Source organism: Campylobacter concisus (assembly GCF_902460545.1).
Classification (GTDB): domain Bacteria; phylum Campylobacterota; class Campylobacteria; order Campylobacterales; family Campylobacteraceae; genus Campylobacter_A; species Campylobacter_A concisus_AE.
In genome coordinates, this window is the sequence record NZ_CABPUE010000001.1 from 50,472 (window position 1) to 107,391 (window position 56,920).

At 37.6% G+C, this 56,920-nt stretch carries 61 protein-coding genes and 1 other RNA gene (1 of these 62 running past the window's edge); 39 read left to right on the forward strand and 23 right to left on the reverse strand.

Annotated elements, in window-relative coordinates:
- The 3 genes from FZ949_RS00250 to FZ949_RS00260 all read right to left on the reverse strand — a co-directional run.
- Window positions 1–400, reverse strand: a 400-nt coding sequence (locus FZ949_RS00250) for an Rrf2 family transcriptional regulator (RefSeq protein WP_148790046.1), incomplete at its 3' end; no start/stop codon positions are given.
- Window positions 401–516: 116 nt separating this feature from the next.
- The gene (locus FZ949_RS00255; RefSeq protein WP_316246160.1) at window positions 517–1,023 is read right to left on the reverse strand and encodes an NAD(P)-dependent oxidoreductase; all 507 of its coding nucleotides are present in this window, start codon (window positions 1,021–1,023) and stop codon (window positions 517–519) included.
- A gap of 129 nt (window positions 1,024–1,152) precedes the next feature.
- Window positions 1,153–1,527 carry a cupin domain-containing protein gene (locus FZ949_RS00260; protein WP_107953439.1) on the reverse strand — a complete coding sequence of 125 codons (375 nt, stop codon included), beginning with the start codon at window positions 1,525–1,527 and terminating at the stop codon, window positions 1,153–1,155.
- A gap of 152 nt (window positions 1,528–1,679) precedes the next feature.
- Between FZ949_RS00260 and FZ949_RS00265 the strand changes: the two genes are divergently transcribed.
- The 7 genes from FZ949_RS00265 to FZ949_RS00295 all read left to right on the forward strand — a co-directional run bounded on the left by FZ949_RS00265 (window position 1,680) and on the right by FZ949_RS00295 (window position 7,608).
- The gene (locus FZ949_RS00265) at window positions 1,680–2,564 is read left to right on the forward strand and encodes an ABC transporter six-transmembrane domain-containing protein (protein ID WP_107953440.1); all 885 of its coding nucleotides are present in this window, start codon (window positions 1,680–1,682) and stop codon (window positions 2,562–2,564) included.
- Window positions 2,542–3,462, forward strand: a complete 921-nt coding sequence (locus FZ949_RS00270) for a cation diffusion facilitator family transporter (RefSeq protein ID WP_148789981.1) — start codon at window positions 2,542–2,544, stop codon at window positions 3,460–3,462. The genes FZ949_RS00265 and FZ949_RS00270 overlap by 23 nt, the downstream gene beginning before the upstream one ends.
- Window positions 3,463–3,543: 81 nt before the next feature.
- Entirely contained in the window at window positions 3,544–5,334 is a 1,791-nt protein-coding gene (gene lepA, locus FZ949_RS00275; RefSeq protein ID WP_103579399.1) for a translation elongation factor 4, read from the forward strand.
- Between the two features lie 189 nt (window positions 5,335–5,523).
- Entirely contained in the window at window positions 5,524–5,754 is a 231-nt protein-coding gene (locus tag FZ949_RS00280) for a 2-hydroxymuconate tautomerase family protein (RefSeq protein WP_103579398.1), read from the forward strand.
- The gene (locus tag FZ949_RS00285; protein WP_103579397.1) at window positions 5,748–6,470 is read left to right on the forward strand and encodes a hypothetical protein; all 723 of its coding nucleotides are present in this window, start codon (window positions 5,748–5,750) and stop codon (window positions 6,468–6,470) included. Before FZ949_RS00280 ends, FZ949_RS00285 begins: the two co-directional genes overlap by 7 nt.
- 11 nt (window positions 6,471–6,481) lie before the next feature.
- Entirely contained in the window at window positions 6,482–7,039 is a 558-nt protein-coding gene (locus FZ949_RS00290) for a YajG family lipoprotein (protein WP_103579396.1), read from the forward strand.
- On the forward strand, window positions 7,039–7,608 hold the full coding sequence (locus FZ949_RS00295) for a ComF family protein (RefSeq protein WP_103579395.1): 570 nt from the start codon (window positions 7,039–7,041) through the stop codon (window positions 7,606–7,608). Before FZ949_RS00290 ends, FZ949_RS00295 begins: the two co-directional genes overlap by 1 nt.
- A 95-nt stretch (window positions 7,609–7,703) precedes the next feature.
- On the opposite strand, the gene FZ949_RS00300 is transcribed toward FZ949_RS00295, so the two are convergent.
- The 10 genes from FZ949_RS00300 to murJ all read right to left on the reverse strand — a co-directional run bounded on the left by FZ949_RS00300 (window position 7,704) and on the right by murJ (window position 18,786).
- Complete coding sequence (locus tag FZ949_RS00300) at window positions 7,704–8,339, reverse strand: YggS family pyridoxal phosphate-dependent enzyme (protein ID WP_103579405.1); 636 nt, start codon at window positions 8,337–8,339, stop codon at window positions 7,704–7,706.
- Window positions 8,339–9,448 (reverse strand): RIP metalloprotease RseP, encoded by a 1,110-nt coding sequence (gene rseP / locus FZ949_RS00305; protein WP_103579394.1) that lies wholly within the window; start codon window positions 9,446–9,448, stop codon window positions 8,339–8,341. The genes FZ949_RS00300 and rseP overlap by 1 nt, the downstream gene beginning before the upstream one ends.
- Window positions 9,449–9,644: 196 nt before the next feature.
- Window positions 9,645–10,190 carry a CDP-diacylglycerol--glycerol-3-phosphate 3-phosphatidyltransferase gene (gene pgsA / locus FZ949_RS00310; protein WP_103580375.1) on the reverse strand — a complete coding sequence of 182 codons (546 nt, stop codon included), beginning with the start codon at window positions 10,188–10,190 and terminating at the stop codon, window positions 9,645–9,647.
- Window positions 10,191–10,223: 33 nt separating this feature from the next.
- Window positions 10,224–11,012 (reverse strand): enoyl-ACP reductase, encoded by a 789-nt coding sequence (locus FZ949_RS00315; RefSeq protein WP_103580376.1) that lies wholly within the window; start codon window positions 11,010–11,012, stop codon window positions 10,224–10,226.
- On the reverse strand, window positions 11,012–11,881 hold the full coding sequence (gene dapA / locus FZ949_RS00320; RefSeq protein WP_054197407.1) for a 4-hydroxy-tetrahydrodipicolinate synthase: 870 nt from the start codon (window positions 11,879–11,881) through the stop codon (window positions 11,012–11,014). The genes FZ949_RS00315 and dapA overlap by 1 nt, the downstream gene beginning before the upstream one ends.
- A gap of 26 nt (window positions 11,882–11,907) precedes the next feature.
- The gene (locus FZ949_RS00325; protein WP_103580377.1) at window positions 11,908–13,149 is read right to left on the reverse strand and encodes a M16 family metallopeptidase; all 1,242 of its coding nucleotides are present in this window, start codon (window positions 13,147–13,149) and stop codon (window positions 11,908–11,910) included.
- A gap of 11 nt (window positions 13,150–13,160) precedes the next feature.
- Entirely contained in the window at window positions 13,161–14,234 is a 1,074-nt protein-coding gene (locus FZ949_RS00330) for a quinone-dependent dihydroorotate dehydrogenase (RefSeq protein WP_103580386.1), read from the reverse strand.
- A 53-nt stretch (window positions 14,235–14,287) separates the two neighbouring features.
- Window positions 14,288–16,012: an ABC transporter ATP-binding protein gene (locus FZ949_RS00335; protein WP_103580378.1), complete on the reverse strand. Its 1,725-nt coding sequence runs from the start codon at window positions 16,010–16,012 to the stop codon at window positions 14,288–14,290.
- The gene (gene cysS / locus FZ949_RS00340; RefSeq protein ID WP_103580379.1) at window positions 16,005–17,399 is read right to left on the reverse strand and encodes a cysteine--tRNA ligase; all 1,395 of its coding nucleotides are present in this window, start codon (window positions 17,397–17,399) and stop codon (window positions 16,005–16,007) included. The genes FZ949_RS00335 and cysS overlap by 8 nt, the downstream gene beginning before the upstream one ends.
- Window positions 17,386–18,786 (reverse strand): murein biosynthesis integral membrane protein MurJ, encoded by a 1,401-nt coding sequence (gene murJ, locus FZ949_RS00345; RefSeq protein WP_103580380.1) that lies wholly within the window; start codon window positions 18,784–18,786, stop codon window positions 17,386–17,388. Before murJ ends, cysS begins: the two co-directional genes overlap by 14 nt.
- A 123-nt stretch (window positions 18,787–18,909) precedes the next feature.
- Here murJ and FZ949_RS00350 point away from each other — a divergent pair, with 123 nt between their 5' ends.
- The 7 genes from FZ949_RS00350 to FZ949_RS00380 all read left to right on the forward strand — a co-directional run bounded on the left by FZ949_RS00350 (window position 18,910) and on the right by FZ949_RS00380 (window position 25,375).
- Window positions 18,910–20,823 carry a flagellar assembly protein A gene (locus FZ949_RS00350; protein ID WP_103580381.1) on the forward strand — a complete coding sequence of 638 codons (1,914 nt, stop codon included), beginning with the start codon at window positions 18,910–18,912 and terminating at the stop codon, window positions 20,821–20,823.
- Between the two features lie 17 nt (window positions 20,824–20,840).
- Entirely contained in the window at window positions 20,841–21,395 is a 555-nt protein-coding gene (gene ruvA, locus FZ949_RS00355) for a Holliday junction branch migration protein RuvA (RefSeq protein WP_087577129.1), read from the forward strand.
- 11 nt (window positions 21,396–21,406) lie between these two features.
- Window positions 21,407–22,447, forward strand: a complete 1,041-nt coding sequence (locus tag FZ949_RS00360; RefSeq protein ID WP_103580382.1) for a D-alanine--D-alanine ligase — start codon at window positions 21,407–21,409, stop codon at window positions 22,445–22,447.
- Window positions 22,448–22,511: 64 nt separating this feature from the next.
- Window positions 22,512–22,742 (forward strand): type II toxin-antitoxin system Phd/YefM family antitoxin, encoded by a 231-nt coding sequence (locus FZ949_RS00365; protein ID WP_087584583.1) that lies wholly within the window; start codon window positions 22,512–22,514, stop codon window positions 22,740–22,742.
- Window positions 22,732–23,517 carry an EstV family lipase gene (gene estV, locus FZ949_RS00370; protein ID WP_103580383.1) on the forward strand — a complete coding sequence of 262 codons (786 nt, stop codon included), beginning with the start codon at window positions 22,732–22,734 and terminating at the stop codon, window positions 23,515–23,517. Before FZ949_RS00365 ends, estV begins: the two co-directional genes overlap by 11 nt.
- Window positions 23,514–24,938 (forward strand): Mur ligase family protein, encoded by a 1,425-nt coding sequence (locus FZ949_RS00375; RefSeq protein WP_148789982.1) that lies wholly within the window; start codon window positions 23,514–23,516, stop codon window positions 24,936–24,938. Before estV ends, FZ949_RS00375 begins: the two co-directional genes overlap by 4 nt.
- Complete coding sequence (locus FZ949_RS00380; protein WP_148789983.1) at window positions 24,935–25,375, forward strand: hypothetical protein; 441 nt, start codon at window positions 24,935–24,937, stop codon at window positions 25,373–25,375. Before FZ949_RS00375 ends, FZ949_RS00380 begins: the two co-directional genes overlap by 4 nt.
- A 10-nt stretch (window positions 25,376–25,385) precedes the next feature.
- Here FZ949_RS00380 and FZ949_RS00385 read toward each other — a convergent pair whose 3' ends face one another.
- Entirely contained in the window at window positions 25,386–26,399 is a 1,014-nt protein-coding gene (locus FZ949_RS00385; protein WP_148789984.1) for an HdrB C-terminal domain-containing protein, read from the reverse strand.
- 61 nt (window positions 26,400–26,460) lie between these two features.
- Here FZ949_RS00385 and FZ949_RS00390 point away from each other — a divergent pair, with 61 nt between their 5' ends.
- The 4 genes from FZ949_RS00390 to rnpB all read left to right on the forward strand — a co-directional run bounded on the left by FZ949_RS00390 (window position 26,461) and on the right by rnpB (window position 29,911).
- Window positions 26,461–27,282, forward strand: coding sequence for a thiamine-phosphate kinase (locus FZ949_RS00390; RefSeq protein ID WP_148789985.1), 822 nt, complete (start codon window positions 26,461–26,463; stop codon window positions 27,280–27,282).
- Window positions 27,260–28,384 carry a tRNA pseudouridine(13) synthase TruD gene (gene truD, locus FZ949_RS00395; protein ID WP_148789986.1) on the forward strand — a complete coding sequence of 375 codons (1,125 nt, stop codon included), beginning with the start codon at window positions 27,260–27,262 and terminating at the stop codon, window positions 28,382–28,384. The genes FZ949_RS00390 and truD overlap by 23 nt, the downstream gene beginning before the upstream one ends.
- 431 nt (window positions 28,385–28,815) lie before the next feature.
- Window positions 28,816–29,433 (forward strand): Type 1 glutamine amidotransferase-like domain-containing protein, encoded by a 618-nt coding sequence (locus FZ949_RS00400; protein ID WP_187424695.1) that lies wholly within the window; start codon window positions 28,816–28,818, stop codon window positions 29,431–29,433.
- Window positions 29,434–29,585: 152 nt separating this feature from the next.
- Window positions 29,586–29,911, forward strand: an RNA gene (gene rnpB, locus FZ949_RS00405) — RNase P RNA component class A.
- 14 nt (window positions 29,912–29,925) lie between these two features.
- On the opposite strand, the gene FZ949_RS00410 is transcribed toward rnpB, so the two are convergent.
- The 4 genes from FZ949_RS00410 to flaG are packed head-to-tail and all read right to left on the reverse strand — an operon-like array spanning window position 29,926 to window position 32,685.
- A complete protein-coding gene (locus FZ949_RS00410) occupies window positions 29,926–30,153 on the reverse strand; it encodes a hypothetical protein (protein ID WP_084041079.1) in 228 nt (75 codons plus the stop codon).
- A complete protein-coding gene (gene fliS / locus FZ949_RS00415) occupies window positions 30,146–30,517 on the reverse strand; it encodes a flagellar export chaperone FliS (protein ID WP_035167483.1) in 372 nt (123 codons plus the stop codon). The genes FZ949_RS00410 and fliS overlap by 8 nt, the downstream gene beginning before the upstream one ends.
- A 9-nt stretch (window positions 30,518–30,526) precedes the next feature.
- Window positions 30,527–32,287, reverse strand: a complete 1,761-nt coding sequence (gene fliD, locus FZ949_RS00420; protein WP_148789988.1) for a flagellar filament capping protein FliD — start codon at window positions 32,285–32,287, stop codon at window positions 30,527–30,529.
- A gap of 2 nt (window positions 32,288–32,289) precedes the next feature.
- Window positions 32,290–32,685 (reverse strand): flagella length regulator FlaG, encoded by a 396-nt coding sequence (flaG, locus tag FZ949_RS00425; protein WP_103579796.1) that lies wholly within the window; start codon window positions 32,683–32,685, stop codon window positions 32,290–32,292.
- 120 nt (window positions 32,686–32,805) lie between these two features.
- Here flaG and FZ949_RS00430 point away from each other — a divergent pair, with 120 nt between their 5' ends.
- The 14 genes from FZ949_RS00430 to FZ949_RS00495 all read left to right on the forward strand — a co-directional run bounded on the left by FZ949_RS00430 (window position 32,806) and on the right by FZ949_RS00495 (window position 44,282).
- Entirely contained in the window at window positions 32,806–33,150 is a 345-nt protein-coding gene (locus tag FZ949_RS00430) for an ornithine carbamoyltransferase (RefSeq protein WP_103579797.1), read from the forward strand.
- Window positions 33,147–33,713 carry a 16S rRNA (guanine(966)-N(2))-methyltransferase RsmD gene (gene rsmD, locus FZ949_RS00435; RefSeq protein ID WP_103579798.1) on the forward strand — a complete coding sequence of 189 codons (567 nt, stop codon included), beginning with the start codon at window positions 33,147–33,149 and terminating at the stop codon, window positions 33,711–33,713. The genes FZ949_RS00430 and rsmD overlap by 4 nt, the downstream gene beginning before the upstream one ends.
- Before the next feature lie 64 nt (window positions 33,714–33,777).
- Complete coding sequence (locus FZ949_RS00440) at window positions 33,778–34,830, forward strand: flagellar basal body P-ring protein FlgI (protein WP_021091361.1); 1,053 nt, start codon at window positions 33,778–33,780, stop codon at window positions 34,828–34,830.
- Window positions 34,830–35,129, forward strand: coding sequence for a rod-binding protein (locus FZ949_RS00445; RefSeq protein WP_103579799.1), 300 nt, complete (start codon window positions 34,830–34,832; stop codon window positions 35,127–35,129). Before FZ949_RS00440 ends, FZ949_RS00445 begins: the two co-directional genes overlap by 1 nt.
- Before the next feature lie 58 nt (window positions 35,130–35,187).
- Window positions 35,188–35,391: a flagellar biosynthesis anti-sigma factor FlgM gene (locus FZ949_RS00450; protein ID WP_072594307.1), complete on the forward strand. Its 204-nt coding sequence runs from the start codon at window positions 35,188–35,190 to the stop codon at window positions 35,389–35,391.
- Between the two features lie 13 nt (window positions 35,392–35,404).
- Window positions 35,405–35,836 carry a flagellar export chaperone FlgN gene (gene flgN / locus FZ949_RS00455; protein ID WP_021091397.1) on the forward strand — a complete coding sequence of 144 codons (432 nt, stop codon included), beginning with the start codon at window positions 35,405–35,407 and terminating at the stop codon, window positions 35,834–35,836.
- Window positions 35,837–35,839: 3 nt separating this feature from the next.
- Entirely contained in the window at window positions 35,840–37,711 is a 1,872-nt protein-coding gene (gene flgK / locus FZ949_RS00460) for a flagellar hook-associated protein FlgK (RefSeq protein ID WP_103579800.1), read from the forward strand.
- Window positions 37,708–38,475: a TIGR02757 family protein gene (locus tag FZ949_RS00465; RefSeq protein ID WP_103579801.1), complete on the forward strand. Its 768-nt coding sequence runs from the start codon at window positions 37,708–37,710 to the stop codon at window positions 38,473–38,475. The genes flgK and FZ949_RS00465 overlap by 4 nt, the downstream gene beginning before the upstream one ends.
- A gap of 66 nt (window positions 38,476–38,541) precedes the next feature.
- Window positions 38,542–39,078: a superoxide dismutase family protein gene (locus FZ949_RS00470; protein ID WP_103579802.1), complete on the forward strand. Its 537-nt coding sequence runs from the start codon at window positions 38,542–38,544 to the stop codon at window positions 39,076–39,078.
- A 153-nt stretch (window positions 39,079–39,231) separates the two neighbouring features.
- Window positions 39,232–39,993, forward strand: a complete 762-nt coding sequence (locus FZ949_RS00475) for a TSUP family transporter (RefSeq protein WP_103579803.1) — start codon at window positions 39,232–39,234, stop codon at window positions 39,991–39,993.
- A 65-nt stretch (window positions 39,994–40,058) separates the two neighbouring features.
- Window positions 40,059–40,742 (forward strand): F0F1 ATP synthase subunit A, encoded by a 684-nt coding sequence (locus tag FZ949_RS00480; protein WP_148789989.1) that lies wholly within the window; start codon window positions 40,059–40,061, stop codon window positions 40,740–40,742.
- A 163-nt stretch (window positions 40,743–40,905) separates the two neighbouring features.
- A complete protein-coding gene (gene gatB, locus FZ949_RS00485) occupies window positions 40,906–42,327 on the forward strand; it encodes an Asp-tRNA(Asn)/Glu-tRNA(Gln) amidotransferase subunit GatB (protein ID WP_103579508.1) in 1,422 nt (473 codons plus the stop codon).
- 12 nt (window positions 42,328–42,339) lie between these two features.
- A complete protein-coding gene (locus FZ949_RS00490; RefSeq protein WP_103579507.1) occupies window positions 42,340–43,230 on the forward strand; it encodes an NAD(P)H-dependent glycerol-3-phosphate dehydrogenase in 891 nt (296 codons plus the stop codon).
- Complete coding sequence (locus FZ949_RS00495; RefSeq protein ID WP_103579506.1) at window positions 43,227–44,282, forward strand: glycoside hydrolase family 3 N-terminal domain-containing protein; 1,056 nt, start codon at window positions 43,227–43,229, stop codon at window positions 44,280–44,282. The genes FZ949_RS00490 and FZ949_RS00495 overlap by 4 nt, the downstream gene beginning before the upstream one ends.
- Window positions 44,283–44,297: 15 nt before the next feature.
- Here the strand turns inward: FZ949_RS00495 and FZ949_RS00500 are convergent, their stop codons facing one another.
- The 5 genes from FZ949_RS00500 to rarD (FZ949_RS00520) are packed head-to-tail and all read right to left on the reverse strand — an operon-like array spanning window position 44,298 to window position 49,123.
- Window positions 44,298–45,494 (reverse strand): McrC family protein, encoded by a 1,197-nt coding sequence (locus FZ949_RS00500; protein ID WP_103579505.1) that lies wholly within the window; start codon window positions 45,492–45,494, stop codon window positions 44,298–44,300.
- 16 nt (window positions 45,495–45,510) lie between these two features.
- A complete protein-coding gene (locus FZ949_RS00505; protein WP_148789990.1) occupies window positions 45,511–46,881 on the reverse strand; it encodes an McrB family protein in 1,371 nt (456 codons plus the stop codon).
- 38 nt (window positions 46,882–46,919) lie between these two features.
- A complete protein-coding gene (locus tag FZ949_RS00510; protein ID WP_148789991.1) occupies window positions 46,920–47,372 on the reverse strand; it encodes an MmcQ/YjbR family DNA-binding protein in 453 nt (150 codons plus the stop codon).
- Entirely contained in the window at window positions 47,365–48,252 is an 888-nt protein-coding gene (rarD, locus tag FZ949_RS00515; protein ID WP_103579599.1) for an EamA family transporter RarD, read from the reverse strand. The genes FZ949_RS00510 and rarD (FZ949_RS00515) overlap by 8 nt, the downstream gene beginning before the upstream one ends.
- Window positions 48,236–49,123 (reverse strand): EamA family transporter RarD, encoded by an 888-nt coding sequence (gene rarD, locus FZ949_RS00520; RefSeq protein WP_103579598.1) that lies wholly within the window; start codon window positions 49,121–49,123, stop codon window positions 48,236–48,238. Before rarD (FZ949_RS00520) ends, rarD (FZ949_RS00515) begins: the two co-directional genes overlap by 17 nt.
- Window positions 49,124–49,267: 144 nt before the next feature.
- Between rarD (FZ949_RS00520) and FZ949_RS00525 the strand changes: the two genes are divergently transcribed.
- The 7 genes in view from FZ949_RS00525 to trpC are tightly spaced (at most 23 nt apart) and all read left to right on the forward strand, a layout consistent with a single transcriptional unit that may run on beyond the window.
- Window positions 49,268–50,608, forward strand: a complete 1,341-nt coding sequence (locus FZ949_RS00525) for a class II 3-deoxy-7-phosphoheptulonate synthase (RefSeq protein ID WP_148789992.1) — start codon at window positions 49,268–49,270, stop codon at window positions 50,606–50,608.
- 23 nt (window positions 50,609–50,631) lie between these two features.
- Window positions 50,632–51,588: an NAD(P)/FAD-dependent oxidoreductase gene (locus tag FZ949_RS00530; RefSeq protein WP_072594292.1), complete on the forward strand. Its 957-nt coding sequence runs from the start codon at window positions 50,632–50,634 to the stop codon at window positions 51,586–51,588.
- Between the two features lie 2 nt (window positions 51,589–51,590).
- Complete coding sequence (locus FZ949_RS00535) at window positions 51,591–53,843, forward strand: vesicular transport factor Uso1p (RefSeq protein WP_103579596.1); 2,253 nt, start codon at window positions 51,591–51,593, stop codon at window positions 53,841–53,843.
- Window positions 53,840–54,547 (forward strand): tRNA1(Val) (adenine(37)-N6)-methyltransferase, encoded by a 708-nt coding sequence (locus FZ949_RS00540; protein ID WP_103579595.1) that lies wholly within the window; start codon window positions 53,840–53,842, stop codon window positions 54,545–54,547. Before FZ949_RS00535 ends, FZ949_RS00540 begins: the two co-directional genes overlap by 4 nt.
- Window positions 54,544–54,909: a YkgJ family cysteine cluster protein gene (locus FZ949_RS00545; protein WP_103579594.1), complete on the forward strand. Its 366-nt coding sequence runs from the start codon at window positions 54,544–54,546 to the stop codon at window positions 54,907–54,909. Before FZ949_RS00540 ends, FZ949_RS00545 begins: the two co-directional genes overlap by 4 nt.
- Before the next feature lie 8 nt (window positions 54,910–54,917).
- The gene (locus FZ949_RS00550; protein WP_187424696.1) at window positions 54,918–56,153 is read left to right on the forward strand and encodes a tetratricopeptide repeat protein; all 1,236 of its coding nucleotides are present in this window, start codon (window positions 54,918–54,920) and stop codon (window positions 56,151–56,153) included.
- On the forward strand, window positions 56,150–56,920 hold the 5' portion of the coding sequence (gene trpC, locus FZ949_RS00555; RefSeq protein ID WP_103579592.1) for an indole-3-glycerol phosphate synthase TrpC. Its footprint extends 15 nt past the window's final position; only the first 771 of its 786 coding nucleotides appear in the window; the start codon lies at window positions 56,150–56,152; the stop codon falls past the right edge of the window. Before FZ949_RS00550 ends, trpC begins: the two co-directional genes overlap by 4 nt.

Below are 56,920 nucleotides of genomic sequence, written 5' to 3' on the forward strand. Positions count from 1 at the left end.
CATCTAATAGATCTTGTAAAGTAATACTCCTTAAACTATCCTCTAAAGCTTCTTGTGCTTTTAGGAGAGGGGTGGTTAAGAGGCCTTCAATCTTGCCACCAAGCGGGCAGGCTTTAGGTGAGTCAGAGTGGATCTTAAAAAGTTTTTCTTTATCATTTACTGCGTTAAAAATTTGAAGGAGGGTTATATCTTTTGGCTCTTTCGCAAGACTCACACCACCAACTCCAGCTACGACATTCACAAGTCCTGCAGCCTTTAGAGCACCAAGTAGACGCCTAACTATGACAGGATTTGTGTTTATACTACCTGCTATAAATTCGCTCGTGACTTTCTCGTCTTTGAAAAAACAAGCTGCTAAAACTACATGGATCGCGGTTGAAAACTTAATCCCTACTTGCACAATCGTCCTTGAAATTTTTTCTGATTATACTTTAAATTTTTACTAAAAGCAGTTTGTTTTTTTAGTTTAGATTTGACAAGCCAGCTTTTTGTGTCAGCTATGTCAAATCTATAATTTTATGCTCGCTCACTAACTGCTGTGAAGCGTTTTTGTATAAATTTTTTGTTTTTTAGCTCGTCTATGATTGCAAGCGCAAGGTCTGCATAGCTTATATAGCTCTCATTTTTTGAGTTTAAGATGAGATTATCTCCATCAAACACGTATTTGCCGGTTCGAGTACCATTTTCATCGTAGTCGCCTGCTGGGCTTACGTATGTCCAAAGCAAATCGCTCCTACCTTTTAGCTCAAAATAAGACTCCGCAGTCGCCTTTGCCACACCCATATATGCAGCTGGGAAGTCTGGCGTATCCATTAGCATAGTGTCTTTGCTATCAACAAATAACATGCCAGCGCCACCAACTACGATGAGCCTTGTGCTAGTACCTTCTAGTAAATTTACTAGGTGAGCAGCCACTTTTTTATGAAGTGGGAAGGTTTCTTCACTCCATGCTGCAAATACGCTGATAACCGCGTCGAAGCTAGCTAGATCATCCTTTGTAAGCTCAAAGATATCTTTATAAATAACCTTTACGCCCCCATTTTTTACTCATTGTTTCTAACGATCGCCGAGTTTTGAAGCCATTTTTAGATAAATTTACGCCGCTTTTGCCGTTTGTGCCTAAGATTGCTATTTAAATTTTGCTTTTTAAATTTACAGCCAGCTTGGCTTTACGTCATCAACTATCACGCCGTCAGTCATAGTGTATTGTTCTAGGCTACCGCGTTTTGTCTGGATGCAGATCATTTTGATACCGTTTTTGCCAGCTTTAAAGCACCTTTTGCCATCTGGATCTATGCGCACCGCGTCTCCTTTGCCAACTGCTATCACTTCGCCATCAATAAAAAGCTCGCCATCACCATCAGTGATGATGTAAAGCTCCTCGTTTTGCTTGTGCGCATGGACAAATGGCACGCTAACATTTGCTGGAAGTACATTTATAGAAACTTCACAGCCACTTAAATCTAAAGCCTCTTTTAGCTCGACTCTTGGCTCGTTTGCGATCTTTGCAACCTGATAATTTTTCATTTTGTTCTCCTTGTTTTTTTGTTGTAATCTTTTTTCTTACAACTGATGAGCGAAGTATAATTATTTTTTGTTGTAATGTCAAGAGTTACAACTAAAAATTTCAAATTTTTATAAATTTGGGCTAGAATTCGCAAAAAATTTTAGGATTAAATTTGCAAAATAACGCCTTTAAAACGCTAAAGAGCATAGCGACCGAGCACAATAAAAAGCTCATTTTGACCTTTGCTTTGGTGCTAGCAGAGAACGGACTTTTTCTAGCTTATCCGATATTTGCGGGCTTTGCGATCAACGCAATCATGCAAGGAAATACGTTAAATGCCCTCATTTACGTACTTTTTGTGCTCATAGCGTGGCTTGTAGGAGCCATTAGGCGCCGCGTGGATACGCAAGTTTTTGCAAATATCTACGCAAAGCTTGCTGTAAATGTCATCATGAATGAAAAACAAAATGCCAAAGACGACTCCGCCATCATCGCTAGAGTAGCGCTCTCGCGAGAGTTTGTAAATTTCTTTGAGACGCATTTTCCTATGTTTTTTACATCGGTTATTTCGATCATCGGCTCAGCGTTTATGCTCATTTTTGTCGAGTCAAAGGTCGCTGTGGCGTGCTTTGTCGTGATGATCGTTTTTCTTATATTTTTACCAAGATATATCAAGAAAAATGACGACCTTTATCTTCGCTTAAATGACCGCCTAGAAAAAGAGGCAAAGGTGATAGGTGTTTTTAACAAAAGCACGCTAAATAGGCACTATGACGTCGTTTCTAAATTTCGTATAGCGATCTCAAACAGGGAGGCGATGAGCTATTTTATCATCGGCATTAGCGCTTCGCTGCTCTTTTTGGTGGCGATAATAGTGCTAAGCTCGCAGCAGACAAATGCCGGCCACATCTACTCTGTGATGACCTATATATGGAATTTCGTCATCAGCCTTGACGACTCGCCAAAGCTCATCGAGGAATTTTCAAATTTAAAAGATATCGGTAAGAGGATCGACGCCCAAAAGAAGGACAATGATGCACAACAAGAGCGTTCTTAGAAATTCGTTTTTTCTAATTTTCACGTTTATGATAGTTGAGGCCGTTTTTGGCTTCGTTTCAAACTCGCTTGCGCTTATTAGCGACGCATTTCACATGCTCTCAGACGCTGCGGCTCTCTTTTTGTCGCTAGTTGCTTTTAAGATCGCAGAAAAAAGGGCAAATTTACAAAAGACCTTTGGCTACAAAAGGGTCGAGATCATCGCTGCTTTCATAAATGCCATCGCTCTTATCGCACTTGCTGTTTTTGTCGTAGTTGAAGCTATCATCAGGCTTTTTAACGAGCCAGAGATAGAGGCTAAAACGATGCTTCTTGTTAGCATTTTGGGGCTTGTGGTAAATTTAGTCGTGGCTATTTATATGCATAAAAGCGCTGATACAAAAGAAAATTTAAACATGAAAGGTGCTTATTTGCACGTGCTTGGCGACACGCTTGGCTCGGTTGGTGCCATCGTTGCAGCGCTTCTTGTGATGAAATTTAACTTCACGCAGGCCGATAGCATCGCAAGTATCTTTGTCTCGCTACTCATCATAAAAAGTGGCTTTGGCTTGCTAAAGGATAGCTTTAATATCCTTATCGAAGCCGTGCCAGTCGAGCTTAATGCGGATGAAATTTTAGCTATTATAAAGGTCGTAGATGGCGTTAGAGAGGTGCATGATCTACATATTTGGGCGATAAGTGCCGGTTCAAATGCAATCATCGCTCATGTAGTGGTAGATGATGAGCTAAGTGTAGGAGAAATTTCAAAAATGATAAAACATATCGAGCATGAGCTATTTCATGTTGGAATTAGTCATGTGACGCTTCAGTTTGAGGGCAAGATCATTGGGCACAAAGATGAGCTCATCTGTGAGATAAAAGGCAAAGAAGAGCACGAATACTTTGGCCACAAGCATTAACATCGCTTTTCTTATGCAAATTTTAAATCAATTTTAGGCAAAATAAAAGCCAAAAAATTTAACAAAAAAGTAAAAGAGTAAATGAAAAACATTAGAAATTTTAGCATCATCGCTCATATTGACCATGGCAAAAGTACGCTTGCTGATCGCCTTATTCAGGAGTGTGGCGCCGTCAGTGACCGTGAGATGAGCAGCCAGATCATGGATACGATGGATATCGAAAAAGAGCGTGGTATCACGATCAAGGCTCAGTCCGTGCGCCTAAACTACGCGCTAGGTGGGCAAAATTTCGTCCTAAATTTGATTGACACTCCGGGCCACGTCGATTTTAGCTACGAGGTGAGCCGATCTTTAGCCAGCTGTGAGGGTGCACTACTTGTAGTGGACGCTAGTCAGGGCGTAGAGGCGCAGACAATCGCAAACGTCTATATCGCGCTAGAAAACAACTTAGAGATCATCCCAGTGATAAACAAGATCGACCTGCCAGCGGCTGATCCTGCTAGAGTAAAGGACGAGATCGAGCATATTATAGGACTTGACTGCTCTGGAGCGATCGAGGTGAGCGCAAAAAGCGGTATCGGTATAAAAGAGCTACTTGAAGCGATCATCACGAGAATTCCTGCACCAAATGGTGACGTAAACAAGCCCACAAAGGCACTAATTTACGATAGTTGGTTTGACAACTATCTTGGGGCACTCGCACTCGTTCGCGTATATGACGGCACTATCTCAAAAAATGATGAAATTTTAGTTATGGGCACAGGTAAAAAACATATCGTGCTTGACCTCATGTATCCAAATCCTATCGCACCGATCAAGACCAAAACGCTTAGCGCTGGCGAAGTTGGCATTGTAGTTTTAGGACTTAAAAATGTTAGCGACGTCCAGGTGGGCGATACGATTACACAGGCTAGAAACCCGTTAAAAGAGCCAGTAGGTGGCTTTGAGAGGGCTAAGCCTTTTGTATTTGCCGGACTTTATCCGATTGAAACCGATAAATTTGAAGATCTGCGTGACGCACTTGATAAGCTAAAACTAAATGACAGCTCGATAAGTTACGAGCCAGAGACCTCGGTCGCGCTTGGATTTGGTTTTAGAGTGGGCTTTTTGGGTCTGCTTCATATGGAGGTCGTTAAAGAGAGGTTGGAGCGTGAATTTGACCTAGATCTCATAGCCACAGCGCCGACCGTGACTTATGAAGTACAGCAAACAGATGGAGTAAATTTAAAAATTCAAAACCCAAGCCAGTTGCCGCCTGTAAATAAAATAGACTCTATCCTTGAGCCATACGTGAAGGCTACTATCATTACGCCAAGCGAGTTTTTGGGCAACATCATCACGCTCTTAAACAACCGCCGTGGCATACAAACAAAGATGGACTACATCACGACTGACCGCGTGCTGCTAGAGTATGACATGCCGATGAACGAGATCGTGATGGACTTTTACGACAAGCTAAAATCAAGCACCAAAGGCTACGCGAGCTTTGATTATGAGCCTAGCGACTACCGCGTGGGCGATCTAGTAAAGCTTGATGTCAAAGTGGCTGGTGAAACGGTCGATGCACTCTCTATCATCGTGCCTGAGAGCAAGGCGCAGACAAAGGGCAGGGACTTTGTAAAGGCAATGAAAGAGATCGTACCTCGTCAGCTCTTTGAAGTAGCGATACAAGCTAGCATTGGTAATAAAATCATCGCTAGAGAAACCGTAAAATCAATGGGAAAAAACGTTACAGCCAAGTGCTACGGCGGCGATATCACGCGTAAGAGAAAGTTGCTTGAAAAGCAAAAAGAGGGTAAAAAGCGCATGAAGGCGATAGGTAAGGTGAATTTGCCGCAAGAGGCATTTTTGTCTGTCTTAAAAATAGACTAATGCGTTGTCTCGCTTTGTCATACTTTGTTGTGTCTAAAATTTACTCGGTCATTACCTGCTATGGTAACTCCCGTCGTAAATTTTATCCACGCCTCGTCTTACTTTGCGATACTGTCGAAGTATGGATCTTATTTGGGTGGATAGGTTTTTGATTAAAATTTAAATGCTAAATTTGTAAAAAGGAGCGCTATGCCATTTGTGAAAATTTGTGTGACAAAAGAAGGTGATAGTCCGACTGTAGAGCAAAAAGAGAAGATGATAAGCGGAGTCACTAAACTAATAAGCGAAATTTTAGGAAGAAATGCTCAAAATACTGTTGTTATCATTGATGAGATAGATACTAATAATTATGGCATAGCAGGAGAGAGTGTTAGAAATCTTCGTAAAAAACAAAACGAGCAAAAGGAAGTGAAATGCTAAGAACAACATTACTAGCGATATTTGCGGCTATTTTTATGACGGGCTGCATGGCAAAAGCTAGCCTTTGCCTCTCATGTGAAGGTATAGACGGCATGCAAAGTGCGAACATAAACAGCGAAGATAAGATGTATTTTGAAGAGGTTATGAGGATACCGGCTGATTGCAGTGCTTGCAAAGGCAGGGGTGATGGTCTTTTTATAAATGGTGTAAAATACAAAAGTGATGTAGCGATAAACTGCTGCTTAGAAAAAAATATGATCGATACTAATGTTGGATTAAAGAAGGTTTATTTTCACAGGATTGTCGATGCTAGAAGTAGTGCAAGATCGATATATTACACAGGTATTGAAGGAAACAGTGCAGTTTTTAACTCAAACCCACGCCTTGAAGTGCTTTTTTACATGTTTTTGCAACGTGAGTTAAATTCTCGCGGAATCGTTGTTGTCGATACTCAAACATCGCCATATACATATAGGCTTGATTTTAGATTTGACGAGCTCAGAGGAAGCTACTCAGGAAGTTCAGAAATTTTAAACGGACATCTAAAAGGTCTTCTTGTGCTTTCAAATATAAATTTCAAAAAAACGTTACCTATCTCAACTAGGCACCATGTGGAGAAGCTAGAAGCATCAGAGTCTGGCCAGTTTGACTTTTTTATCGCACTTTTAGTTAAACAAGCTGCGATAAAAGTAGCCGATGAGATCACTAAACTTTAAAAGGAAAAACGATGAATAAATTTAAATTTTTAGCTATTTTTGGACTTTTTGTTTTGTTTTTAACTGGTTGTGCACCAAGTCAAAGTGTTGTCGCATTTGATCCATATAAGGCTGCTGCTAGCCATCAAAATAGCGGCTTTGAGGCCTATATAAGCGTGGTGCATGACAACCGCAAAAACAAAAGTACCATTGCTACGATTACTGATGGCAAAGGTACAGTAAAAGAATATGTCGTGCTTCAAAATGATCTTGCTACTTATTTTAGCGATTCGCTCAAAAAAGAGCTTATGGCGCGCGGTGCGAATGTAAATGGCATGGGCGGCGTCGTAGTTGAAATTTTTATCAACGAGTTTGAAGCAAATATGAGTGGATACGGCACTGATAATACAAAAGGTAATATTAAGATCACACTTAAGATCCAAAAAGGCGATCAAAGCATCATTAAAAATATTTCAAATAATCAAACCAAATTTGAGTTAATTCGCACAGGTGGAGCATTTAAATCATTTTTGACTGAAATAATAAATGATGCTATCAAACGCACTGCAATTGCTATTTTAAATAGCTAATGTTTTGTGCGTTTTGCAAGAGCTTTACACTAAATACGTTTTGTAAAATTTGCTCACAAATTTTAAGCGAGCCAAGCCCGATAGTAAGAGAACTAGAGGGCTTTAAAATTTATAGCTTTTATGGTTACTCTGAAATAAAAGAACTCATCCACTCCAAGCACCAAATGCACGGATATTTTATATATAAAAACTTAGCCAAATTTGCATTTAATAAATTTGCTAAAAGCTTTAGCTTTCCAGAGCAAGTCTATGCTTTGCCAATAGATGATAGAGTTCATTTTGGCTACTCGCACACGGCTATTTTGGCAAATGCACTAAGGGTTAAAAATCTAAAGCCCATATTTCATGCACTGCATGCAATCAGTAAGATCAGCTATAGTGGTAAGGATTTGCAATTTAGACAAAATAACCCAAGAAATTTTAAAATCCTAAAAAAGATCACTGCGCCAGTTATTTTAGTAGATGATATCGTAACCACTGGCACAACGATACTTGAGGCTAAAAATACTCTAGAAAAAGTTGGTGTAAAAGTACTTTTTGCTCTAGTTTTGGCTGACGCTAAATATTAAATTTTAATTTTTCTCAAGTCTCTTTGGGTAGAAATTTACATAGCTCCAGTAGTAATCTATTTCGTTAGCAGTAGGAGCATGCAAAAGCGATAAATTTATAGATAAAGCATAGTTCCAAGGCGGATCATATTTGAGCCGCATTTTATCGCTAACTCGAAGTCACTACTCATGCCCATCGAGCAGATACTCGCACCTTTTGGCTTTAGGCTCTCAAAAATTTTATAAGTTAGTTCAAAGCTCTTTTGAATCTCTTTTGGCTCATCCACATGCGCTCCGATACTCATCACGCCTTTTAGATTGATATTTTTGCACTCGCTTTGGATGCGCTCGTAAATTTCTAGCGCATTTGCCACGCTTACACCTTGCTTTGTATCTTCATCAGCCGAGTTTATTTGAAGTAAGGTATCGAGCTTGTAGCTGAGTCTTTTATCGACCTCTAAGGCCCTTTCAAAGCTATCGCAGCTTTGCCATAGTGCGGGCTTTAGACTTATCATTTGATTTATTTTGTTATTTTGCAAGCGGCCGATCATATGCCATTTTATATCAGTAAAATTTTGCAGTTCTAGCTCTTTTTTGGCTAGCTCTTGGACTCTGTTTTCGCCAAAATTTCTTTGTCCTTGTGCGTAAAGCTCTCTTACTTCAGTACTTGTGACATTTTTGCTAACGGCGATTAGTGTCACGTCTTTGCTTAAAATTTCGATCTTTTCTAATAGCTCTTTTAAAACTATCATCATAAACCTCCGCTTAATCTCATAATGTCATTAAAAGTCGCAAGTATCATTATGCCAAGTAGTAGCGCCCAACCGCAGTAGGTAAGCATAATTAGCACTCGCTCATTTACCTCGCGTCTAAAAATTAGCTCATATAAGTTAAAAAGTATGTGGCCACCATCAAGTGCAGGGATGGGGAATAAATTTAGGACACCTAAATTTACTGAGATTAAAGCGACGATCGTCAAAAGCATGCCAAGACTTATTTTTGCGGCTTTTGAAGTGACATCAGCGATCTGTACAATGCCACCGACCTCTTTTAGTGGCACAGCTCCGCTTACTAGTTTGGTAAAGCTTTTAAAAATTAGTTTTGATGCCTCGATTGTCTCACTAAAGGCAAAATTTATGCCTGCAAGACCAGTGTGGTAAATTTTTATCACTTCTCCATTTGGAGAAATTCCGATCAGTGGGCGTTGCACCTTTTCATTAAATAGATTTATCGTCTCGCCTATCTTTGGTGTTAAATTTATAGTCATTTGCGAGCCGTTACGATCTACCAAAATGGTAATTGGCTCTAATTTTACATTTTTACTGATCTCGTCCCACTCGTTTATCTTTACGCCATTTATTGCTAAAATTTTATCATTTTTAGCTAGTCCAGCGCTCGCAGCGGCCGAGCCATCTGCTATGTGGCCGATACTTGGCGCAGGTCTTTCAACTCCGATAGATCCAAGCAAAATGTATATAAAAAACGCTAAGATAAAGTTAAAAAATGGCCCTGCAAAGAGGATGTAAATTCGCTTTATAGGACTTAGCACGTTATAGCTATCACGGTCGTAGTTTTTAGCCTTTGGGTCGGTGTCGTCTTGACCTTTTAGCTGTACGTATCCACCAAGTGGGATCGCACTTAGGCAGTAGTCGGTGCCGCCAACATTTTTGGTGTAAATTTTCTCGCCAAATCCTATACTAAAGGTATTTACCTTTACGCCAAGCATTCTTGCCACCAAAAAGTGGCCAAGCTCGTGGAAAAATATGAGAAATTTAATGGCTAAAACGGTCACTAAAAAATAAAACGAATACGCATAAAGCCCAAGACAAAGTAGGGCTAACGTGAAGAGAATACCTTTCAAAACTTACCTTTTTTTGAAAAATTGATGAGATTTTAGCCAAAATTTATAAATTTACTCTCAAACGACGTTTGGCTAAAAATTTCTTTTAGCTAGGAGAAATTTTTAACTTAATTTTACTTATTTTGAAAATGAAGTTTTTATTATTTATATAAATTTTTTCAAGTAAAAACTTTGGGTCTTACGAACGAAAGAAATTTTAGCTCTTTTTCATCGCCTTTACATAGGCAAAAATATACTCAAATCCGGAATAAAGCGTAAGCGCAACAGATATCCAGAGCAAAAGTTCGCCACCAGGCCAGCTCATCAGTAAAAATCCAACCGCAAACATCTGTGAAACGGTCTTTACCTTGCCGGCCATTGATGCAGCGACTTCGACGCCGTCACTTGCCATCACGACACGAAAGCCAGTTATAAAAAATTCCCTTACCAAGATGAGATAAACAGCCCAAGCACTCGCTCTACCAAGCATCATGAGGCCTAAAAATGCAGCAAGAATTAGCATCTTGTCTGCTAGTGGGTCAAGGATAGCGCCAAGCTTGGTCTTTTGATCCCAGCTTCTGGCGATGTAGCCGTCAAAAAAGTCAGTCACAGAGGCGATCACAAAAATAAGAGCTGCGAAGTAGTTTATCCAACTTATGTGAATTTGTGTAAAAATTTCTGGCGCATTTACGAGCATAAAAAACATAAGCGGAGCCAGAAGTATCCTAAAAAATGCCAGTGCGTTTGGTAAATTTAAACTCACAAATATGCCTTTATGCTTAAAATTTCAATCTTCTCATTTAAAAGTCGTGCCACCATCTATTATAAATGTATGCCCAGTCACCCAGCTAGCCTTAGATGAGCATAAAAATAGACATGCTCCGGCTAGGTCAGTCGGCTGTCCCATGCGGTTTAGCGGGCTAAGCTTTGCCGTCATATCGCGCACCTCTTCGTAGTTAGTAAAGGCTCTTAGCGCGTCTGTCTCGATAGGACCACCACTTACGACGTTTACGCGGATATTTTTTTCGCCAAGCTCGGTCGCAGCGTATCTTGCCATCGCCTCAACAGCTGCTTTTGCTGTGCCGTGACCTGCATAGTTTTCGATATATACTAAATTTCCAGTTGAGCTTAGGCTGATGATGCTACCACCACCCACTTTTTCTATGCGTTTTGTAGCTTCTTGGGTGCCTACGACAAAGGCATTTACGGTTGCTGTAAAGATATTGTTTATGCCTCTTGGTTTTAGCTTCATAAATTTAGTGTATCCACCAGCTACTGCACGACCTGAGATGATAGCATTTGAGATGAAAAAATCAATCCTGTCAAAGTCCTCGTCTATCTTTAAAAATAGCTCTTTATAAGTCTCTGGCTCGAGGATATTTAGTGCGTAAGCTCTGGCTTTTATCTTGTAAGTAGTCTCAAGCTCTTTTGCTTGTTCTTTTGCAAGCTCTTCGTTTGAGTTATAGGTAAATGCTATATTTACACCAGCTTTTGCAAATTCTTCGACTATAGCTCTGCCAATGCCTCTGGTGCCACCGCTGATAACTAGCGTTTTACCTTTAAATTCGTTTAGTGTGTCCTTCATTAAAAACCCTTTATTTCGTAATTTTTTATTACTTCTTCTATCTTTTTGAAATTTTCTTTACTTGGTTTGCAAAGTGGCAAGCGGTACTCCAAAGAGTCGATGAGTCCAGCTAGATACATCGCTGCTTTGATCGGTATCGGATTGCTTTCGCAAAAGAGCGTTTTATTTATCGTATATAGATTATCATTTATTAGTTTTGCTTTTTTGTACTCTTCGTTCATCGCAAGGTGTGTAAGCTCTGAAATTTGATCTGGCAAGAGGTTTGCAGTAACCGAGATAACGCCTTTGCCACCATTTGATATGATAGGATAGTTGATCGCATCTTCACCGCTAATGACTACTAAATTTGGCTCATGAGCCAGTAGATCTACACATCTATCGATACTGCCTGTAGCTTCTTTGATGCCGTAGATATTTTTACACTCTTTAAAAAGCCTAAAAACGGTCGCTGGCAAGATATCCACGCCAACTCTGCCTGGAACATTATAAAGAAGCACAGGGATTTCAATGCTATTTGCAATAGCTTTGTAATGTTCATAAAGCCCTTCCTGCGTTGGTTTATTGTAGTATGGCGCAACTGAAAGGATACCATCAGCGCCATGAGCTTGAGCAAATTTAGCGATACCAATAGCCTCGTGAGTCGCGTTGCTGCCAGCTCCAGCTAGTACTTTTACATTTGTGCCTTTACATGCATCTACGGCTATTTCGATACAAATTCTATGCTCATCATGCGTCAGTGTTGCACTCTCGCCGGTAGTTCCAACTGGTACAACGACATCTATGCCGTGCTTTATCTGTCTTTTTATTAGCTTTTCAAAACTGACTTCATCTACTTTTTGATTTTTAAATGGCGTAATGAGTGCGGTCATCGCACCTTGAAGCGAATTTTCCACGTTTATTCCTTTTTTAAAATTATTGTTGTGCTGGTTTTTTCATTAAAATATCTATTTGCTATCTCTTTTAAAAGCTTGGCATCTATCTTATCGATATTTTTTTCAAGCTCATAAAGTGGCTTTATGTCGCCTCTAGCAAGGTATGAGCCATATAAATTTGCAACCTTGCTTGCACTCTTAAATGAGTAAATAAAATCAGTTTTTATCAAATTTTTAACTCTTAAAACATCATCTTTGTCGATTGGTTTATTTTTTAAATCATCTATGATCTTTAAAATTTCAGCCTCAACCACACTTGCTTCGACATCTGGGTTGCAAACTGCTAAAAATATAAATAAATTTTCATCAACGCAGCTCATATTATAAGCATAAATTTGATTTACAAGCATGAGCTCATCGATTAGACGTTGCTGTAAAATCGAGCTTTTGCCAGTAGCTAGATACTCGCTTATCGCGTTTAACCCCACTTGATCAGCATGCCTAAAGTCTGGGATCTTGTAAGCGATAGCTAGCATTTGCGTTTGGCTATCTTTATAGACGATAGCCCTTCTAGCTCCGTCTTGTTCAGGTTCTTTACAGTGAGATTTTGGGATGGCTCTTTTGTTTTTTATTTTGGAAAAATTTTTCTTAGCTAGCTTAAATGCATCATCCTTGTCGATGTCGCCACTTATCATCAAAATCGCATTTTTTGGCTGATAAAAAGTAGCATGAAATTCTTTTATGTCGCTAATGTTCCAGTTTTCGATATCTTTTATAAAGCCTATCGGAGTCCAGTGATATGGATGATATATAAATGCGTGGTTGTAGAGTCTAAAGTATAGATAACCCATAGGGTTGTTGTCTGTTCGCCATCTGCGCTCTTCATACACCACGTCTCGCTCTGGCTGAAATTCTTTATCTTTTAGGCTTAAATTTTTCATAAGCTCAGCAAAAAGCCTAAGCGTTTTATCTAAATTTTCATTTGAAGCTTTTATAAAGTAGTGTGTGTAGTCAAAGCCTGTACTTGCGTTATTTACACCGCCAAAGCCTTTTACGATCTCATCAAACTCCCCGGCTCGTAAATTTTTGGTTGATTTGAAATTTAGATGCTCTAACATGTGAGCGATGCCACTTTTGCCCATCACTTCGTTTCTTGAGCCAACTTTATAAAAAACATCGACGCTTATCACTTTTGAGTCAGGATTTACTGGCACGTGATAAATTTCAAGTCCATTTTCTAGTTTGGTTTTATTAAATTTTATCAATCTCTTGCCCTCTATTTTTTAACATTTGTGCCGACTGCTTCGCTGATAGAGGCAAAGCCATCTCTCTTTAAAAGCTCTAAAATTTCTAAATTTATATCTCTTGCGATCATCGGTCCTTTGAAAATAAAGCTTGTAAAAATTTGCACTAAATTTGCTCCCATTTTTATGCGCTCATATGCCTCTATACCGCTATCTATGCCGCCACATGCGATAAGTGTCGTCTTGCCATAAAGCTCGTCTGCCACGGCTTTAAAGAGCTCTTTTGACTTTTGAGCGATCACCTTGCCACTTAGTCCGCCAAAATCTTTTAAATTTGATGAGTGAGAGAGCGAGTAATCAACGCTTGTATTTGAGACAAGCACGCCGCTAGCGCCGTTTTCTACCGCGCAGCTACAAAGCTTGATCGCATCTTCGTGGTTCATATCAGGAGCAATTTTAAAGATGATTGGCCTTTTAGTAAGTGGCAAAATGACACTAAAAAGCTCTTTTATAAAATTTTTATCTTGCAAGGCTCTTAAATTTGGCGTGTTTGGCGATGAGACGTTTATGACAAAGGTGTCGCAAATTTCACTAAATTCTCTTACTAAAATTTCATAGTCTTTTATTGCGTCTTCGTTTGGTGTAACCTTGTTTTTACCGATGTTTGCCCAGATAGGTAAAGTATAAGGATAAAGTTTTTTGACTCTATTTTTAATAGCCTCGCAACCATCGTTGTTAAAGCCCATCGCATTTTGGATACTCTCTTCGTCTACGAGCCTAAAAAGTCTTGGTTTGTCGTTGCCAGGTTGAGGTTTTGGAGTAAATGTGCCAAATTCTAAATACCCAAAGCCAAGAGCCGTGAGTGCTTCAAACATTGTGGCATTTTTATCAAAGCCCCCAGCTATGCCAACTGGATTGTGATAGGTGCTTGAGAATAAATTTTGTTTTAGCGCATTGTCATCGACCACGCACTTATTTGCTACAAAGCTTAATGATCCTGGAAAAATTTTATTTGCTCCGATCATTGCAAGTTCTGCGATTTTATGGGCTGTTTCTGGATCGAATTTAAAAAATATAGATTTTAAAGTATCGTAGTTTAAACTCATTTTAACCTCTTTAAAATGCCTAAAAATTTGTGCAAATCTTAGCAAAAATCGCCTTAAACTAAGGCTTTGCCTTTAAGTTTTGCATAAATTTCATTTCTCTTGCTAAGTTCTTCATCACTTCCAGTATCAACTATCCTTCCGTTACTTAAAACTGCGATCTTATCAGCACTTTCAACCGTACTTAGACGGTGAGCGATGACAAAGATGATCTTCTTGCTTCTTAGGTTGTTTATAGCCTTTGTGATCTCTTTTTCACTCTCGTTATCAAGTGCTGAGGTAGCCTCGTCAAAGATAAGAATTTGTGGATTTTGATAAAGTGCTCTTGCTATTGCGATGCGTTGTCTTTGACCGCCTGAAAGGTTTGTGCCAAATTCATTTAAGATAGTGTTTATGCCGTTATCTAGTTTACTTACAAACTCATAAGCATTTGCCATTTTTAGTGCATTTATCACGGCTTCTTCGTTAAATTCTCTGCCGTAAGCCACGTTTTTAGCGATTGTATCGTTAAAGATATAGACACGCTGCGTTACAAGGCCAATGTTTTGGCGAAGTGAATGGATTTTGATATCTTTTAAATTTGTCTCATTTATTAAAATTTCTCCGCTATTTACGTCGTAAAATCTCATAAGTAGATTCATGAGCGATGTTTTTCCACCGCCACTTGAGCCAACTAGTGCTATAAATTCTGACTTGCGAGCCTCCAAATTTATACCTTTTAAGACCTCTTTGTCGCCGTAGCTTAGGCGGACATCATTAAATTTAATCAAATTTATCTCTTCGCTTAACACTTTTTCGCCATCTTTTATCTCGCTTACTTTATCCATCAAGAAAAATGTCCTCTCGCTCGCAGCGATCGCATCTTGCATTTTATTGTATATATTTACGATACGTTTTAGAGGAGTGTAGAGCATGAAAAGCGCAGTTAAAAATGAAAAGAAAGCACCCATGTTTATATTTCCGTCAATGACGTCTTTGCCGCCTATTATGATGACAGCTGCCACGCCTATTGAGCCAATTGTTTCCATTAGTGGACTTACTAGTTGCTCGATTTTTACGGTTTTAAGGTTTAACTTAAAAAATTTGTTATTTTCTTCAACGAAACGTGAGTGCTCGTATTTTTGGGCATTATTTGCCTTGATGATCTCGATATTTGTAAAAATTTCACTCAAGGCTGAAGTGATATCAGATGTCTTTTCTTGCGATTTTTTTGAGATTTTTTTCATCTTTTTAGCAAGGCGCGAGATCGGATAAATCGCTATTGGCATAACAACAAGTGCAAAAAAGGCTAATTTAGGGCTTTGATATATGACTACACAAAGCAGACCTATGATAGTTACAAGCTCCCTAATAAGCTCTGGTATGATGCTTGAAACAATAGATCTTATGCGCTCTATGTCATTCGTGGTTCTGCTTATTAGCTCGCCTGTTCTAAAATCATTAAAAAATTTCATGTCCAAATTTAGTAAATTTTCGACCATCTTTTCACGAAATCTTCTAATCGTATCTTGACCAATATACGCGGTAAAATAGGCCTGCATAAAAGTTCCAACATTTTTTAACAGATAAATAGCGATGATCGCACATGGTAACAAATAAAGCAGTGTTTCGTTTTTTTCAACAAAAATTTTATTAAGTACTGGCTCCACCAAATACGCGCTTACCGCTGTTCCGCCACTTGCAAGCCCCATGCCGATGAAGGCTAGGATGAAGTGTGGAATGTAGTCTTTAAAATATGGACCAAAGCGTTTTAGTACATCTTTTAAGCCAAAGTTAGTCATTATTTTTCTCCCAAACTACGCCATTTGGTGTATCCATGATAGAGATATTCATCTTTTCTAGCTCATCTCTTATCTCATCAGCCATTGCAAAATTTTTCTCTTTTTTAGCTACCGCGCGCTCATCAAGAAGTCTTTGGATGTGCTCTTTTTGCTCGTCACTTACGCCAAACTGAAAATACTCAACATAATTTGTGCTAGCAATGCCTAAAATTTCACTTATAAGCTCCAAATTTGCCACTACTTCGGCCTTGTAGGCTTTATCTTTTGGACTATTATCAAGCCTTTCGTTTGCTGCTTTTACAAACTCATCAACACTTGCAAGTGCTTTTGAAGCGTTTAGATCATCACTTAGTGCCTCAAGTAGCTCATTTTTAAAGCTCTCATTTATTGCACCTGCTTGCACGCCATCAACCCTTTTTTTAAGGCGGTAAATTTTATCAAGCCTCTTTTTTGAAGCCACTAAGTCTTCATCTGAATAATTAAAATGCGCCCTGTAATGGCTCGTAAGCAAGTAATATCTAAGTACTTCACCATGAACGTTTTTTAGGGCGTCTTTTACAAAAAAGCTGTTATTTAGGCTCTTACTCATCTTTTCGTTATTTACTTTTATAAAGCCATTGTGCATCCAGTATTTACTCAAATTTTTATGATAGGCGCATCTGCACTGACTTGCCTCATTTTCGTGGTGCGGAAAGAGCAGGTCGATGCCACCAGCGTGGATGTCGATCTCAAATTTATCATTTTCTTTGTTGCTTAGAAATTCTCTTATCATCGCTACGCACTCGGTGTGCCAGCCAGGGCGACCCTTGCCAAATGGGCTTTCATACCATTTTTCGTCAAATTTCCAAAGCACAAAGTCTTTTTCATCTCTTTTCTCGCCAAAACTTGCCACTCGTGCGATTAGATCGGTGTTATTATCCTTGCCACTAATGCTAAAATATCCACTATCCTTGCTCGTATCAAAGTAAATTCCATCACTCGTTTTATACGCGAAGCCTCTATCCATAAGCAGCTCAATGTAGCTAATGATCGCCTCCAAGCACTGCGTAGCCTTTGGTTTAAAGTCTGGATCAAGCACGTTTAAAGCGCCCATATCGCTCTCATAGTGCGCTATATATTTGTTTGTGATCTCTTCTAGGCTTTGGCCAGTTTCATCCATTTTCTTTAAAATTTTATCGTCGATGTCGGTGTAGTTTCTTGCAAATTTGACCTTGTAGCCAAGCGCTTTTAAGACTCTTCTTAAAAGATCAAAGCTAACGGCTGACTTTGCATGTCCCAAATGCGCATCGTCATAGACTGTTGGACCGCACAGATAGATGCTAACTTCACCTTCTTTTATCGGACTAAACTCAACCTTTTCTCTTTTAGAAGTATCAAAAATTCGCATTAAATATATCCTTTAAAAATGTTAAACCAAAATAGAGCAAAACCGCTAAAACAGCGATAGCAGCTATAAATTTAGGCTCGATTATAGCTAAAAATCGCTTAGCTCCAAAGGCTCTAACGTATAAAATAAGTTGTAAAAATCCCCCAAGTGAGCTTGCAAATGCAAGGCCAGCTGCTCCAAATTTCTGCATCAAAATGACTGCTAGGATCAAATTTATCACAAGGCAGATGATAGAAATTTTAGCTGCCTCTTTTTGTTTCATATTTGCATAGAGCCAAAGTGAGAAAATTTTAGCTAGACCAAATGGAGTAAGCCCCACCAAATAGGCACTTAGCACCTTAGCGCATTCAATGGTGTTTGCCCTTACGAAATTCCCTCTCTCAAACAAGAGCCAGATGATAAACTCGCTTAGCACGACGCCTGTGATCGTGGCTACTAGCAGGGCGCAAAGGAGTAGATAAAAGCTCTTTTTCGTCCAAACTAGGGCGTTTGTTTCATCTTTTTGCTTTAAAAGTCTGGTGATCTTTGGAAATAGCGCCTGGGAGAGCGCGATCGCAAAGATGGCAAGTGGAAGCTGAAAAATTCTATTTGCATAAAAAAGGTAGCTTATCGAGCCGCTTACCAAAAAGCTAGCTAGCCAAGTGTCCATAAATGCGCTTATCTGCATCGCACTTGAGCCAAGTAAGCCGTGGTAAAAATTTACAAAAAAACCTTTGCTGCTAGCTTTTTTGCCTTTAAAATATCCGCTTAGACCGCCCCAAAAAATTTTATTTAAGGCGTTAAATTTCATAGCAACTAGATGCACTAAAACCTGCAAGATGCCACCAGCAACGACGCCAAAACTAAGATAAAGTGCGACCACGCTCTCGCTCTTGCCACGAGCCAAAAGTAATGAAGCGATCATAGCTAAATTTAGCAGTGCAGTAGAAAACGCAGTCGTGGCAAAGTGCCCTTTATACTGAAGCAGTGCACCCATGAAAGTGACGATATAAACAAGAGCTAGATAGTAGAAATTTATACGTACAAGCGGCACTGCATCGGTGATATTTTGCACGCTTAAACCGCTTGCGATGATCTTTATAAAGTAGGGCGTAAATAAATTTACAAGAAGCGTCAATGCGCCTATAAAAAGTAGAAATTTGATAAAAATTTCAGCCTGAAAGATCGCTTTTTTCTTGCTGTTTGTAAAATTTGGTAAAAATGCCTGTGTAAAGGCACCCTCACCAAAGATACGGCGAAATAAATTTGGTATTTTAAAAGCGATAAAAAAAAGATCGCTAAATATGCCAGCTCCAAGGATGGAAGCTGTTAAAAGGTCTCTTATAAGTCCAAGAATTCTTGAAACCATAATGCCAACTGAGTTTGAAAAAAAACCTTTTATAAACATCGCTCACCTAAATTAAATTTGAAAACGCAATAGTAACAAAAGATGCTTTAAAGCTTACATAACCCAAATTTAATAAAATTTTGGCGATAATAAGAGCCAAATTTTATGTGAAATGGATCAATTTTGAGCGAGAACGTGCAAGAAAACGAGAGATTTTTACCGCCAACGCAAATTCAAACTTCAACGCCTTATATATCGCTTAAAGAACTAAGCAAACAATACAGCGTACCGGTAGAATTTATAGATTTTAAAATTTTAGATATTTTGACTTATTATAAAAATAAAGATAATGAAGAGCCAGTTTTTGTCCCTGAAGAAAATTTAGACTTTTTTGATGATAATGCATTTTATCTTGACGAGACACTAGAGATCGAGCAGGTCTATGACGTGGAATTTTTTGATGTTAGGCTAAATGCTGTGCCAAAGCTTCCAAAGATAGAAATCGGTGTAAATTCAACAGTTACAAAAGTAGTCGCAAAGGTAAAAGCCACAAAAGATTGTGAATACGAACAGCATTATGAAGATAAGCTTTTTGAATATATCGCCAAACAGCTTATGAAAGCTCAAATTTTAATAGGTATAAGGATCGGCAAACTAAAAGATGAGCTAAAACAAATAGCCTCAGTTGTGCATGTAAAGGGCGAACTTGATAAAGACTACATACTAAACATAACACAAGGTATAAATCCAAAAAAAGCTACCGATGCAAAGATACTTTACTACTACAAAGATAAACTTGATGCGATAAAAGAGGAAGACAAGGTTGATTACGCTGATAGAGGTTTTGTTTTTGGTGTAGCACAAGATGAAGTGATAATGGAAGAGAAAAAGTCTCACGAAGGGCAAAATGGCCGTGATGCGAGAGGTAAATTATTAGCAGTAGAAAAGCCAAAAGAAGATACTGACAAAGAGATAAGTATAAGCGAAAATATAGAGAGAGTAGAAAATGACGATAGCATAATATATATCGCTAAAAAATCAGGATATGTAGTTGAGAAAAATGGCTCATTTGATATTGAAGAGCGTATAGAGATAAATGAAGCAAATTTTAAAACAACTGGCTCTATTCAAGCAGGCACTGATACAAATGTGACTTTGGTGGTTAGGGAAACTGATACTATAAAAGATGCCATCGGCACTGGTATCATCGTGGAGGCTGACGAGATCGAGGTTAAAGGAAATGTCGGTGCAAATGCGATGGTTAAAGCAAATGAAGTAATAATCGGCGGTCAAACACACCAAAAGGCTAAAATTTATGCAAAGAATGCAAAAATTTCTATCCACATCGGTAAGGTTGAAGCTGAAAATGTCGAGATAGATAGGCTAGAAGGCGGAAATGTCGTAGCAAAAAGAGTTAAGATAAATAGCGTCGTTGGTGGCTCTATAACTGCTCAAAATATCCAAATAAATACGCTTGGCTCAAACTGCACTATCACAGCTTCACACTTAATAGACGTAAGATATCTAAGAGGCACTGATAATAAATTTATAATCGATACTAGCAAAATGCCTGAGAGTGCTGAGGCTACGCAAGAGCAATTAAATAAGATCGAATATACAAAAGCAGAGCTTGCCTCTCTTCTAAAAAATATTGAAACAAAGAAAAATGTCATAAATGAAAATAAAGACTCGATTTATACCATAAAAGCAAAGGTAGAAGAGCTCTCAAAAGCTAAAGTGATACCGCCAGTTACCTTCATGAAAAAGCTAAAAGAGTATCAAGGTTTAGTCAATGAATACAACACTTTGCTAAAAATTTTTAAGGATAAAAAAGAGTTGTTAGCTACTCTAAAAGATGAGCTTGAGATAATGCAAAATGGAATATTTTCTGCAAAAGTGATAAATAGAGGCAACTGGGTTGAACTAAATGAGATTAGATTTGTTATCGTTGATCCTCCGCAAAATGTCACTTATATCTCAAAGCAAAATGAAACCGCGCATGCTATTACTTTGGAGAAGATCGGCGATGGCGATGAGGCTGAGTATAAGATCAAAAAGTCAAATAGATTAGAAGACTACACAGATACAAATTTTTAAGAATAAAAGGTTAAATGATGATAAAAGCGATCGAAGGTATCGTCAGCAGAAAAGATCCCGCATTTGTGATACTTAAGACAAATAGCGGCGTAAGCTATGGAATTTTTATCTCACTTTTTTGCTCAGCCAAGCTTAGCAAGGGAGAAAAAGTCGAGCTTGCCATAACGCAGATCATAAGAGAGGACGCAAATTTACTCTATGGCTTTTTGGATGCAAATGAGCAAAAGATGTTTGAGATGCTTATTAAATTAAATGGCATCGGAGCTAGCACGGCTATGGCAGTTTGCTCAAGTCTTAGCTCGCAAGCATTTACAAACGCCATAATAAGCGGTGATGCAGACACCTTTAAAAGTGTGCCAGGTATCGGACCAAAGACTGCTAGACGCATTATAGCTGAGCTAAGTGACGCAAAACTAATAAGTGATGAGAGCGTGCCAAGCTACCAAAACGAAGCGCTTTTGGCACTTGAGGCGCTTGGCTTTAAACGTGAGAAGATAGTAAAAATTTTGCCTGATTGTAAGAGTGAAAACACGAGTGATCTTATAAAAGAAGCATTGAAAAAATTAGGATAAGGATTAAAAAGATGAATTTAGGTGTGGTATTTGGAGCTAAAAGTTTTGAACATGAGATAAGTATAGTTAGTGCGATAGTTTTAAAAAATGTCCTAAAACAAGAGCTAAAATTTGTATTTTGTGATGCAAATAGAGATTTTTATCTTATCGAGCAAAAAGATATGAGAGCAAATTTCTTTAGCTCTGGTAAATACAAAAATTCAAAAAAGCTCATTTTGTCTAAGGGTGGATTTTTCATACACTCTCTCTTTGGCGATAAAAAAGTAGAGTGCGATGTCATTATAAATTTGATCCACGGCATGGACGGCGAAGATGGCAAGATAGCAGCACTTTTTGACTTTTACGGCATAAAATATATAGGCCCAAGGCTTGAAGTAAGTGCGCTTAGCTACAACAAAGAGCTTACTAAATTTCTAGCACAAAAGGCTGGCATAAAGGCGCTTGACTATGAGATGCTAACTCGTGAGAGCCAGCCAAAATTTCACTATCCTATTATCTTAAAGCCAGCAAGACTTGGAAGTAGCATAGGTGTAAACATAGTGCATGACGCCAGTGAGCTAGCTTATGCAAAAGACGTGGCATTTGAATTTGATAAAGATGTGCTTGTCGAGCCTTTTATAAAGGGAGTAAAAGAGTACAACCTTGCAGGCTGTAAGATAGATGGAAAGATAAAATTTTCTATCATCGAAGAGCCAAAAAAGAAAGAATTTCTTGACTACGAGCAGAAATATCTTAGCTTTTCAAATGAAAACAAGGTAAAAGAGGCTGAAATTTCTGAAGAGCTAAAGCAAAAGCTTAAATTTAACTTTTCAAAAATTTATGATTGTGGATTTGACGGAGCGATCATTAGATGCGACTTTTTTGTGATAGATGATGAGGTCTATCTAAATGAGATAAATCCAAATCCAGGAAGCCTTGCAAACTATCTATTTGAGGATTTTGAGAGCACATTAAATGCTCTTGCAAACTCACTTCCAAGAGAGCGTAATATAAAGATCAATTATAGCTTTATAAACTCGATCACTTCAGTAAAAGGTCGCGGAAAAATTTAAGCCATTTAGTAGATTATAAAGTAGTTTGTGATATTTTACGTAAAATTTTACACAAAGAGCGACAATGGTAACTTTTACAAAAGACGAAATTTATACAGCAACTGAAGTGGTTAGAAATTTTAGTTCAGTGCTCTCTCGCGTGGGAGCTAATGAATTAAAAAGAGCGGTCATTGTTAAAAATAATAAATTTGAAGCAGTGCTTTTAAATATGGAAGAGTATGAGCGCCTTTGCGAAGCAGTAAGCGTGCTTGAGAGTATTTACGCTGCTAAAAAGAGAGAAAACGATGGCGAGTAGGGCGGTAAAGTACGGCTCAAATGAGTATGAGATCAGCTACGAAGTAGTAAATCCAAAATGCAAAAAAATAGTGCTTTTCTTGCACGGCTGGGGTGCTAATAAAGAGATAATGAAAAAGGCATTTGGGCACTATCTAAACGAGTTTTGCCATGTCTATATCGACATGCCAGGCTTTGGTAAAAGCTCAATTACTGATCCGTTAAAAACAAGTGATTATGCAAAAATTGTTGAAAATTTTTGCGCCGAGCTTGGCATAAAGCCAGATATCGTCGTAGGTCATAGCTTTGGCGGCAAGGTCGCAACGCTTCTAAAACCGCAATATCTTGTGCTTTTAAGCTCAGCTGGCATAGTTGTCAAAAAGCCATTTATCGTGCGCGCAAAGATCGCTATTTTTAAAATTTTTAAGCTTTTTGGATTTGGAAAATTTTATAAACTCTTTGCTACAAAAGATGTAAGCGGTATGAGTAGAGTGATGTATGAGACCCTAAAAAACGTTGTTGATGAGGATTTTGCAAAGCATTTTGCCAGCTTTGGTGGCAAGGCTTTGATATTTTGGGGCGAAAATGACAAGGCAACGCCCGTAACAAGCGGAGAGAGCATACATAAGCTCATAAAAGATAGCTCATTTTTTCCACTTAATGGCGATCACTTTTTCTTTTTGCTCCACGCTAAATTTATAAGTGACGAGATAGAAAAAGGGATAAATTTTGAGCCAAATGAAGCAAAAAATGTTGTGATAGATGACGATGAGAGCGGGATCGAGGAGATAAGATGAATATATTTTTAAGCATAAGCACAGTTTTATTTATCTTTGCGCTCGCTTTTTATGTGATTACTTGCTTTCAGTGGTTTTCATATAGGCCTGAGCGCGTGCTCTTTCACTTCACAAAGCCTGCTTGGCACGTCTTTTTCTTTATCGTGCCGTTGGTGCTTTTTTACACGACTGGTAAGTGGTTTTTTATCTATTTTTACTTTGCGCTTTTGCCAGCGCTTTATCTTTGGCACAAAAAACTTGATAAAAAGCTAGTAATTACTGGTAGGATCAAGCACTTTTTTGTAATCCTTGCTTGTGCTACCATCTTAAACTACGCTTTAAATTTTATCATTCACAGGGTACTTTTAGCTCCGATGCCACTTTTTGTCTTGGTTGTGAGCCTATTTTTTAGTGAAATTTTAGAAAAGATTAAATTTCAAGGCTTTAAAAACAAGGCACTTAAAAAACTGGGCGCAAATAAAGATCTAAAAATCATCTTGATCACAGCAAGCTACGGTAAAACTAGTATCAAAAATTTCCTATTTGAAATTTTAAAAGATAGCTTTGCCTGCTACAAAACGCCTCGCAGTGTAAATACAATGGCTGGCATCATCAAAGACATCAATGAAAATTTAAGCGAACAAACGCAAATTTATATTGCAGAAGCAGGCGCTAGGCTAAAGGGCGACATCCTAGAGATCACTAAATTTCTAAACCCGCAAATCGTCATCGTAGGCGAGATCGGCGCGCAACACATTGAATATTTTAAAACACTTGATAATATCCGCTATACCAAGCTTGAAGCACTTCAAAGCGCTCGTTTGCAAATGGCATTTTTACATAGCTCGACAAAGAAAGAGCCAAGCCAAAATTTAGAAATTTACGATGAGAGTCTGAAAGATATAAATGCAAATTTAGATGGAATTTCTTTTATACTTGATAACAAGAGTTACGCTTCGCCGCTACTTGGCAAATTTAACGCTACAAATTTAGCCGTTTGTATCAAGGTGGCAAAGTACCTAAAGATGAGCAATGAGGCGATAAATAGTGCTCTATCTAAGATGAAAAACGTCGAGCACCGCCTAAGCAAGATCGAGGCTGGTGGTAAGCTAATAATTGATGATAGCTTTAATGGAAATTTCTCAGGTATGAGCGCTAGCTACGAGCTTGTAAGCACCTACGCTGGTAGAAAAGTTCTGCTAACACCAGGCATTGTCGAGAGTGATGCGGAGCAAAATGCAAATTTAGCCAAGGTAATAAATGAAATTTTCGACCTTGTCATCATTACAAGCTCGCTAAATGCCGAAGTTTTGCTAAAACACATAATAAAGCCAAAGATCATCATTTTAAAGGATAAAAATAAAATGCAAGAAATTCTAGCTCAAAATACGCGTGCTGGCGATCTCATACTATTTTCAAACGACGCACCGAGCTTTATATGAAAAAGATAGTTTTTTTAATCCTAGCTTTAAATTTGGCATTTGGCTTTGATATTGATGATTATGACAGAGGCATTGAGGCACTAAATGCCGGAGATTACGCAACTGCATATGAAATTTTTTATGATGGTTGTGAGCAAAAAGATGTGCTTTCATGCGAGGCTTTGGGTGATATGTTTGTAAATGAAGAGATAAACGAGCAGATGGATAATGATCTAAAAAAGAACTCAAATATCGAGCTTGGAGTGAGTTATTATATGAAAAGCTGCGACCTTGGCTATCAAAATGCTTGTGATGATGTGATGAGCTTAAGGGACGATTTAAACATAAGCCTGCCAGCTGGTGTTTATGAAAACGCCAAAGCAAGGTACGATGAGATAAGGCAAGAAGATGAAAAAGAAGAAGCCTTAAGTGAGCAAAATGCAACTTTGCAAAAATAAATTTTTTAGGTTAGACTAGATTTACTTTTAGCGTATGCTCTTTTAGGCTTGCTGGAATTTTGCCATTTTCAAGCTCGATCAGTTCGCTAACTCTTAAAATATAAAAATCCTGCAAACTTCTGTTTGCAAATTTTTCAAGCTTTTTTGAAAGCGTGTCAAACATATAAAACTCAGCATCATTGCTAGCTAGTAAAAAATCAGCCCCGCTATCAAACGCATTAAAGATGGTCTTGCTTGCAAGTGCAAATGCAAGCTTTTCGTTTACTTTTAAAAGCTCAAATCCACAAGGAAATTTATTGTTTAGATTTATAAAATTTGCTCTAAATTTATCTAAATTTATAGGGATTTTATCGCTTACGGCTATTTTGAACTCTTTAAATTTATCCAAGCTCTTTATCTTTTCAAGCTCATTTTTTGAGGTTTCATCCTCCTTTATCCCTAAAATTTCTTTAAAAAACCTAATCGCTTTGGTATAAATTTCGCTTCCGCTAAAGATAAAATCATCAATCTTGCAAGCTATCAAAATGCCATTTTCATTGTTGATAAGCCTCATGATCTCATCATTTTTTTCTTTTTTATAAAGATGATGAGCTAGTATGATGGCTGCTGCACCTATAAAATTTGGCTCGTATTTTCTCACAAAATCAGCATAAAAATATGACTTTAAACTCGCATAAAATTCTTTGTCTGTTTGATCACAAAATTTATCAAATGGCTTAAATTTCTCCCAAAAATCATCATCATTTATCTCAAGATCTAAAACTGCTCTTTTTTCATCAAGTGGCGAAATCACAAGCTCGCCTACAAATTTCTCATATAAATTTACTAATGGTTCAGCGGTGCTCACTACGACATCATTTACTTTCACAAAGCCAGTTGTTGGCTGAAAATACGGATCAATCTTTTTAATATGCAAAAATAGTTCATCAAGGTTTGCGTAATCTAAAATTTCTAAAAAATATGGTTTGAAATACGACAAAATATCCTTTTTTGCATTAAATCTAAAAATTTCTATTTTTTGCATTTGGCTCCTTTTTTGGCTTATTTTATCCTAAAATTAAAAGGAGTTTCATTATAATGGCCCGATGGATAAAGAAAATTTCACGATTGAATGCTTTGGTAACGCTTATATTGGCGATGACGCAGCTGTGATTGGCAAGCATGTCTTTAGCAAGGATATCTTTGCTGAAAACTCGCACTTTAGGCATGGCTGGCTAAGCCTTGAAGAGGTCGGCTATAAGGCGATGATCGTAAATTTTTCAGATACGATCGTGATGAATGCTAGACCAAAATTTGCGCTTCTTGGACTTAGCTTGCCAAAGAATTTTTCGCCGCAGCAAATCAAAGAGCTAAGCGGTGGCATAAACAGAGCGTGCGAGGAGCTTGGCGTAAAGATAATCGGTGGCGACACGATAAGTAGCAAAATTTTAAATATAAGCGTTAGTGTAATTGGCGAGCTAAATGGCAAAGCTGTGCTTAGGAAAAATGCAAAATACGGCGATCTGGTAGCTTTTACGGGCGAGCTTGGAGGTAGCAAAAAGGGGCTAAATTCGCTTCTAAGGCTAGCTCAAATTTCAAAAAATTCACGATTTAAAAAGCCTATTTTAAGAGATAAATTTTTCTACAAAGCAGCTCATCTTGTAAACTCCGCTATGGATATCTCAGATGGGCTAAATGCAGATTTTGCTAAGCTTTTAAAGGCTAACAAAAAGGGTGCTAAATTTACAAAAAAGCTAAGTAAATTTGAGCTTAGTAGCGGTGAAGAGTATGAAATTTTATTTACTTTTAGTCCTAAAAATTTAAACGCTATCAAAAGGATTGCCGCAAAAACACGGACAAAGATTAACGTCTTTGCAAAAATTTCAAATAAAAGGTTAAAACAAAATGCAAGAAACCACCACTTTTAAGCCACTTTATGCACTCACTCATGCGCCCATAGAGGCTTACTTTTCTAAAAATTCAGATGATTTTGTCGTGCGCGAGATACCACTTTACGAGTTTAGCGGGGATGGCGAGCACTTGATCGTTGAAATTTCTAAAAAAGATATGACGACACAAGAGGCCTTGCACGTCTTAAGTGAGGTCACTGGAGCTAAGATGCGCGACTTTGGCTATGCTGGGCTAAAGGACAAGCAGGGCATGACGACGCAGTTTATCTCTATGCCACGCAAATTTGAGAGCAATCTAGCAAACTTTAGCCACGAAAAGATGAAAATTTTAAGCCTAAATGTGCATAAAAATAAGCTTCGCATCGGACATCTAAAGGGAAATAGCTTTTTTATCCGCTTAAAAAAGGTGCTGCCAAGTAATGCCAAAAAGCTAGAGCAAGCATTTGTTAGTATCGATAAAATGGGCTATGCAAACTATTTTGGCTATCAGCGTTTTGGTAAATTTGGCGACAATGCCGAAACTGGCCTGGAGCTACTTAAAAACGGGACAATAAACGGCAAAAAGAGTAAAAATGTAAAGCTAAACGACTTTTTGATCTCGGCATATCAAAGCGATCTTTTTAACCGTTGGCTTAGCAAACGCGTGGAGATTTCGAGGTTCGCGCAGGATTTTAGCCTAGGCGAGCTAGCTCAAATTTACCCGTATCTGGGTGGCGAAAATTTGAAAAATTTAAAATCGCAAAAGAGATTTTTTAAGCTGATAGAGGGCGAAGTTTTGGGTCACTACCCGCACGGCAAGTGCTTTTTGTGCGAGGATTTGGACGCGGAGAGCGCGCGCTTTGACGCTAGAGATATCACTAGCTGCGGGCTAATAGCGGGCGCGAAGGCGTATGAGGCACAGGGCGCGGCTAGGGCGGTAGAGGATCAAATTTTCGCGCAGGCAAACGAATATAAAGCTAAAATGACGGGATCTAGGCGCTTTGCGTGGTGTTATTTGGAGGATGCAAGCTATAAATACAACGAGGAAAAAGCGCACTTTACGATAAATTTCACGCTGCAAAAAGGAAGCTACGCGACGGTGGTGCTAGAAGAAATTTTGCACAAAAATATCTTTGAGTAGAGCGGCGACTCGTCTCGTAAATGCTTTTAAATGGCTTTGCGTCTATGCTGGCAAAAGCAAGTAGAGCATAAATTTTGCTCTGCGATAGGCTGTATGCCTTATTTTTGGACGAAATTTACTTCTTTTGTTTAGCTACGAGCATAGTGGCACATAAAACATTTAAAACCATCTCGCAAAACTTCGCCTTAACTTTCAAGTTTAAATTTCACAAATCAAAATCTGCCTTGCCTAACGCTTTTTAAAAGCTGTGAGCAAAATGGGGCAAAAACTTTGCCTTGTCGTTTTAAGCTCAAATTTGTTCACTAAGACCCATATCTTAACATCACTAAATTTTATCCGTGGAGCAAGACGCGAGCGACATGAAATACAAGCATTTCTAGACTCGTTTAGATATAATGAGTTTGCAAATTTATATTTTAAAGGGATTAAAAATGGCGAATATTTTTCTTTGTTCTTATTTTTCGGAGATTGCGAGCAAGATTAATGAAGTGGTAAAATTTCAAGGCAAAGATATTGTTTTTATCGATACGGCAGCAAAATTTGAAGAGGTAAATTTTTATATAGATGAAGCGGTGGAGATTTTAGAAAAATTTGGCGCAAAGCTAAGACGCCTTGACGTCTCTTGCGCCAAGGATTCGGCAGCGCTAGTATCTAGCCAAGATGAGCCATCTTGTGAAGATAAAATTTTATCTACCATTAGTCAGTGCGACATCATTTACGTTAGCGGCGGAAATACGTTTTATCTGCTTAACGAGCTGCGAAAATCGTGCGCCGCCCAAGCTATAAAAAATGCAGTAAAAGCGGGCAAAATTTATATCGGTGAGTCGGCGGGAGCAATCGTGGCCGCACCAGATACAAGATATGCTACGCTTATGGATGAAAATAGCCCAAATATGAGCGATTTTGCAGGGTTAAATTTGGTTGATTTTTGCGTCGTACCGCACTTTGGCTGCGAGCCTTTTATGCAGGCCACGCGCGAGATAATGGAGAAATTTGGGAACTTGTATGATTTACGACCTATAAATAATGCTGAATTTATTGCGCTTTGAGATAAATTTTTATACGTTCTTTTATAAAAATATACGCTAAATATTTACTTAAAGCACTCTATTTGCTTGCAAATCTGCCTTTTAAATAAAAGAACATAAAGTTTAAAGTTTTAAAAACTAGAAATTTAAGCCAAAGGCGCTATAATTTCGCTCTGGCACGGTAAGCGATCGCTTTTGTTTTTACAAAAGAGGAAAGTCCGAGCTGTGATAAGACAAGGTTCCATCTAACGGATGGCTAGGGAAACCTAAGGGATAGTGTAACAGAAAGTAGACTTCCGCTTTGGCGGTAAAGGTGAAACGGCGGAGTAAGAGCCCACCGGCACGCTTGGTAACTTGCGTGGCCATATAAACCCAACCTGCAGCAAGAAGGGATGGTTTTGGTCTTATATTAAAACCCTTCGCTAGAGCTTGTTTGTAAAAGCAAGCGTAGATAAATGATCGCTCAAGACAGAACTCGGCTTAACGCCGTGCCTTTAAATTTATAAAAATTGATTAGTTTGTTACGTATTTTTGAGCTTTTTGTAGTTTTATAAGCTCATTTTGGATGTGCGAAGACTTGCTTTTTAAAAGCTCTATTGCGCCGCCAATTAGTGCTTGTGCTTCCTGTGCTGAAGCTAGGCTTGTAAACATATCCTCACTAAAATTTTGTGATAAAGCAGCTATCTTGCTCGTGTCTTCGTTTATCAATGCTAATTTAAATTCATTGATCCAACTATTCACCTGAAGTTACCTCCCTCCATGCTTCAGATAGTTGCTTTACAACATTGGTTACTTCATTTAAAGCTGCGATATCGTTTTGTATATTTGCCATAGCAAGAAGCTGCATCTGTCTTGTATAAAGGCCGCTAAGATAGTGGGCTACGTCGCCTTGAGAATAATCAAGCGAATTTAAAAGCTCAACAAAAATAGCGTTTGTTCTATTTATATAATAAACTTTTTTCTCTATATCTCCAGCTTCTATCGCCTTTTTTGTACGAAATATAAATTTTAAAATCCCGTCATAAAGCATTTCTATTAATTTAGTTGGGGACTCAATGCCCCCAAAACTAGACTGTGCGTATGCACTATATGCACTTTGATTCATCTTTCTCTCTTATTTTCTGCTATTTATCTCTGCATCGATCATTGATTTTAGTGTCGAGAACTGATTTTCTAAGCTTGCGATGATAGCGTTGTATTTTATAAAACGCTCTTGCATTGTTGTGTACTTTTCATCTAAAAGCTTTTGTGTGCTCTCTTTATTTTTTGTGATCGACTCGTTTTCGTCTTTTAGCTGATTTTGCATAGCGATCATTGTGCCTTTTTTACCAACGACACCATCAAGCATTTTAGCTAGCTTTGTAAATAGCCCATCTGTTTTTTTAGTTACTGAATTTACAGTTGCTTCGCTCATGCCTAGAGTCGTTAGAGCAGGAGCTTTACCTTTTACTTCGATATTTTCACCATCACTTCTTTTTAAGACGATTCTTTTGCCACTGTTATCAAGACTGGCTGTAACTCCAGTTATGCCAGCGTCATTTATGGCTTGTTGAAGTTTTAGTGCATTTTCTTCGGCTGTGGCTGTGGCTGTAGTTGAGAATGTAACTGACTTGCCGTTTATCGTAAGATCACCAGCTTTTATGTCTAATGCTCCAGCACTAACAGTCGATGCTCCCATATAGCTTATTGGCTCGATCTTGCTTGATCCCATGAAAAATTTCTGAATCTCTTCAGGATCTTTGCTAAGAGCTGCATTTAGCTTATTTAGATCAAGCTGAAGCTGTCCGTCTTTATCAGGCACTATGCCATATTTGCTTAATGCTTTGCCTTCACTATCTTGTCCATTTACAAGACGACCAATGTTTGATCTTAAGCTTGAAATTTCGCTAACACCTTGGAAAGTGCCAGCTCCCTTTTCCTCGTCATATTTTGTGGCTATACCAAGGTTCATGGTCATTAGGTTGTAATCTTTTATAAATTCTTCAACCGCTTTTATTACTTCTTTTGTATCTTGAGAGACGCTTACGTTTGTTTTACCAGTTTCATTTAATGTAATAGAAATTCCCGGCCTTAAGTCGTTGAAGGTGTTTTTGCTTCTTTTTACATTTACTCCGTTATATGTAAATTCCGCATCTTGTGCCTTTAAAATTCTATTCTTTTCAAAATTTGATGTCATCTTTGGTGTGCCATCAGGATTTGTTAGTAGAGTGCCATTTGCATCTTTATCCTGAAACTGTGTACTATCCCAGCCAAGCTTATCTAAAACACCAGCCGTATCATTTGAAAATTTAATAGTCTGCGTAGCACCAGTGTTGCCTGATTGAAGCATGATTTGATTTGGCTTATCTCCGCCAACGTTTAAAATTCTAGCTTGCAATTTACCGCCACTGATATCATTTATCTTGTCTACAATATCTTGATATGTGGTTGATCTAGTTACGCTAATAGAAAATTTTTGTCCATCGATCTCAACATCAAAAGAGCCGTTATTTGTCGCACCTACTAAGTTTGAAGCGTTTTTGAAATTTGAGCTTTGAAATGTATCTTTTTGAGCAAGTTTTTGCACATCGATATTAAAATTTTGCACGCTAACGCCATTTGCCGCTGAGGCTGTTACGCTTTTGCCAGCGTTATTTGTAGTTCTTTTTAGATAAAGTGCCTCTCCGCCAAGCGTTTTGCCACTTACATTTACGTTGCTAACTAGAGTTTTTAGCGCTGCAAGGTCTTTTTGCTTTAGGTCATTTCTTTCTAGCCTTTTTGTTAAAGGCTTGATCTGTCCTGCTTCGTCTGCTTCTTTTAGCTTTTTGATAAGATCATCATTTAGGCCGCTATTTTTTGTACCTAAGCCTAAATTTGTTACGTTACCTACTGCCATTATTAACTCTCCTTGTCAAAAAGTATTCCTATGCTTTCTTTGAAATACTCGCTTATTCTTATAGCTTCTTTGCTTGGAAGTTGTGTTATCTCTTCGCCAGTTTTAGCATCTTTTACTTGCACAACCATTAAATTTAGCTTCTCATTGTAAGCAAATCTTACATTAGTATCGAGTTGCTGCATTTGATAGTTCAGTCTATCGGTGACCTCTCTTGTTCTTTTGGCAAGCTCTTCGTTGCTAAGTCTGTCTAACTCGTTAATGTCTTTTGTTTCATTGTTTTTATCAGCACTTAATTTAACATCAGAATGCTCGATAGGTCTGCTGTCTATTTGACGTTGAGCGGATGTGCTCATGCTCGTATCTAGTACCTGATTTGCTGCTGCCTTAAAGATTTCCATAGTTTTACTCCTTAAAACTTACGTTAGCTTCTACATCGGTAAAATTTTAAAATCCTTTAGTGTTTATATAAATTTTTGATTATTTAGGCTAAAATCGAGCAAAAATTTATAGGAAGAGATATGAAAATTTCATTTGAGTGCGAGTGTATTTTACTTCAAAAAACATTGCTGCTTTTTTGTGGAAATTTGGCTGCTCATCATAAGGATTGTGATTTTGTAGTGAGTGACCGCGAGATTGCGACAAAAAAACCACTATTTATAATAGGAAAAAATGCTCATCTTTCTCATCCTTTTACCAAAACAACACTTCTTGATACGCTTGAAGAATTTTACTCAGCTATGCAAATTTCAAAAGCAAATGGGCTAAATGAAGCTAAAAATGAAAAGGGCTTAGAAGAGAAAATTTCACTTTTAATAGATAAATTTAAAGCCGATCTTCTTGAAATTCTAAGGGCAAATCAGTGAAGCTTTACACTAGAATCTCAAGTGGTAAATTTAAAGGCAAAAGACTTGAGCTACCAAGTCTAAGCACGACTAGAAGCACAAAAAGTATCGTAAAAGAGTCCTTTTTTAACGTCATTAGAGATGAAATTTACTCGCTTACATTTATAGAGGGCTTTGGTGGAAGCGGCGTAATGGCATGTGAGGCCGTTAGCAATGGAGCACGTGAGGCCATTGCTATCGAAAAAGATAGAGCCGCTTTTAAGATCACGCAAAGCAACCTTAAAAGCCTAGAGTGCTCAAATTTAAAAGCGATAAATGGCGATACCTTTTCTGTCTTGCTTGATCTTGTAAATTCTCAAAGTGGCAAGGTCTTGCTCTACCTTGATCCGCCCTTTGATATAAGAGCTGGCTTTGATGATATCTACGAAAAGCTTCTAAATTTAATCTCACAGCTAAAAAAAGAGAAAATTTATATGATAGTTTTTGAGCACAACAGCGACTTTAAATTTAGCGATGAAATTTCTACATATAAGCTTGTAAAATTTAAAAAATTTGGAGCTACTTCACTCTCTTACTTCCAATAATTTATAAAAATTTGGAACATCTTTTGCTTTAAAAACCTAAAATAGCTAAATTTTAGGAAAAAATATGAAAAAATTTTTATCTTTTGTAGCAGCTTCAGTGATAGCTACTTCAGCCTTTGCTACGCAGATAAAAGAGCTTGCAAGCATAGTTGGCGTAAGGGATAACCAGCTAATAGGCTATGGTTTAGTTGTCGGACTAAACGGCACAGGTGATGGCTCAACATCAAAATTTACGATCCAGTCTTTATCAAACATGCTTCAAGGTGTAAACGTAAAGATAAATCCAGATGATATCAAGTCAAAAAACGCAGCTGCTGTTATGGTAACAGCTAAGCTTCCTGCATTTGCAAGGCATGGTGATAAGCTTGATGTCGTGATCTCATCTATTGGCGATGCAAAAAGTTTGCAAGGTGGTACTCTTCTCATGACACCACTAAAAGGCGTTGATGGTGATATTTATGCTTTGGCTCAGGGTGCTTTAAGCATCGGCGGAAAAAGCATGGGTAGATCAGGTGGCAACCACCCAACCGTTGGCTCTATTCTAAATGGAGCTTTGGTTGAACGAGAAGTGACTTATGATATTTACAATCAAGACAGCATAAGACTAAGCCTAAAAGATACAAATTTTAAAACTGCTCTTGATATCCAAAATGCTATAAATGCAAATATTTCTGATGACGCTGCAAAGGCGATTGATCCAAGAACGGTTATCGTTAAAAAGCCAGATGATGTTAGCATTATCGAGCTTGCAAGTGCTGTGCTTGATCTTGATGTGGAGTATAAGCCAGATGAAAAGATAGTGGTTGATGAGAGAACTGGCACGATAGTAAGTGGCATAAATGCCGTAGTTAGCCCAGTTGTCTTAACGCATGGTGCAATCACAATAAAAATAGAGCCAAATAGCTACGATGAAGCAGCGCAAAACGATGTAAATATAGGAAGCGATACGTCGGTCGCACCTAGTCAAAATTTACTTAAAATTTCAGGCGAAAAAACAACCGTTGCAAACGTAACAAGAGCTTTAAATAAGCTTGGGGCAACACCAAGTGATATCATATCAATACTTGAAAATTTAAAGCGAGTTGGTGCGATACAAGTTGATTTGGAGATAATATAATGCAAATAGATAACACCTTAGCGCTAAATTCATACAATGAAATTTCTACAAATAAGATAAAAAATGCAAATGCTAAACAAGATGCACTTTTAAAAGAACAAACCGATGCGTTTGAGGCATATATGGTAAAGGCTGTGCTTGATATTGCTTTAAAAGAAGATGAGCACAGTTCGCTATATCCAAAGGCTGCTGGTAGCGACATTTATAGGTCAATGTATAACGATGCAATGAGTAAAGCATTGAGTGGAAATCTTGGTTTTTCAGAACTTTTGTACGATTTTTTAAAGAGAGACTCTTAAGTAAATTTATATTCTGCCGATGTAGTGATATAAACATTTTATTTTAAGAGGTATGAATATGATAAGGCCTTTGAATCAAAGACCAAATTTTCAAGCAAATACGCTAAATAAAAATAGCGATGCCAAGGTCGAAACTCAGAGTAAAGAAGTAAGAACAAACGAAAACGCAAAGCTAAAAGAGATAGCTGATGCCATAGCAAATGGCACTTATCAGGTTGATATCTCAAAAACGGCTAGGGCTGTGGCTGATGCGTTGCTGTAATTAAGGAATTTAAATGATAAAAAAGCTTTTGGACGAGGCTATAGGCGAGCTTGATGAGCTTATAAATTTAACCATACAAGATATCGCAAATATAAAAGAGGCTAAGCACTCAAGTGTTGATGAGAGTGTAAAGAAAAAAAATGCCTTAGTTCGTGCATTTGAAGATACGAAAAGAGCATTAGATAAAGAGCTTTTAAAAGTATCAAAAGAGAGCGGTACGACTACACTTGCTAGTGTTTTAGACGATGAAGTGAAGTCAAAGCTTGTTCTTATGCGTTCAAAGCTTGAAAATTTACATAAAGTCAATAAAGAATATGCAAGGCATGTTGTTGCTGTTAAAGAATTTTTTGACTCACTTAATGAAAAAATTTTTGGCACTAAAGCAAGTGAATACGGCCAAGATGGAAATAGCATAGATAATAATTTTTATAAATCAAGGGTTTAAAAAATGGCTAATATTTTTATGTCATTAGGCACGGGTGTTTCAGGACTAAATGCGGCCCAGCTTCAAATAAGTACAACCGGAAATAATATCGCAAATGCCGATAGCAACTACTATACAAGGCAGCGTGTTGTCCAATCCGCATCCCCAGCGATGAATACAGTCCCTGGTGGAGTTGGCACAGGCACGCAAGTAGATACTATAACAAGGCTTCATGATGAGTTTGCCTACTCAAGACTAAAATACTCATCGTCAAATTTAGAAAACACGGCCTATAAACAAAGAATTTTGCAAGAAGCTACAAAATATTTTCCTGATCTAAAAGATAATGGAATGGTAAAGGATATTCAGGAGTATTTTTCCGCGTGGAATAACTTTGCTTCAAACCCTAATGCAGGTGCTCAGAAAGTAAATTTGATAAATAAAGCAAGTGTATTGACTGCAAGTATCAACCGCTCATCAAAGATGCTTTATGATATGCATGAAAAGATTGATGAAACGATAAAAATAAATATAAATGAGATAAATTCGCTAGGCAGACAAATAGCAAACATTAATAAGCAAATCCAAAGAATAGAATCAGGCGCGGACGCTGGTATAAAAATAAACGCAAATGATCTTCGTGATAAACGTGATGAGCTTGAGCTTGCTATGTCAAAGCTGGTAAATACAGCAGTTTATAAAAGTGATCTAAAGAGCAATTCTAGGGTAGATACAGGAATAACAGATCAAGGAAAATACTACAATCTAAACATTGGCGGTGTAAGTATCGTTGATGGTGTAAATTTTCATGAAATTTCTATGAGTTCAACTGAAAGTGGACGATATACAAAAATTTATTATGAGAGAGAAGATGGCAGAAGAATCCCAATGGAGGAAAAGATCACAGGCGGTAAAATCGGAGCTGCACTTGATCTTAGGGGTCGAAACTACGAGCCAGATAATGATAAATTTAGTGACGGAACGATCCAAAAATACATTGATAATCTAAATACATTTAGTAAAACCTTGATAACAAGTACAAATAATATCTATGCCGAATCCGCAGTTGAAATTTCTAACTCAGATCCGATAAGTTATTTAGAAGGCGATAAAATGTTGATGAATCATGATAATAGTATAAGAAACGGAAGTTTTGAAGCTATTGTTTATGATAACAAAGGCAATGTCGTGGCCAGAAAAACTATAAATGTAAATGGCACGACGACGATGAATGATACAAGATATGGCAACTCTATCGTCAAAGACTTTAACTCAAACTCAGATGACAATAAAGACAATAATATGCTAAATGATGTTGATGACTTTTTTGAGGCGTCATATTTTTATGATAAAAATACTCAAAAAGGTACATTTTCTCTCATTCCAAAACAAGCTCAAGGGCTTTATAGCATATCAATAGTCGATCACGGTACAAATTTCCCAGGTGCTGTTGGCATAAATAGATTTTTTTCAGGTACTGACTCAAATAGTATCGGCATAAATCAAAATTTTACCCAAGACCACACAAAGCTTCGTGCCTACTCAAAGCCAGTTATCGGAAATAATGAAGTTGCAAATAAAATGATCCAGCTTCAGTATCAAAAGCAGACCTTTTACTCAAGTGGTATAGCGCTTGATAGAGATGAGACGATCGAGGGATATTACCGCTATTTCACGACCGATATGGCGAGCGATACTGAGGCAAATAATACGATCCATGATACAAATACATCTTTACAAAAGACCGCCGAGGCGGAATTTCAGTCAACAAGTGGTGTAGATACTAATGAAGAGCTTACAAATTTGATTCGCTTTCAAGCAAGTTACGGCGCAGCAGCAAAGATCATCACAACCGTTGATCAAATGCTTGACACGCTTCTTTCACTAAAACAATGATCGAACTAAAGAGCCTTTTAGACTCACACGTACTTAGCAAAAATACAAATTTGGGGCTATTTGAAGCCCCAGATCCACTTCAGGTAGCGACCAAATTTAAAGAGCCAAACATAGCACTCATTTGTGCGTTATTTGCCTATGGCAACGCAAAAATGATAGTAAAATTTCTAAATTCGCTTGACTTTAGTTTACTTGATGAGAGCGAGCAAAATATCAAGAAAAAATTAGCAAATTTCAAATATCGCTTTCAAAATGAAAACGATGTTAGGGAAATTTTTATCACTCTCTCACGTCTTAAAAAAGAGGGAGGCATAGAGGAAAATTTATGTCGTGGTTTTTCTAAAAATGGCGAGATGATAGATGGCATAAATGAGCTTATTAAATTTATATATGGATTAAATTCTTACCGCTCAGATGGATATGAGTTTTTCTTTGGTAAGAGCTTTGACAAAGAGCCACAAAGTCCATATAAGCGCTACAATATGTATCTTCGTTGGATGGTAAGGGATAGCGACATCGACCTTGGATTATTTAAAAATTTGCCAAAAGATAGACTTTTGATGCCACTTGACGTGCATACGCATAGAGTTTCTTTAAATTTAGGACTTATAAACAGAAAGAGCTACGATTTCAAAGCAGTCATGGATCTTACAAAAAAACTTAGAGAATTTGACGAGTTTGATCCGATAAAATACGACTTTGCACTTTATAGAATAGGGCAGAGCAAAGAGCTAGAAACTATCGTAAAAAATCTTAATCAATAAAAATTATTGCTAAATTTTTAAATTTAGGGTAGACTTGCCGTACAATTTTATCCACAAGGAGCTTGTATGAAAAAAATCGTTTTACTAAGTGCAGTTTTAGGAACTTTACTTTTTGCTCACGAAGGTCATCACTTTGATGCGAAAGCTGGAGAGCATCTAGTTATACCTGTTAATGAGCTAAGCGAGAAGGGCGATAAGAGTGTCGGCGAAGTAGTAGCTGTTAAGACAAACTACGGCGTTGCATTTTTTCCAAATTTAAAAGGACTTACTGCAGGACTACACGGCTTTCACATCCATGAAAATGCTGACTGTGGTGCGACTGAAAAAGGCCTTGGTATGAAAGCAGGTGGTCACTGGGATCCAGCTGGCACAAAAATGCACTCTTTTGCATGGGACGATAATGGTCACAAAGGCGATTTGCCAGCACTTTACGTAGATGCTGAGGGCAATGCGAACTATCCAGTGCTAGCCCCAAAGATAAAAAGTCTTGACGAGCTAAAAGGTCACTCATTAATGGTTCATGTTGGTGGTGATAATCACAGCGACAATCCAAAAGCACTTGGCGGTGGCGGTGCTAGAATGCTTTGTGGCGTTATTAAGTAATCACTTTAATAAACGAGTCTTTGAGCTAGATCTAAAGGCTCGTTTAAATTTATAAATTTCAAAAATCTCTCATTTTAAATATAAAAATTTTACAAAAAGATAAGTACAAATAAATTACAATCTGCTTTTATTTCAATTATCAAAAGAGCAAAAATGGATTTTGATCTACTTAGTTATGTCGTTTTTTTTATAGCTGCGTTTTTAGGTGGTTTTATCGATTCTATCGCTGGTGGAGGTGGGCTTATAACGCTTCCAGCTATTATGGCGATGGGCGTGCCACCACACCTTGCACTTGGTACAAATAAGCTTCAAGGTGTCTTTGGTAGCTTTACAGCGACTTTAAATTTCACAAAACGGGGATTAATTAATTATAAAGAGTGCTTTGTAGGTATCATCTTTACTTTTATTGGAGCTATCATCGGAGCGGTGGTTATCCTATTTTTAAATACAAATTTTTTAAAGATAATTATCCCATTTTTACTGATTGCTATTTTTATCTATACGCTTTTTATGCCAAAAGTCGGCGAAAATGATAGAGCTGCAAAGATGAATGAAAAACTATTTTATGTAGTTTTTGGACTAATGCTTGGCTTTTATGATGGTTTTTTTGGTCCAGGAACAGGCTCTTTTTGGACATTTGCGATAGTGGCATTAATTGGGCTAAATTTAAAAAAAGCTGTCGCTCATACGAAACTCTTAAATTTTACTAGCAATATCGTTGCTCTTGGCATTTTTATAGCCGGTGGACAGATGCTTTGGGCTGTTGGACTTTTGATGGCAGTTGGTCAAATTTTAGGCGCATATTTTGGATCAAATCTTGTCATTAAAAAAGAGGTAAAATTTATTAGAACAATGTTTCTAGTGGTAGTAGCAGTGACCATTTGTAAATTGATTTTCGATTATTTCAGAGTTTAAAATTAAAAATGTTTTAACAATAATTTTGTTACAATCACGCAAAATTCTAAATCCAAGGTAAATTAATGAAAGATTTGTTTCTATTTTCAAATTTCCTAAATAGCTCCCACGCCTTTATCTATGCGTTTCACTTTCTGCTTGTAGCTTTGATTGTTATCATAGTTGCTTATATGGCAAGGAGTAAGATGCAGCTTGTGCCAAGAGGTCTTCAAAATATAGTTGAAGCTTATTTGGAGGGCGTTATATCGATGGGAAGAGATACTTTAGGCAGTGAAAAACTAGCTAGGAAATATCTTCCACTTGTTGCAACTATCGGTTTTATCGTATTTTTTTCAAATGTTGTAGGTATTATTCCTGGATTTGAGTCGCCAACATCAAGCCTAAATTTAACTCTAGTTTTGGCTTTAGTCGTATTTGTTTATTACAACTTTGAGGGCATTAGAGAAAATGGATTTTTCAAATACTTTGGGCACTTTATGGGGCCGAATAAATTTCTAGCTCCTATTATGTTTCCAGTTGAAGTCATCTCACATCTTTCACGTGTAGTTTCGCTATCATTTCGTCTTTTTGGTAATATCAAGGGTGACGATCTATTCTTGCTAGCGATGCTTACACTTGCACCTTGGTTTGCTCCACTTCCAGCTTTCGCACTTCTAACGCTTATGGCTGTTTTGCAAACATTTATCTTTATGATGCTAACTTACGTTTATTTAGCTGGTGCTGTTGCTATTAGTGAGCACGAGCATTAAAATTTAAAGCCATATTTTTATATGGCTTTTTCCTTTTTAAAACTATTTAAATTTTTAAATCACCTTCTTTATTTTCCAGTCAAAACGCTCATTTTTAGATATTTTAAAAGAAAGTATCGCTAAAATACGCCTTAAAAATTTGTATAAATTTAAAGGTAAAAATATGTTTGAAGTCGTTATCGGTTTAGAAGTTCATACTCAGCTTAATACAAAAACTAAAATTTTCTGCTCTTGCTCAACTAGCTTCGGTGACGAGGCAAATACTCACGTTTGCCCAACCTGCCTAGCACTTCCTGGAGCGCTACCTGTGCTAAACAAAGAAGCTGTCAAAAAAGCAATTAGCTTTGGCACAGCGATAAACGCTATGATAAATAAAAAATCAGTCTTTAATAGAAAAAACTACTTCTATCCGGATCTTCCAAAGGCATATCAAATTTCTCAGTTTGAGATTCCTATCGTAGAAGGTGGCGAGTTAATAATCGACGTAAATGGCACTAAAAAACGCATTGGCGTAACTAGAGCGCATCTTGAAGAGGATGCCGGAAAGAACATCCATGAAGAAACCGAGAGCTTGGTTGATCTAAACAGAGCTGGTACGCCACTTCTTGAGATAGTTAGCGAACCAGATCTTAGAAGTAGCGATGAGGCAGTGGCTTATCTTAAAAAATTGCACTCAATCCTTCGCTTTTTAAATATAAGTGATGCAAATATGCAAGAGGGTAGCTTTCGCTGCGACGCAAATGTCTCTATCCGTCCAAAAGGCGACACTAAGCTTTACACAAGGGTTGAGATAAAAAATCTAAACTCATTTAAATTTATCCAAAAAGCGATCGATTACGAGGTGGAGCGCCAAAGCGCAGCTTGGGAAGACGGCAAATACGACCAAGAAGTCTATCAAGAGACAAGGCTGTTTGATACGACAAATTTAGTGACAAGATCTATGCGTGGCAAAGAGGATAGCGCGGAGTATAGGTACTTTCCTGACCCTGACTTGCTGCCTGTTGAAGTGTCAGAGCAGATGCATAACGAAGCGATAAAAATTCCAGAGCTTGCCGAGCAAAAGGTCGCAAGATATGTTAGCGAGCTAGGCGTAAAAGAGAGTGATGCGCTAAATTTAACTCAAAGCGTTGAGATGGCTAGATATTTTGAAGAGCTGATCGCCGCTGGAATTCAACCTAAGCTTGCTACTACGTGGCTCATAGTTGAGCTCCTTGGCCGCTTAAATAATGGCGTAACGATCGAGACAAGCCCAGTTAGCAGCGTCAAGATGATAAATTTACTAAAACGCATAGAAGATGGCACGATAAGCGGCAAGGCTGCAAAAGAGGTGCTAGACTATCTAATGGAAAATGACGCGGACGTCGATAGCGTCATCGAAAAGCTTGGCTTGAAACAAGTGAGTGACGACTCAGCGATTATTGCGATCATAGATCAAATTTTAGCTGCAAACGCCGACAAAGTCGAAGAGTATAAAAACGGCAAAGATAAGATGTTTGGCTTCTTTGTCGGTCAAGTGATGAAAGAGGGCAAGGGTGCCTTTAACCCAGGCAAGGTCAATGAGCTTTTAAAGGCCAAAATAGGCTAAAAAAGAGCTAAAATGAGCATAGCAGTCATCGGAGCTGGCAAGTGGGGCAGTGCGCTTTTTCACGCATTTAGTGAAAATAACGAGTGTGTCATCAGCTCAAGAACGCCAAGAGAGATGCCAAATTTTGTAAGCTTGGATGAAGCTTTGGAGTGCGAATATCTAGTCTGCACGATCCCAACGCAAGCTACAAATTTATGGCTAAAGCAAAACTACAAAAACAAAGGTCAAAAGATCCTAGTCGCCAGCAAGGGCATAGACACGGCAAATCTTAAATTTCTAAATGAAATTTATGAAGACTTTGTTAATAGAGAAAATTTAGCCTTTCTTTCGGGACCAACCTTTGCAAAAGAGATCATGCAAAAGCTGCCTTGCGCCTTGGTAGTAAATTCTAAAAACCAAAATTTAGCTTCAAAATTTGCCTCATTTTTCCCAAGCTACATGAAAGCCTACACCTCAGATGATGTGATCGGCGCTGAAGTATGTGGGGCGTATAAAAACGTGATCGCCATAGCTGGTGGCATCTGTGACGGCCTTGGCCTTGGCAATAACGCAAGGGCGAGCCTCATTTCACGTGGGCTTGTCGAGATGGCTAGATTTGGCAAATTTTTTGGCGCAAAAGATGAGACATTTATGGGGCTAAGCGGCGCAGGGGATTTATTCTTGACCGCTTCATCGATACTTTCACGCAACTACCGCGTAGGTCTTGGCATTGCAAGGCACGAGAGATTAGAAAAAATTTTAAATGAGCTTGGCGAGGTGGCCGAGGGTGTAGATACAGCAAAGGCAATTAGCAAGATCGCCAAAGAAAAGGGCATATATGTGCCGATCGCTAGCGAGGTTGAAAATATGCTAAATGGCAAAGATGTTTTTGAGAGCGTTAAATCACTTTTAGGAAGAAGATGAAAGCATTAAAATTTATACTTTTTGTGGCCATTTTTGCTTTGGGGCTTAATGGCGCAGAAGTGAGCCTAAGAGCCAAAGTCTCGCAAATGATAATGGTTGGCTTTAATGGGGCTAGCACAAAAGATGCTGCATTTCGCGCGATGTTAAGCGACGCTGGATATGAGAGATTTGGCGGTGTGATGCTACTTGGCAGAAACGTTACCAACAAAGCCCAGCTAAAAGCTAGCATAAAAGCAATCAAAGAAAAAAGTCCTAAAATTTTTATCGCTATTGATGAAGAGGGCGGCAATGTAAGTCGCATGAAGGATAGTAGCTTTAACGGTCCATATCCTAGCGCATACGAGGTTGCAAGTACGCTTGACATCAAAAGCGCATACGATCTCTACTCGAAAATGGCTATAAATTTAAAAGAGTGTGGCATAAATTTAAATTTCGCTCCAGTGGTCGATCTGCACGATGAAAACTCGCCGATCATCGCCGCTAAGCAAAGGGCGTTTAGCGAGTATGCAAGCAAGGTGGTGATCTATGCTGATGCTTTTATGGACGCATTTAAAGAGCAGGGTGTGATAACTACGATCAAGCACTTTCCGGGGCATGGCAGCTCAAAAGAGGACTCGCATAAAAATAAGAGTGAGATCACGCTAAGCAAAGATGCGCTACTACCATATAAAGACGCCATAAGCACAGGTAGAGCGCAGATCATCATGGTAGGGCACCTTTTTGTAAAAGGTATTGACGAGGACAATCCGGCTACACTTTCTAAAAAAATAATAACCGATCTACTGCGAAATGAACTTAAATTTAATGGCGTAGTTATCAGCGATGATATGCTGATGAAAGGCGTTGGCGACGATGCTTTGGCGCAAAAGGTGGTGAAATTTATAAACGCTGGAGGCGATATCTTACTTTTTAGTGAGTTTAAGATAAACAACCAAAGAACGGCTGATCTAGTTACTCAGATGATAATTGACGCTGTAAATGAGAAAAAGATCAGCAAAGAGCGAATAGACGCTTCATACAAGAGGATAATGGCTCTAAAAGCGAAGCTTTAAATTTGACTTTTAAAGTTATGTTAGTAAATTTGCGTTATTTTCATCTTTTTCAAGTTCAAAATATAAAATTTCAAGTTGCATATTTTTTTCATATTCAAATTTCATAGGCTCTTGTTGTATGCCGTCTATCTTTGGATAGATGAGGTATAGTTTGCCGTCACACTGATGCTTTTTTCCGTAAGCATATAGCTGATACAAGTCGGCTTGTGAGATATTATTACTTGAGCTTACGATCTTCCATTTTGTGTCAGCTATAAATTTGCTTTCTAAAAATATATCAGGCCTTAGTCTAAAGCTCTTTGGATTTTCTACGAGGTGCTTTTCTGAGTGTTGCAGTATGACGCCGGGAAGCATTTTCTTTATAAAATTTCCAACATAGCTTTCAAAAAGCGTATTCATATCAAATAGCAAGGCAAAGGCCACATCGTTACCTCTATACGGGCTAAACGACTTATTTTGTAAAAATATCTTACTCCATAAAAGCGCTTGCTCATAGTGTTTTGTTTGGCGATTTAGTTTTAACCGGCTAAAGTCCGCATTTATATCAGAGCTAGATGAAATTTCATCAAAAATAAATAAATATTCCCTAATAAGCCGTTGATTTTTGCTTGATTTTGAGCGTCTATATAAAAACTCGAGCGTACTTTTTATGAGGCGATTTTCGGCTCTATCTATGGAAAATTCCTGATAGCAAACGTAAAATCTCTCTTTATGGACGATATTTTTACGTATTTGCTCCGAGATTTTCAGTTTTCCTTTTAAAAATTTTAGATTATCTTCTAGCTCTATATAGTCGCTTTTTATGCCTATTTTTATGAGTTTTGATACTTCATCTAGGAACATCGATATAAAAATTTCAAGAAGCGGTAAATTTAGGCTTTTTAAATTCGCTATGTTTATATTTTTAAACGGATGACTTTTTAAAGTCTTTAGCATCGTTAGTAAAATCTTTTTAGAATTTTCTACCGCCTCCTCGTTGTTACTATTATCATTGTCGTGGATCTTGGGAAGTATCTCAAGGCTATCGCCACTCTTTGTCTGGATGATACCGACATAGTTTTGAGCTTGTAAAAAATCGCCCTTTTTATCTCTGCCGAGCTTTAAAAACTCTACTGCGGCAAAATTTTCTCTAGTAAATGCATCTACTACGTTAAATAGGTCTTGGTCGTCTTCCGGGCGAAATTTTTCAAACTCTATTAAGTATTTGGTCATTGCTTTGCGTTTTGTTTCATTCGTAAATTTTTATATAGCTTTGAGGATTGTTGAAAATTTCTTGGTCGCTTATCTCGTATAAGACTTTATCGTCTATATCGTCGATTTTTGATCCAAATAATTCTTTTGCAACCATATTTTTCTTGACTTTAATAAACTGCAAATCCTCATCTTTTTGACTATCACCCAAAACAAGCCTGATTTTCTCCCAGTCGTCGTAAAAATACTCTTGCAGTAGCGGTAAAATTTTGTTTTTAAAGACATTTGCAAGCGTTTTTAAGTCTGACACATTTATGAAATAAGCATGCCCTATCGTATGATCTCTATCGTAAAGATACTCTATGCGCTCATTTATCGTTTTTAGCATTTCTCTTACATTAATGCCTTCAATGATTGTTTCATTTAGCGTGTCGTATTCTGGCATCATCTCTACAAACTCAAACCTTCTTCTAAGAGCTGTATCCATAAGGGCTATGCTTCGATCTGCTGTATTCATCGTGCCTATTATGTATAAATTTGACGGCACTCCAAATTTCTCTTTTGAGTATGGCAGCTCGACTATTATCTCGTCATCTGCTCCGAGCCTTTTTGACGGCTCTATAAGAGTTATGAGTTCACCAAAAATTTTAGATATATTCCCGCGGTTGATCTCGTCGATAAATATGGCATATTTTGGTGTGTTTTCATTAAAAAACTTTTGTCGCTCATCTTTTGGCAAATCGCAAAAATCCCTAAGTTTGCCCTTATAATCACTAAGAAGCAAAGCATTTTCGCAGCACTGATAAAAAATTCCTTTTGATATCTCATAAGTTATATCGCCATCTTCGTTTTCGCTGTCAAATACAGGCTTTATACCTTCTACAAATTCCTCATATCCATAGCTTTGGTGAAATGTTATAAATTTTATTTGTCTACTTCGTATATATTCATCAAATTTATTTTTTAGATCATTTCTGTTTTCGCTTATATCAACTTTTCTTTCTTCTATTATCTCGATGGCCTTTACTACTGTGGTGTATGTTTTTCCGGTTCCGGGAGGGCCATATAAAATTTGATTTAGTGGAAAATTTACCTTAGCTTTTTGTTGTCCATTGTTTTCTATTGGCATTGTATATCCTTTGCCATTTTTAAATTCTATGTATTTGTTTACTGCAGAGTTATAATCAGTAAAACGTTTTTTAGATCTTCCTGAGTTTATAAACTCTTCTTCTAGATATTTTGGATTTTTGCTCTTTGCATCATAATAGTCAAAAATTGAGTAAATTTTATTGTTTTCTAAAAAACTAATAAAATTTCTTAAATAGGTTTGATATTGTTGAACCGTATTTTTACTTAAAGTTTTTTTACAATAATCTTTAAAACTGTCATAATCTATATCTTCAAACATACTTATTCCTTTAAATCTAAAATTTATTTGAGTTGATATCACAACCCATCAAATTCTTTTTTTAGTTCGTCTCTTAGCTCTTCAGCTCTATCTTCGCCGTTTTTGAAATTTATCTTTATAAAGCCATCTAGATCGTCCAAGATCGCAAAGAGCTCACCCTCCCAGCTTAAATTTTCTTGCTTTGATAAAGTTTCCAGTTTTTCTCTTATTTGCTCTAAGGCATCTAATGCTTTATCTTTATCAGACTCACTATTTAGCGCATCTTCAAATAAAATATCTTGTCTTAAGCCATTTATCTTTTTTAGGATAATGCCGCAAAATTTAGGATATTTTTCACTGTTGTTTAAGCTTTCTATGGCCTCTTGAACGGCTTTTTGGCAGGCTGGCACCGCTCCTTCATCGTCAAGTTTTTTGGTTAGTTTTTGTATCTGAAAATATAAAATAAGCGCTGCAAAAAATGCAAGCAGCAAATAAATCGTAACGCTATTCATTTTTACTCCTTTTTCTAAATTTATCTACGCTAATTATCGCAAGCGCCAGCCAGATCATACAAAATGAGATGACTTTGTAGCCATCTAAAATTTCGCCATAAATGAAGACCGCACAAAGGATCGCGATGGTTGGCGAGATGTATTGCAAGTATCCGATCGTCGTTAAATTTATCCTTGTCGTAGCTGCGTTAAAAGCGACAAGTGGCACGATGGTTACGATGCTTGAAGCGATCATTAAAAGTGAGTCCTCGTTTAGTCCAAAGTGGCTTTGTGAGTGAAAAACCAGCCATAAAACGTAGCCAAGCGCAAATGGAAACATAAAAAATGTTTCGATAAAAAGCCCGTTAAATGCGCTAATCTTCGCCATCTTTCTAACCATCGCATAAAATCCAAACGAAAGTGGCAAGATGATAGAGACAAGTGGCAGGCCACCTTTGGCATAAATTTGCACGCAAACGGCTGCGATGACGATGCAAACGGCTATGGCGCTAGCTTTGCTCAGGCGCTCTTTAAAGACGATGACACCAAGGAGCATGCTTATAAAGGGATTTATAAAATATCCCAAACTCGTGTCTAAAATTTTGCCGCTACCCACCGCATAGACATAAACGCCCCAGTTTATGGTGATAAAAATACCGCTTAAAAATAGAGCCTTTAGCGAGCGGATATCTTTAAGAAGCGCAAAAATTTCGCCCATTTTGCCATTAATGCAAAGCACTGCTGCCATCAAGAAAAATGACCAGATAATCCTGTGGGCTAAAATTTCATAAGCATCGACATCTTTGCTAAATAGGTTGAAATAAACCGCCAAAAATCCCCACATAAAAAAGGCGCTAAGCGCGAGAATAACGCCTTTTTGGCTCTCATTTAGTCTTGGTATTTTTGTCGCCTTTTATAGAATTTATACTATCTATCATCAAAAGTGTGACCGAGATAGCAAGGCAGATCATCAAAAAGTATGAGCTTTTCTCCAGTCTCTCGCCGATGGCAAATGAGACAAAAAGCATCATTATAGGCTCAAAATATGTAAGCAAACCAAGCACATTTATCGGCACGAGCGTGCTTGAGAGGATCTGGGCGATGAGGGCTATGCCGCTGATAGCACCAAGCAAGATGAGCAGATAGTAGATGTTTGGATTTTGGCTCATTACGTAGTCCATATCGGCTGTGAGCGCAAAATAAAATGAGAATAAAAACATAAAAATTATCTCTATAACAAAGCTTGAGAAATTTGCAAGGTTGTAGTACTTTCTAATGGCAAAATAGACTGGATAAAGGCAAAAAACTACAGCGCTCTCCCACGAGATGCCGCCGCTTAGTATAGCTGTGCTAAAGACGCCAAGGGCTGCAAAAAATATCGAGGCTAGCTTTGTTTTAGAGAGGTGCTCTTTAAAAAATATCCGTCCAAAAAGGACCATGACTATTGGCATGATGAGGTAGCCGATAGAGACTTTTAGCGCTGATCCGTTGCTTGGAGCCCAGAGATAGAGCCACATCTGAAATGAGACAATGAGCGAGGTAGCTAGTAAAACTAGTAAAATTTTAGGTTTTAGCTTTATTTTTAGAAGTAAAAATTTGAAATTTCGCTGCTGTTTTAACAAAAAAATGGCTGCGATGACAAAAGGCATGGCAAAGATCATGCGGTATCCAACAAGAGCTTGCGTGCTGATGGGGTTCATGAGTACTGACATGTAGTAGATGCAGTTAAACAAAACAGATGCCAAAAGCGAATAAAATATGCCTTTTATCATAAAAAAATTCTGCTCCTTTTTGGGTAAATTTAAAGTAGCGATTGTAGGCAAAATATCTTTAATAGCCCATTAATGGCTTTTATTTTTTAAGTTTGCCGTGATATAATCAGCGTCTAATTTAAGGCAAAAAAGATAGGAAAATAAATGACTTGGAACCGCGATAGCTGGAGAGAATTTAATATCTTGCAACAACCAAAATACCCAGATTTAAAAGAGCTTAAAGAGGTCGAAGAAAAATTAAAATCGCTTCCTCCTTTGGTCTTTGCTGGCGAGGCTAGAAGTTTAAAAGAGGAGCTTGCAAAAGTTTGCAATGGTGAGGCGTTTTTGCTTCAAGGTGGCGACTGCGCTGAGAGTTTTACAAATTTTAATGCAAACAACATCAGAGATATGTTTAAAGTCCTGCTTCAAATGTCGATAGTTTTGACATTTGGTGGTGGCTGTCCAGTGGTCAAAGTAGGCCGCGTAGCAGGGCAGTTTGCAAAGCCTAGAAGTAGCGATTATGAAGAGGTAAATGGCGTTAAGTTACCAAGCTATAGAGGTGACATCATAAATGGCTTTGAATTTGACGAAAAAGCTAGAGTTGCCGACCCAAAACGCATGATAGAGGCCTACTATCAAAGTGCTTCTACGATGAACCTCTTAAGAGCCTTTTCAAGAGGAGGTTTGGCAGACCTTCATCAGGTGCATAAGTGGAATTTAGGCTTTGTTAAAAAGCCAGAGATCGGTGAGAAATACGCAAAACTAGCTGATGATCTAACAAAAACTCTATCTTTCATGGCAGCTTGTGGTATCACTTCGGCAAACACTCCAGCGATAAATCAAACAGCAGTCTATACATCTCACGAGGCGCTACTTTTGCCTTATGAAGAGGCGCTAACTAGGGTTGATAGCCTTAGTGGCGAGTGGTATGACTGCTCAGCTCACATGCTTTGGATAGGCGAGAGGACGCGCGGCATAAACGACGCTCATGTGCATTTTTTAAGTGGTGTGAAAAATCCTATCGGCGTAAAGATCGGACCAAGTGCAAAGGCTGAAGATGTCGTCGCGCTTGCAAATAAGCTAAATCCAGAAAATGAAGCTGGCAGACTAAATGTGATAATCAGAATGGGTGCAGATAAGATAGGCGAAAATTTACCAAAAATTTTAAGAGAGCTAAAGCGAGAAGGGCTAAATATCGTTTATAGCATCGATCCGATGCATGGCAACACTGTAAAAACCTCAAATAACTACAAAACCAGAGAATTTGACAAGATAATAAGCGAGGTTAGAAGCTTTTTTGAAATTCACAAAGCTGAGGGTACAAGGGCTGGCGGCGTACATCTTGAGATGACAGGACAAGACGTGACTGAGTGCACGGGTGGGGCATTAAATATCACTGAAAGCTCGCTTGAACAAAGGTATGAAACACAATGTGATCCAAGGCTAAATGCTGATCAGGCACTTGAGCTTGCGTTTTTGATGGCTGATCTAGTTAAAAAAGCTTAAAATTATAAAATTTGGAGAAAAAGATGGTAAATGTTTATGATCTAATCGTTGTTGGTGGCGGACCCTGTGGAATTGCTAGCGTAGTTGAGGCAAAAAGAAATGGCTTAAACAACGTTTTGCTTCTTGAAAAAGGCGATAATCACAGCCAAACGATAAGAAAATTTTATAAAGATAATAAACGCGTAGATAAAGAGTATAAAGGGCAAGATAGTACGATACATGGCGTAGTTTCATTTGAGGATGGCACGAAAGAGAGCACGCTTGATTATTTTGACAAGCTGCTTGACACCGAAAAAATTGAAGCTTTTTTTAATTCTGAAGTAGAGAGCGTGAAAAAAGATGGAGAAATTTTTAAAGTAACTACCTCAAAAGCCGTATATGAAGCTAAAAATGTGATGATTTCTATCGGTAAAATGGGACGACCAAATAAGCCTGATTATAAAATCCCGCCTTCACTAAACTCGGTTGTAAATTTTAACCTTGATAGCTGTACAAACGGCGAAAAGGTGCTTGTCGTAGGTGGCGGAAACTCAGCAGTTGAGTATGCGATCGAGCTTTGCCAATACAATAAAACCACAATCGCTTATAGAAAAGATAATTTTAGCCGCGTAAATGAGACAAATTTAAGCGCACTTTGGGAGTTAGAAAAGCACGGTAAAATAAAAGTTAGGCTAAATCACGATATAAAAGAGATAGATAACGAATCAGGCAAGGTTAGAGTGCATTATGAAAATGGCAAAATTCGCGTTTATGACAGAGTTGTCTATGCAATAGGCGGCTCAAGTCCGGTTGATTTTTTACAAAAATGTCAGATAAAAATCGATGAAAAAGGCACTCCAATAGTTGATAGCAACTACCAAAGTAGCGTGCCAGGACTTTATGTGGGCGGTGACATCGTGCTAAAAAATGGCGGCTCAATAGTCGTTGCTCTAAATCACGCTCATCACGTCATAAAAGATATTTTAAAGGGCAAGGCATAAGCTTGATAAATAAAATTTTACTAGCTATTTTTTGTTTGATAGTTGGCTTTTGCCTATCGTTTTTTAAATCTCCAAAAGAAGATGAGACACCAAAAGATACTAATCAAACGATTTATTCTATAAATTTTGACAATTTGCCAGAAGAAGAGAGACAAAAATATATCAGCAAAGACGATCTTTACGAATATGGCGGATATATAACTCCAAAAAGCTATATCCAAAATTTTACTGAAACGAACGATCAAAATTTATCAAATGATGTAAATGAACTTCAAGAACAAGTTCGTGAGCTAAGTAAAAAAAATAAAATTTTAGCTACTGATAATGTCGATATCAGCGAGAAAAATTTAGACTTTATAAGCAAAATTTCAGAGATGAAAAAAAATATCGAAAATGAAAAAAATGAGATAGTTGAGAAAAACCAAAAGACGCTTGGCGAGCTTGAAGCACAACACTTTGAAAATATACAAACTCTCACAAAACGGCTAAATGAAGCTCAAGCTGATATGATTGAGAGCTCAAAAGCCTATGAAAAAAAGATAATAGACCTTGAAAATGCGATAAATGAGGCAAAAAATGGTGATGAAAGTAAGGTAAAAGATATCGAAGCAAATTTTGCTAAATTTAAAGAGATGGCTGAGGCAAATTACATAGCTTTAAAAGAGCAAAATATAGAGCTAAATACGACACTGGCTCAAAAAGATGCACTAATAAAAGAGTACGAAAATACTCAAAATGAAAAAGATAAAAATGAAAAAAGAGAAATTTTGCTTTTAAAAGAGGAGATCGAGCGAGCAAAAAATGACGCTAAGACACAAAAATTTAGCTATGAAAAAGAGATAAACGCTCTAACTGATGGCTTTGAAACGCAAAAGAGTGTTATGGAGGATGAGCTTTCAAAAAAGGCAAATAAGATAATTGATCTTGAGGAAGCACTTGAGTCAAACAAGACTGCCTTAAAAGACAGAATTTATGAGCTTGATGAGATAAAGAAAAATTTAAACTCAAAAGATTTGGCAGTTGAAAACTATAATGGTAAAAATTTGGAGCTAAACGCCTCCCTTGCGGCACTTCATAAAAGTTTTAATGATTTAAAAGAAAAAAATCTTAAAAGCGAGCAGGAAAATAAACTCGCAAATGAAAATATAAATTCGCTTAAAAAAGAGCTTGAACGGGTAAATTTGATAAATAAAAAGCTAGAGAAGCAAAATTTAGATGCAAATGCAAGTCTAAGTGAGCTAAATAAAAAGCTAAATCTAAGTGAAGAGAGCTTTAAAAATGCACGAGATGAGCTAAAGATGCTCGATACAAAGACAAATAAATTTTTAAAAACTTTATTTGAGCAAAATCAAACTATCTCTTTGCAGACTCAAAAGCTTGGTTTAAATGACAGCGAGTTGAAAAATTTAAGTGCAAAGATAAACTCAAAAGATGAAAAGATAAAAGAGTTAGAAAATAATCTCACTCAAACAAGTCAAATGCTAGCAGCAAAGCAAAGTGAGCTAGAAGCTCAAAAAAGAACGCTAAAGATCGATATGCAAAACTATGAGATTTTGCGTCAGCAAATAAATATTTTGCAAAAGAAGATAGCTGATACGTCGGCTCTTTTTGCTGATAGCAATAAAAGTGGTGGTAAAAATTTACTAAGCTTACAAAATGAGCTTGAAAGCGCAAAACATAAGTTAAACGAGAGCAATAAGACGATTGAGAGGTTAAATTCTAAAATAAATGAACTTAGCTCATCTAGCGTAAAAGGAAGTCCAGTAAATGCCAAGATCATCGAACTTCAAAAAGATATCGAGCAAAATTTAAATAGGCAAGATGAGCTTGAAAATGAAAATGTGAATTTAAAAAATATCTTACAGGCGACAACTAAACCAGAGACGCCAACAAAGCTAGTTTTGATCTCTAGCCTTGAGTGTGATGACATGGATGCAAAAGATAAGGTTAGCGTGATGTGTAAGAATAGAGTGAGTGAATTTTTGCAAAGGTTTAACTCAAACTACCTTTATGAGATAATTCCGATCGTAGATAAGAAAAATTTTGTCATCCCGTCAAATGTGGCTCAAAGCATCAAAAAAGACGATCTTGGCAGACTAAATAACTATGTAAATTATGGCGTTGGTAAAGAGCGTGCAAAGGCAGCAGCCGAGCTTATAAAAGAAGAATTTGGTGATTTTGCAAGGATCAGCTTTAGCTCCGAAGTGATCGTAAAAGATGTCACGCGTGGCTTTATCATCAAGGTTTATAGATGATCTTGGCTCAGCTAAAAAGTGGCTATCGCTACAACAGCGATACGCTGGTACTTTATGATTTTATAAGCTCAAGTTTGAAAAATTTTTCAGGCAGGATTTTAGACGTTGGTGCAGGATGCGGGATACTTGGGCTTTTGCTTAAACGCGACTTTAAAAATTCCAGCCTAAGCTTGCTTGATATTTTGCAAATAAATGGTGAAATTTCTAAATTTAATGCCAGTAAGAATGGCTTGGAGGCAGAAACTATAAATACTAATTTTGCAGATTTTAAAGATAGTGAGAAATTTGACCTCATCGTATCAAATCCACCATTTTATCACGAGGGTGCAAAGCAGAGTGAAGATAAGCATATAAAGGCTAGTAGATACACAAGCTCTTTGGGTCTAAAAGACTTTATAAAAGGTATAAGCGTAAATTTAAAGCCTCACAAAAGGGCGTTTTTTTGCTATGCACCTGATGATCTTAGCCAGATTGTAGCATGTCTAAAAGAGTTTAAGCTAAATTTAGTAAGCCTAAAATTTATTCATACAAAAGCTGATAAGCCAGCAAATTTAGCCCTGTTTGAGGTGAGAAATAATTCAAACTCAAAGCTAAAAATTTTGCCACCTTTGGTAATGAGCGAAAATGGCTCGCATACAAAAGAGACGATTGAAATTTTTAAAAAAGCTGATACAAACAGCGTTGATTATCAGGGGCTAGCGTGAGAGTGCAAGGCTTTAGCTATGAGTTTGATGCCAGCCTTTGCGAGAGCTGTGGCGGCAAGTGTTGCACGGGAGAGAGTGGCTACATCTGGATAAATGAAGAAGAAATTTCAAAATTTTGCACCGCATTTCATATGAGTAAAGATGAGTTTGAAAAGCAGTTTTTAATAAGAGTTGGGCTAAGGTGTAGCATAAAAGAGAAGCCTTATGAAGATGGCTTTGCTTGTGTATTTTTTGATGAAAAAAATAAAAACTGCTCAGTTTATGAGCTAAGGCCACAGCAGTGTAGGACTTTTCCATTTTGGAATTATTTTAAAAAAAATTTAAAGGAGCTAAAAGCAGAATGTATTGGCGTAAAATTTTAGTATTTTTTATGAGCGTATTTTTTAATTCGCAGCTACTTTTGGCTGACGATAATAAAAGTATAAATTTACGCCTAATGCAAGCTTTATTGTTTCAAGATAGCGGAGATGTGAATGCTAGCATTCAAGCTTACTCAAACATTTTTAAAGATACAAATCAAAAAGCTTATTTAAAAGAGGCGATCAAACTCGCCTTTGCAACAAAAAATGAAAATTTAGACGCTTTGATAAGTGAAGGCGAAAAAAGCTTAAAAGACGACAGCGATTTTATCCGTATAAAGGTGGCAAATTTAGTAAATCTTTCAAAGCTAAATGAGGCTAAAAGTTTAATGCAAGAGCTTGCCACAAAAGAGCCAAATGCCCAAAATTTACTCATGCTTGGCACTATTTGTATGATGCAAAATGAAACAACGACTGCGCTAAAATACTTTGAAGAGGCATACTCGCTAAAGCAAGAAGAAGAAAATTTGCTCCGTATCGTTGATATTTTGATAAATCGCATGGATAAGATAAAAGACGCTACAAAATATCTTGAAAAATTTAGAGATGAACAAGGCTGCACGCTAAAGACTTGCGAGCTTTTGGCTGAAATTTACTCCCAGCAAAGAAATTTCCCAAAAGTGATCGAACTCTTTGAAGAGCTTTATGAGCTAAATCACGATACTTCGTATATTGATAAGATCGTGCAGTTTTTTATCTATGATAAAAATTACAAAGCAGCAATTGAAATTTTAAAAAAATATAGCTACAACGATGTGGCACTTATGGATCTTTATGCGGCGACTAGTAATTTCGGTGACGCATACATACTTGCTGTTAAAATTTATAATGACAGCAGGGATTTAAATTTTTTAGCAAAAGCCGCGATTTACGAATACGAGATGAATAAAGATACCTTGAACGAACAAAAAATGGCTGAAATTTTAGATAAATTTGAAGCTAGCGTGCCAAAGCTAGAAAATGATATGTTTTTTAACTATTATGGCTACTTGCTGATAGATCATGATATTGATCCTAGAAAGGGTATAGAGCTTGTGCAAAGGGCACTTACCATCTCGCCCGAGTCACCTTATTATGAGGATTCGCTAGCGTGGGGATATTTTAAGCTCGGTGAGTGCAAAAAAGCAAAAAGTATCATGCAGCATGCAATGAAAGATGTTGATTTTAGGACTTCAAAAGAGGCAAAAGAGCATTTGCACCTAATAGAGCGCTGTATAATAAATCTAAACAAAAGGCTTAAAAAATGATACTTGATGAGATAATAAAAAAGACTAAAGATGATCTTGAAAAAAGAAAAGCAGACTTCCCTGAGGAGTGGCTTGGTCGCTCTCTAGCGTACAATCCATACGTACCAAGAGATGTTTTAAATGCACTTAGAGCAAGTCAAAATGAGCCTATAAGAATCATAGCCGAGATCAAAAAGGCAAGCCCTAGCAAAGGCGTGATAAGAGAGGATTTTGAACCTATAAAAATCGCTCAGGAATACGAGCCATACGCAAATGCTTTTAGTATCTTGACTGAACCACATTGGTTTAAAGGCAACATCGAGTATATCACGCAAGTTCGCCGCTACGCCTCAAGGCCGATCCTTAGAAAAGATTTTATCGTTGATAAGTATCAAATTCTTGAAGCTCTTGTTTATGGAGCAGACTTTATCTTGCTCATCGCAAAAGCATTAACTCAAAATGAGCTAAAAGAGTTTTTAGACTACGCTCATCATTTAGGTCTTGAAGTTTTGGTTGAAACTCACGACGCGAGTGATGTGAAAAAGGCTATCTTTGCAGGAGCAAATATAATAGGTATAAATCATAGAAATTTAGATGATTTTACGATGGATATGAGCCTTTGTGAGAAGCTCATACCACTTTTACCAAATGGCAAGATAATAGTCGCTGAAAGCGGTCTTTACGAGCATGAACAGCTTAGAGAGCTAAGTAAAATAGGCGTAGATGCTTTCTTGATAGGAGAGCATTTTATGAGGCAAGATAATATAAAAAATGCCGTCAAAAAGATA

Bases quoted from the DNA above. Each gene is read 5' to 3' on its own strand.
- cysS (WP_103580379.1), bottom strand. From the start codon at position 17,399: ATGCGAATTTTTGATACTTCTAAAAGAGAAAAGGTTGAGTTTAGTCCG.
- FZ949_RS00475 (WP_103579803.1), top strand. From the start codon at position 39,232: ATGGATTTTGATCTACTTAGTTATGTCGTTTTTTTTATAGCTGCGTTT.
- FZ949_RS00480 (WP_148789989.1), top strand. From the start codon at position 40,059: ATGAAAGATTTGTTTCTATTTTCAAATTTCCTAAATAGCTCCCACGCC.
- FZ949_RS00525 (WP_148789992.1), top strand. From the start codon at position 49,268: ATGACTTGGAACCGCGATAGCTGGAGAGAATTTAATATCTTGCAACAA.
- FZ949_RS00270 (WP_148789981.1), top strand. From the start codon at position 2,542: ATGCACAACAAGAGCGTTCTTAGAAATTCGTTTTTTCTAATTTTCACG.
- FZ949_RS00330 (WP_103580386.1), bottom strand. From the start codon at position 14,234: ATGAGTTTAAACTACGATACTTTAAAATCTATATTTTTTAAATTCGAT.
- lepA (WP_103579399.1), top strand. From the start codon at position 3,544: ATGAAAAACATTAGAAATTTTAGCATCATCGCTCATATTGACCATGGC.
- FZ949_RS00465 (WP_103579801.1), top strand. From the start codon at position 37,708: ATGATCGAACTAAAGAGCCTTTTAGACTCACACGTACTTAGCAAAAAT.
- FZ949_RS00440 (WP_021091361.1), top strand. From the start codon at position 33,778: ATGAAAAAATTTTTATCTTTTGTAGCAGCTTCAGTGATAGCTACTTCA.
- FZ949_RS00540 (WP_103579595.1), top strand. From the start codon at position 53,840: ATGATCTTGGCTCAGCTAAAAAGTGGCTATCGCTACAACAGCGATACG.
- FZ949_RS00510 (WP_148789991.1), bottom strand. From the start codon at position 47,372: ATGAATAGCGTTACGATTTATTTGCTGCTTGCATTTTTTGCAGCGCTT.
- FZ949_RS00360 (WP_103580382.1), top strand. From the start codon at position 21,407: ATGAATTTAGGTGTGGTATTTGGAGCTAAAAGTTTTGAACATGAGATA.
- FZ949_RS00490 (WP_103579507.1), top strand. From the start codon at position 42,340: ATGAGCATAGCAGTCATCGGAGCTGGCAAGTGGGGCAGTGCGCTTTTT.
- flgK (WP_103579800.1), top strand. From the start codon at position 35,840: ATGGCTAATATTTTTATGTCATTAGGCACGGGTGTTTCAGGACTAAAT.
- FZ949_RS00550 (WP_187424696.1), top strand. From the start codon at position 54,918: ATGAGCGTATTTTTTAATTCGCAGCTACTTTTGGCTGACGATAATAAA.
- FZ949_RS00385 (WP_148789984.1), bottom strand. From the start codon at position 26,399: ATGCAAAAAATAGAAATTTTTAGATTTAATGCAAAAAAGGATATTTTG.
- rarD (WP_103579598.1), bottom strand. From the start codon at position 49,123: ATGATAAAAGGCATATTTTATTCGCTTTTGGCATCTGTTTTGTTTAAC.
- gatB (WP_103579508.1), top strand. From the start codon at position 40,906: ATGTTTGAAGTCGTTATCGGTTTAGAAGTTCATACTCAGCTTAATACA.
- FZ949_RS00500 (WP_103579505.1), bottom strand. From the start codon at position 45,494: ATGACCAAATACTTAATAGAGTTTGAAAAATTTCGCCCGGAAGACGAC.
- FZ949_RS00335 (WP_103580378.1), bottom strand. From the start codon at position 16,012: ATGACTAACTTTGGCTTAAAAGATGTACTAAAACGCTTTGGTCCATAT.
- FZ949_RS00285 (WP_103579397.1), top strand. From the start codon at position 5,748: ATGCTAAGAACAACATTACTAGCGATATTTGCGGCTATTTTTATGACG.
- truD (WP_148789986.1), top strand. From the start codon at position 27,260: ATGCAAGAAACCACCACTTTTAAGCCACTTTATGCACTCACTCATGCG.
- FZ949_RS00280 (WP_103579398.1), top strand. From the start codon at position 5,524: ATGCCATTTGTGAAAATTTGTGTGACAAAAGAAGGTGATAGTCCGACT.
- FZ949_RS00495 (WP_103579506.1), top strand. From the start codon at position 43,227: ATGAAAGCATTAAAATTTATACTTTTTGTGGCCATTTTTGCTTTGGGG.
- murJ (WP_103580380.1), bottom strand. From the start codon at position 18,786: ATGTTTATAAAAGGTTTTTTTTCAAACTCAGTTGGCATTATGGTTTCA.
- FZ949_RS00505 (WP_148789990.1), bottom strand. From the start codon at position 46,881: ATGTTTGAAGATATAGATTATGACAGTTTTAAAGATTATTGTAAAAAA.
- FZ949_RS00365 (WP_087584583.1), top strand. From the start codon at position 22,512: ATGGTAACTTTTACAAAAGACGAAATTTATACAGCAACTGAAGTGGTT.
- flaG (WP_103579796.1), bottom strand. From the start codon at position 32,685: ATGGAAATCTTTAAGGCAGCAGCAAATCAGGTACTAGATACGAGCATG.
- FZ949_RS00295 (WP_103579395.1), top strand. From the start codon at position 7,039: ATGTTTTGTGCGTTTTGCAAGAGCTTTACACTAAATACGTTTTGTAAA.
- FZ949_RS00390 (WP_148789985.1), top strand. From the start codon at position 26,461: ATGGATAAAGAAAATTTCACGATTGAATGCTTTGGTAACGCTTATATT.
- FZ949_RS00260 (WP_107953439.1), bottom strand. From the start codon at position 1,527: ATGAAAAATTATCAGGTTGCAAAGATCGCAAACGAGCCAAGAGTCGAG.
- FZ949_RS00300 (WP_103579405.1), bottom strand. From the start codon at position 8,339: ATGATAGTTTTAAAAGAGCTATTAGAAAAGATCGAAATTTTAAGCAAA.
- flgN (WP_021091397.1), top strand. From the start codon at position 35,405: ATGATAAAAAAGCTTTTGGACGAGGCTATAGGCGAGCTTGATGAGCTT.
- fliS (WP_035167483.1), bottom strand. From the start codon at position 30,517: ATGAATCAAAGTGCATATAGTGCATACGCACAGTCTAGTTTTGGGGGC.
- FZ949_RS00400 (WP_187424695.1), top strand. From the start codon at position 28,816: ATGGCGAATATTTTTCTTTGTTCTTATTTTTCGGAGATTGCGAGCAAG.
- FZ949_RS00315 (WP_103580376.1), bottom strand. From the start codon at position 11,012: ATGAAGGACACACTAAACGAATTTAAAGGTAAAACGCTAGTTATCAGC.
- FZ949_RS00530 (WP_072594292.1), top strand. From the start codon at position 50,632: ATGGTAAATGTTTATGATCTAATCGTTGTTGGTGGCGGACCCTGTGGA.
- dapA (WP_054197407.1), bottom strand. From the start codon at position 11,881: ATGACCGCACTCATTACGCCATTTAAAAATCAAAAAGTAGATGAAGTC.
- FZ949_RS00375 (WP_148789982.1), top strand. From the start codon at position 23,514: ATGAATATATTTTTAAGCATAAGCACAGTTTTATTTATCTTTGCGCTC.
- FZ949_RS00450 (WP_072594307.1), top strand. From the start codon at position 35,188: ATGATAAGGCCTTTGAATCAAAGACCAAATTTTCAAGCAAATACGCTA.
- FZ949_RS00380 (WP_148789983.1), top strand. From the start codon at position 24,935: ATGAAAAAGATAGTTTTTTTAATCCTAGCTTTAAATTTGGCATTTGGC.
- FZ949_RS00445 (WP_103579799.1), top strand. From the start codon at position 34,830: ATGCAAATAGATAACACCTTAGCGCTAAATTCATACAATGAAATTTCT.
- FZ949_RS00470 (WP_103579802.1), top strand. From the start codon at position 38,542: ATGAAAAAAATCGTTTTACTAAGTGCAGTTTTAGGAACTTTACTTTTT.
- estV (WP_103580383.1), top strand. From the start codon at position 22,732: ATGGCGAGTAGGGCGGTAAAGTACGGCTCAAATGAGTATGAGATCAGC.
- FZ949_RS00290 (WP_103579396.1), top strand. From the start codon at position 6,482: ATGAATAAATTTAAATTTTTAGCTATTTTTGGACTTTTTGTTTTGTTT.
- FZ949_RS00430 (WP_103579797.1), top strand. From the start codon at position 32,806: ATGAAAATTTCATTTGAGTGCGAGTGTATTTTACTTCAAAAAACATTG.
- fliD (WP_148789988.1), bottom strand. From the start codon at position 32,287: ATGGCAGTAGGTAACGTAACAAATTTAGGCTTAGGTACAAAAAATAGC.
- ruvA (WP_087577129.1), top strand. From the start codon at position 20,841: ATGATAAAAGCGATCGAAGGTATCGTCAGCAGAAAAGATCCCGCATTT.